This is a genomic window from Nitrosococcus halophilus Nc 4, assembly GCF_000024725.1.
Taxonomy (GTDB): Bacteria; Pseudomonadota; Gammaproteobacteria; order Nitrosococcales; family Nitrosococcaceae; genus Nitrosococcus; species Nitrosococcus halophilus.
This window is the reverse complement of record NC_013960.1, coordinates 3,808,606-3,863,610: the sequence shown is the minus strand read 5'-3', so window position 1 is coordinate 3,863,610 and position 55,005 is coordinate 3,808,606. Positions and strand designations below refer to the sequence as shown.

At 52.0% G+C, this 55,005-nt stretch carries 61 protein-coding genes, 2 tRNA genes and 2 other RNA genes (2 of these 65 cut by a window edge); 41 read left to right on the top strand and 24 right to left on the bottom strand.

The features are described from left to right. On the bottom strand, nucleotides 1-131 hold the start of the coding sequence (locus tag NHAL_RS18200; protein ID WP_013034616.1) for a helix-turn-helix domain-containing protein. 154 nt of this gene lie to the left of the window's left edge; 131 of the gene's 285 nt are visible here — the first part of the coding sequence; the start codon lies at nucleotides 129-131; the stop codon falls past the left edge of the window. Between the two features lie 752 nt (nucleotides 132-883). Here NHAL_RS18200 and NHAL_RS18195 point away from each other — a divergent pair. The 4 genes from NHAL_RS18195 (at nucleotide 884) to NHAL_RS20850 (ending at nucleotide 3,738) form a co-directional block, all read left to right on the top strand. Next, nucleotides 884-1,507 (top strand): type IV toxin-antitoxin system AbiEi family antitoxin domain-containing protein, encoded by a 624-nt coding sequence (locus NHAL_RS18195; RefSeq protein WP_013034615.1) that lies wholly within the window; start codon nucleotides 884-886, stop codon nucleotides 1,505-1,507. Continuing rightward, complete coding sequence (locus NHAL_RS18190) at nucleotides 1,504-2,439, top strand: nucleotidyl transferase AbiEii/AbiGii toxin family protein (protein ID WP_013034614.1); 936 nt, start codon at nucleotides 1,504-1,506, stop codon at nucleotides 2,437-2,439. Before NHAL_RS18195 ends, NHAL_RS18190 begins: the two co-directional genes overlap by 4 nt. Further along, nucleotides 2,423-3,328, top strand: a complete 906-nt coding sequence (locus NHAL_RS18185; protein ID WP_049780691.1) for a hypothetical protein — start codon at nucleotides 2,423-2,425, stop codon at nucleotides 3,326-3,328. The genes NHAL_RS18190 and NHAL_RS18185 overlap by 17 nt, the downstream gene beginning before the upstream one ends. A gap of 203 nt (nucleotides 3,329-3,531) precedes the next feature. Beyond that, nucleotides 3,532-3,738 carry a hypothetical protein gene (locus NHAL_RS20850; protein ID WP_049780690.1) on the top strand — a complete coding sequence of 69 codons (207 nt, stop codon included), beginning with the start codon at nucleotides 3,532-3,534 and terminating at the stop codon, nucleotides 3,736-3,738. Nucleotides 3,739-3,840: 102 nt separating this feature from the next. On the opposite strand, the gene NHAL_RS21330 is transcribed toward NHAL_RS20850, so the two are convergent. Then, complete coding sequence (locus tag NHAL_RS21330; protein WP_013034613.1) at nucleotides 3,841-3,987, bottom strand: hypothetical protein; 147 nt, start codon at nucleotides 3,985-3,987, stop codon at nucleotides 3,841-3,843. Nucleotides 3,988-4,235: 248 nt separating this feature from the next. Then, on the bottom strand, nucleotides 4,236-4,589 hold the full coding sequence (locus NHAL_RS18180; RefSeq protein ID WP_203434339.1) for a methyltransferase domain-containing protein: 354 nt from the start codon (nucleotides 4,587-4,589) through the stop codon (nucleotides 4,236-4,238). Between NHAL_RS18180 and NHAL_RS21680 the strand changes: the two genes are divergently transcribed. From NHAL_RS21680 to tadA, 5 genes are all read left to right on the top strand, one after another. Then, nucleotides 4,584-4,784, top strand: coding sequence for a hypothetical protein (locus NHAL_RS21680; protein WP_203434338.1), 201 nt, complete (start codon nucleotides 4,584-4,586; stop codon nucleotides 4,782-4,784). The genes NHAL_RS18180 and NHAL_RS21680 overlap by 6 nt on opposite strands. A gap of 205 nt (nucleotides 4,785-4,989) precedes the next feature. Continuing rightward, entirely contained in the window at nucleotides 4,990-5,103 is a 114-nt protein-coding gene (locus NHAL_RS22140) for a helix-turn-helix domain-containing protein (protein ID WP_238985393.1), read from the top strand. An 82-nt stretch (nucleotides 5,104-5,185) separates the two neighbouring features. After that, entirely contained in the window at nucleotides 5,186-5,674 is a 489-nt protein-coding gene (locus NHAL_RS22135) for an RNA-guided endonuclease InsQ/TnpB family protein (protein ID WP_238985392.1), read from the top strand. Further along, a complete protein-coding gene (locus tag NHAL_RS22130; protein WP_238985391.1) occupies nucleotides 5,602-5,805 on the top strand; it encodes a zinc ribbon domain-containing protein in 204 nt (67 codons plus the stop codon). Before NHAL_RS22135 ends, NHAL_RS22130 begins: the two co-directional genes overlap by 73 nt. A 152-nt stretch (nucleotides 5,806-5,957) precedes the next feature. Next, nucleotides 5,958-6,407, top strand: a complete 450-nt coding sequence (gene tadA, locus NHAL_RS18170; RefSeq protein ID WP_041355191.1) for a tRNA adenosine(34) deaminase TadA — start codon at nucleotides 5,958-5,960, stop codon at nucleotides 6,405-6,407. A 2-nt stretch (nucleotides 6,408-6,409) separates the two neighbouring features. Here the strand turns inward: tadA and NHAL_RS22360 are convergent, their stop codons facing one another. Continuing rightward, the gene (locus tag NHAL_RS22360) at nucleotides 6,410-6,640 is read right to left on the bottom strand and encodes a Uma2 family endonuclease (RefSeq protein WP_338040077.1); all 231 of its coding nucleotides are present in this window, start codon (nucleotides 6,638-6,640) and stop codon (nucleotides 6,410-6,412) included. After that, entirely contained in the window at nucleotides 6,576-6,971 is a 396-nt protein-coding gene (locus NHAL_RS18165) for a Uma2 family endonuclease (protein WP_338040050.1), read from the bottom strand. Before NHAL_RS18165 ends, NHAL_RS22360 begins: the two co-directional genes overlap by 65 nt. A gap of 516 nt (nucleotides 6,972-7,487) precedes the next feature. On the opposite strand from NHAL_RS18165, the gene NHAL_RS18160 reads away from it, so the two are divergent. Continuing rightward, a complete protein-coding gene (locus NHAL_RS18160) occupies nucleotides 7,488-8,834 on the top strand; it encodes a porin (protein ID WP_013034610.1) in 1,347 nt (448 codons plus the stop codon). Between the two features lie 191 nt (nucleotides 8,835-9,025). On the opposite strand, the gene NHAL_RS18155 is transcribed toward NHAL_RS18160, so the two are convergent. Continuing rightward, nucleotides 9,026-9,550 carry a zinc ribbon-containing protein gene (locus tag NHAL_RS18155; RefSeq protein ID WP_013034609.1) on the bottom strand — a complete coding sequence of 175 codons (525 nt, stop codon included), beginning with the start codon at nucleotides 9,548-9,550 and terminating at the stop codon, nucleotides 9,026-9,028. A 245-nt stretch (nucleotides 9,551-9,795) separates the two neighbouring features. Between NHAL_RS18155 and NHAL_RS18150 the strand changes: the two genes are divergently transcribed. Continuing rightward, the gene (locus tag NHAL_RS18150) at nucleotides 9,796-10,284 is read left to right on the top strand and encodes a disulfide bond formation protein B (protein WP_013034608.1); all 489 of its coding nucleotides are present in this window, start codon (nucleotides 9,796-9,798) and stop codon (nucleotides 10,282-10,284) included. A gap of 144 nt (nucleotides 10,285-10,428) precedes the next feature. Here the strand turns inward: NHAL_RS18150 and infA are convergent, their stop codons facing one another. From infA to NHAL_RS18110, 9 genes are all read right to left on the bottom strand, one after another. After that, nucleotides 10,429-10,647: a translation initiation factor IF-1 gene (infA, locus tag NHAL_RS18145; RefSeq protein WP_013034606.1), complete on the bottom strand. Its 219-nt coding sequence runs from the start codon at nucleotides 10,645-10,647 to the stop codon at nucleotides 10,429-10,431. Nucleotides 10,648-10,699: 52 nt separating this feature from the next. Further along, nucleotides 10,700-11,419: an arginyltransferase gene (locus NHAL_RS18140; protein ID WP_013034605.1), complete on the bottom strand. Its 720-nt coding sequence runs from the start codon at nucleotides 11,417-11,419 to the stop codon at nucleotides 10,700-10,702. A 226-nt stretch (nucleotides 11,420-11,645) separates the two neighbouring features. Continuing rightward, the gene (gene aat / locus NHAL_RS18135) at nucleotides 11,646-12,371 is read right to left on the bottom strand and encodes a leucyl/phenylalanyl-tRNA--protein transferase (protein ID WP_013034604.1); all 726 of its coding nucleotides are present in this window, start codon (nucleotides 12,369-12,371) and stop codon (nucleotides 11,646-11,648) included. A gap of 60 nt (nucleotides 12,372-12,431) precedes the next feature. After that, entirely contained in the window at nucleotides 12,432-13,655 is a 1,224-nt protein-coding gene (locus NHAL_RS18130) for an EAL and HDOD domain-containing protein (protein WP_013034603.1), read from the bottom strand. A 117-nt stretch (nucleotides 13,656-13,772) separates the two neighbouring features. After that, on the bottom strand, nucleotides 13,773-14,372 hold the full coding sequence (gene recR, locus NHAL_RS18125) for a recombination mediator RecR (protein ID WP_013034602.1): 600 nt from the start codon (nucleotides 14,370-14,372) through the stop codon (nucleotides 13,773-13,775). A 40-nt stretch (nucleotides 14,373-14,412) separates the two neighbouring features. Continuing rightward, nucleotides 14,413-14,733: a YbaB/EbfC family nucleoid-associated protein gene (locus NHAL_RS18120; RefSeq protein WP_013034601.1), complete on the bottom strand. Its 321-nt coding sequence runs from the start codon at nucleotides 14,731-14,733 to the stop codon at nucleotides 14,413-14,415. Nucleotides 14,734-14,781: 48 nt separating this feature from the next. Continuing rightward, nucleotides 14,782-16,377, bottom strand: coding sequence for a DNA polymerase III subunit gamma/tau (gene dnaX / locus NHAL_RS18115; RefSeq protein ID WP_013034600.1), 1,596 nt, complete (start codon nucleotides 16,375-16,377; stop codon nucleotides 14,782-14,784). A gap of 246 nt (nucleotides 16,378-16,623) precedes the next feature. Continuing rightward, nucleotides 16,624-16,720, bottom strand: an RNA gene (gene ffs / locus NHAL_RS20740) — signal recognition particle sRNA small type. Nucleotides 16,721-17,632: 912 nt separating this feature from the next. Beyond that, nucleotides 17,633-17,723 (bottom strand) — tRNA-Ser (locus NHAL_RS18110). Between the two features lie 269 nt (nucleotides 17,724-17,992). Here NHAL_RS18110 and rho point away from each other — a divergent pair. From rho to NHAL_RS18070, 8 genes are all read left to right on the top strand, one after another. Beyond that, complete coding sequence (gene rho / locus NHAL_RS18105) at nucleotides 17,993-19,249, top strand: transcription termination factor Rho (RefSeq protein ID WP_013034599.1); 1,257 nt, start codon at nucleotides 17,993-17,995, stop codon at nucleotides 19,247-19,249. 67 nt (nucleotides 19,250-19,316) lie between these two features. Continuing rightward, the gene (gene miaA / locus NHAL_RS18100) at nucleotides 19,317-20,252 is read left to right on the top strand and encodes a tRNA (adenosine(37)-N6)-dimethylallyltransferase MiaA (RefSeq protein WP_013034598.1); all 936 of its coding nucleotides are present in this window, start codon (nucleotides 19,317-19,319) and stop codon (nucleotides 20,250-20,252) included. A 352-nt stretch (nucleotides 20,253-20,604) separates the two neighbouring features. Continuing rightward, nucleotides 20,605-20,871 carry an RNA chaperone Hfq gene (gene hfq / locus NHAL_RS18095; RefSeq protein WP_013034597.1) on the top strand — a complete coding sequence of 89 codons (267 nt, stop codon included), beginning with the start codon at nucleotides 20,605-20,607 and terminating at the stop codon, nucleotides 20,869-20,871. A 47-nt stretch (nucleotides 20,872-20,918) separates the two neighbouring features. Beyond that, nucleotides 20,919-22,070, top strand: coding sequence for a ribosome rescue GTPase HflX (gene hflX / locus NHAL_RS18090; protein WP_013034596.1), 1,152 nt, complete (start codon nucleotides 20,919-20,921; stop codon nucleotides 22,068-22,070). A 130-nt stretch (nucleotides 22,071-22,200) separates the two neighbouring features. Further along, complete coding sequence (gene hflK / locus NHAL_RS18085) at nucleotides 22,201-23,448, top strand: FtsH protease activity modulator HflK (RefSeq protein WP_013034595.1); 1,248 nt, start codon at nucleotides 22,201-22,203, stop codon at nucleotides 23,446-23,448. Further along, complete coding sequence (gene hflC / locus NHAL_RS18080; RefSeq protein WP_013034594.1) at nucleotides 23,448-24,362, top strand: protease modulator HflC; 915 nt, start codon at nucleotides 23,448-23,450, stop codon at nucleotides 24,360-24,362. Before hflK ends, hflC begins: the two co-directional genes overlap by 1 nt. 68 nt (nucleotides 24,363-24,430) lie before the next feature. After that, the gene (locus NHAL_RS18075; RefSeq protein WP_013034593.1) at nucleotides 24,431-25,624 is read left to right on the top strand and encodes an ATP phosphoribosyltransferase regulatory subunit; all 1,194 of its coding nucleotides are present in this window, start codon (nucleotides 24,431-24,433) and stop codon (nucleotides 25,622-25,624) included. After that, on the top strand, nucleotides 25,617-26,912 hold the full coding sequence (locus tag NHAL_RS18070) for an adenylosuccinate synthase (RefSeq protein ID WP_013034592.1): 1,296 nt from the start codon (nucleotides 25,617-25,619) through the stop codon (nucleotides 26,910-26,912). The genes NHAL_RS18075 and NHAL_RS18070 overlap by 8 nt, the downstream gene beginning before the upstream one ends. Before the next feature lie 22 nt (nucleotides 26,913-26,934). On the opposite strand, the gene NHAL_RS18065 is transcribed toward NHAL_RS18070, so the two are convergent. From NHAL_RS18065 to trxA, 3 genes are all read right to left on the bottom strand, one after another. Next, nucleotides 26,935-27,297, bottom strand: coding sequence for a Rap1a/Tai family immunity protein (locus NHAL_RS18065; protein ID WP_013034591.1), 363 nt, complete (start codon nucleotides 27,295-27,297; stop codon nucleotides 26,935-26,937). 95 nt (nucleotides 27,298-27,392) lie between these two features. Further along, on the bottom strand, nucleotides 27,393-27,863 hold the full coding sequence (locus tag NHAL_RS18060; protein WP_013034590.1) for an RT0821/Lpp0805 family surface protein: 471 nt from the start codon (nucleotides 27,861-27,863) through the stop codon (nucleotides 27,393-27,395). A gap of 58 nt (nucleotides 27,864-27,921) precedes the next feature. Next, on the bottom strand, nucleotides 27,922-28,248 hold the full coding sequence (trxA, locus tag NHAL_RS18055; RefSeq protein WP_013034589.1) for a thioredoxin TrxA: 327 nt from the start codon (nucleotides 28,246-28,248) through the stop codon (nucleotides 27,922-27,924). A gap of 233 nt (nucleotides 28,249-28,481) precedes the next feature. Between trxA and rhlB the strand changes: the two genes are divergently transcribed. Further along, complete coding sequence (gene rhlB / locus NHAL_RS18050) at nucleotides 28,482-29,753, top strand: ATP-dependent RNA helicase RhlB (protein WP_013034588.1); 1,272 nt, start codon at nucleotides 28,482-28,484, stop codon at nucleotides 29,751-29,753. Between the two features lie 25 nt (nucleotides 29,754-29,778). Here the strand turns inward: rhlB and NHAL_RS18045 are convergent, their stop codons facing one another. Genes NHAL_RS18045 through NHAL_RS18030 form a run of 4 tightly spaced genes read right to left on the bottom strand, consistent with a single transcriptional unit; the run spans nucleotide 29,779 to nucleotide 34,139 of the window. Beyond that, on the bottom strand, nucleotides 29,779-31,026 hold the full coding sequence (locus NHAL_RS18045; protein WP_013034587.1) for a UbiH/UbiF/VisC/COQ6 family ubiquinone biosynthesis hydroxylase: 1,248 nt from the start codon (nucleotides 31,024-31,026) through the stop codon (nucleotides 29,779-29,781). Beyond that, a complete protein-coding gene (ubiH, locus tag NHAL_RS18040) occupies nucleotides 31,023-32,249 on the bottom strand; it encodes a 2-octaprenyl-6-methoxyphenyl hydroxylase (RefSeq protein ID WP_013034586.1) in 1,227 nt (408 codons plus the stop codon). The genes NHAL_RS18045 and ubiH overlap by 4 nt, the downstream gene beginning before the upstream one ends. Continuing rightward, nucleotides 32,246-33,577: a Xaa-Pro aminopeptidase gene (gene pepP, locus NHAL_RS18035; protein WP_013034585.1), complete on the bottom strand. Its 1,332-nt coding sequence runs from the start codon at nucleotides 33,575-33,577 to the stop codon at nucleotides 32,246-32,248. The genes ubiH and pepP overlap by 4 nt, the downstream gene beginning before the upstream one ends. A gap of 25 nt (nucleotides 33,578-33,602) precedes the next feature. Continuing rightward, entirely contained in the window at nucleotides 33,603-34,139 is a 537-nt protein-coding gene (locus tag NHAL_RS18030; RefSeq protein WP_013034584.1) for a UPF0149 family protein, read from the bottom strand. Nucleotides 34,140-34,273: 134 nt separating this feature from the next. Between NHAL_RS18030 and NHAL_RS18025 the strand changes: the two genes are divergently transcribed. The 3 genes from NHAL_RS18025 (at nucleotide 34,274) to ssrS (ending at nucleotide 35,024) form a co-directional block, all read left to right on the top strand. Beyond that, nucleotides 34,274-34,483, top strand: coding sequence for a TIGR02449 family protein (locus NHAL_RS18025; protein WP_013034583.1), 210 nt, complete (start codon nucleotides 34,274-34,276; stop codon nucleotides 34,481-34,483). After that, the gene (locus NHAL_RS18020; RefSeq protein WP_013034582.1) at nucleotides 34,480-34,791 is read left to right on the top strand and encodes a cell division protein ZapA; all 312 of its coding nucleotides are present in this window, start codon (nucleotides 34,480-34,482) and stop codon (nucleotides 34,789-34,791) included. The genes NHAL_RS18025 and NHAL_RS18020 overlap by 4 nt, the downstream gene beginning before the upstream one ends. A 47-nt stretch (nucleotides 34,792-34,838) precedes the next feature. Continuing rightward, a non-coding RNA gene (gene ssrS / locus NHAL_RS20735) (6S RNA) lies at nucleotides 34,839-35,024 on the top strand. Here ssrS and aroE read toward each other — a convergent pair. Together aroE and hemB are read right to left on the bottom strand one after the other, a co-directional pair. Further along, complete coding sequence (gene aroE / locus NHAL_RS18015; RefSeq protein WP_013034581.1) at nucleotides 35,022-35,849, bottom strand: shikimate dehydrogenase; 828 nt, start codon at nucleotides 35,847-35,849, stop codon at nucleotides 35,022-35,024. The genes ssrS and aroE overlap by 3 nt on opposite strands. A gap of 87 nt (nucleotides 35,850-35,936) precedes the next feature. Further along, the gene (hemB, locus tag NHAL_RS18010; protein ID WP_049780688.1) at nucleotides 35,937-36,899 is read right to left on the bottom strand and encodes a porphobilinogen synthase; all 963 of its coding nucleotides are present in this window, start codon (nucleotides 36,897-36,899) and stop codon (nucleotides 35,937-35,939) included. A 261-nt stretch (nucleotides 36,900-37,160) separates the two neighbouring features. On the opposite strand from hemB, the gene carA reads away from it, so the two are divergent. The 18 genes from carA to nuoG all read left to right on the top strand — a co-directional run. After that, nucleotides 37,161-38,306: a glutamine-hydrolyzing carbamoyl-phosphate synthase small subunit gene (gene carA / locus NHAL_RS18005; protein WP_041355985.1), complete on the top strand. Its 1,146-nt coding sequence runs from the start codon at nucleotides 37,161-37,163 to the stop codon at nucleotides 38,304-38,306. An 80-nt stretch (nucleotides 38,307-38,386) separates the two neighbouring features. Next, nucleotides 38,387-41,608: a carbamoyl-phosphate synthase large subunit gene (carB, locus tag NHAL_RS18000; protein WP_013034578.1), complete on the top strand. Its 3,222-nt coding sequence runs from the start codon at nucleotides 38,387-38,389 to the stop codon at nucleotides 41,606-41,608. Further along, complete coding sequence (gene greA / locus NHAL_RS17995; protein WP_013034577.1) at nucleotides 41,605-42,081, top strand: transcription elongation factor GreA; 477 nt, start codon at nucleotides 41,605-41,607, stop codon at nucleotides 42,079-42,081. The genes carB and greA overlap by 4 nt, the downstream gene beginning before the upstream one ends. Before the next feature lie 237 nt (nucleotides 42,082-42,318). Further along, nucleotides 42,319-42,957 carry a 23S rRNA (uridine(2552)-2'-O)-methyltransferase RlmE gene (gene rlmE, locus NHAL_RS17990; RefSeq protein WP_013034576.1) on the top strand — a complete coding sequence of 213 codons (639 nt, stop codon included), beginning with the start codon at nucleotides 42,319-42,321 and terminating at the stop codon, nucleotides 42,955-42,957. A gap of 77 nt (nucleotides 42,958-43,034) precedes the next feature. After that, nucleotides 43,035-44,954: an ATP-dependent zinc metalloprotease FtsH gene (ftsH, locus tag NHAL_RS17985; protein WP_013034575.1), complete on the top strand. Its 1,920-nt coding sequence runs from the start codon at nucleotides 43,035-43,037 to the stop codon at nucleotides 44,952-44,954. A 395-nt stretch (nucleotides 44,955-45,349) separates the two neighbouring features. After that, entirely contained in the window at nucleotides 45,350-45,544 is a 195-nt protein-coding gene (locus NHAL_RS21325) for a hypothetical protein (RefSeq protein ID WP_157862599.1), read from the top strand. Between the two features lie 5 nt (nucleotides 45,545-45,549). Then, a complete protein-coding gene (gene folP / locus NHAL_RS17975; RefSeq protein WP_013034573.1) occupies nucleotides 45,550-46,422 on the top strand; it encodes a dihydropteroate synthase in 873 nt (290 codons plus the stop codon). Between the two features lies 1 nt (nucleotide 46,423). After that, complete coding sequence (glmM, locus tag NHAL_RS17970) at nucleotides 46,424-47,770, top strand: phosphoglucosamine mutase (RefSeq protein WP_013034572.1); 1,347 nt, start codon at nucleotides 46,424-46,426, stop codon at nucleotides 47,768-47,770. Nucleotides 47,771-47,875: 105 nt separating this feature from the next. Next, a complete protein-coding gene (tpiA, locus tag NHAL_RS17965) occupies nucleotides 47,876-48,628 on the top strand; it encodes a triose-phosphate isomerase (RefSeq protein WP_013034571.1) in 753 nt (250 codons plus the stop codon). 9 nt (nucleotides 48,629-48,637) lie between these two features. Beyond that, on the top strand, nucleotides 48,638-49,093 hold the full coding sequence (secG, locus tag NHAL_RS17960; RefSeq protein WP_013034570.1) for a preprotein translocase subunit SecG: 456 nt from the start codon (nucleotides 48,638-48,640) through the stop codon (nucleotides 49,091-49,093). 13 nt (nucleotides 49,094-49,106) lie between these two features. Further along, a tRNA-Leu gene (locus NHAL_RS17955) sits at nucleotides 49,107-49,191 on the top strand. Nucleotides 49,192-49,297: 106 nt separating this feature from the next. Then, on the top strand, nucleotides 49,298-49,654 hold the full coding sequence (locus NHAL_RS17950; protein WP_013034569.1) for an NADH-quinone oxidoreductase subunit A: 357 nt from the start codon (nucleotides 49,298-49,300) through the stop codon (nucleotides 49,652-49,654). After that, the gene (locus tag NHAL_RS17945) at nucleotides 49,645-50,121 is read left to right on the top strand and encodes a NuoB/complex I 20 kDa subunit family protein (protein ID WP_013034568.1); all 477 of its coding nucleotides are present in this window, start codon (nucleotides 49,645-49,647) and stop codon (nucleotides 50,119-50,121) included. Before NHAL_RS17950 ends, NHAL_RS17945 begins: the two co-directional genes overlap by 10 nt. A 19-nt stretch (nucleotides 50,122-50,140) precedes the next feature. Beyond that, nucleotides 50,141-50,836 carry an NADH-quinone oxidoreductase subunit C gene (locus NHAL_RS17940; protein ID WP_013034567.1) on the top strand — a complete coding sequence of 232 codons (696 nt, stop codon included), beginning with the start codon at nucleotides 50,141-50,143 and terminating at the stop codon, nucleotides 50,834-50,836. After that, nucleotides 50,829-52,082 carry an NADH-quinone oxidoreductase subunit D gene (locus NHAL_RS17935; protein WP_013034566.1) on the top strand — a complete coding sequence of 418 codons (1,254 nt, stop codon included), beginning with the start codon at nucleotides 50,829-50,831 and terminating at the stop codon, nucleotides 52,080-52,082. Before NHAL_RS17940 ends, NHAL_RS17935 begins: the two co-directional genes overlap by 8 nt. After that, nucleotides 52,079-52,609 carry an NADH-quinone oxidoreductase subunit NuoE gene (gene nuoE / locus NHAL_RS17930; protein ID WP_013034565.1) on the top strand — a complete coding sequence of 177 codons (531 nt, stop codon included), beginning with the start codon at nucleotides 52,079-52,081 and terminating at the stop codon, nucleotides 52,607-52,609. Before NHAL_RS17935 ends, nuoE begins: the two co-directional genes overlap by 4 nt. Next, nucleotides 52,606-53,889, top strand: a complete 1,284-nt coding sequence (gene nuoF, locus NHAL_RS17925; RefSeq protein ID WP_013034564.1) for an NADH-quinone oxidoreductase subunit NuoF — start codon at nucleotides 52,606-52,608, stop codon at nucleotides 53,887-53,889. The genes nuoE and nuoF overlap by 4 nt, the downstream gene beginning before the upstream one ends. A gap of 3 nt (nucleotides 53,890-53,892) precedes the next feature. Beyond that, nucleotides 53,893-55,005 carry the start of an NADH-quinone oxidoreductase subunit NuoG gene (gene nuoG, locus NHAL_RS17920; protein ID WP_238985390.1) on the top strand. 1,287 nt of this gene lie beyond the right edge of the window, so the window shows 1,113 of its 2,400 coding nt (coding positions 1-1,113); it begins with the start codon at nucleotides 53,893-53,895; its stop codon lies beyond the right edge, outside the window.

Sequence of the window (55,005 nt, the reverse complement as noted above, 5' to 3'; positions counted from 1 at the left end):
CGCGTGCTCAGATTGCCGAGCCCGGAGACCGTCTCCAACGTCAGGCGCCGCTGTTTGCGATGGGCGCGCGCCAAGCGGCCGAGTTCCTCAACTGTCTGGATTTTGCCGTATGCGATGTCATTCTGCGGCATGGCTTTACCTCTAAGAAATGTACCGTACGGTAAAATCTAACGGCCCAAACGGTTGGCGGCAACGAAAATGTACCGTACGTGACAATACGCCGCGATGCTTTGGTGGCTCCGCATACCAACTGCGGCGCAGTAGGAGGCACCAACGATTTACACCCTTGGGCGCTTCCCGTATGGGCTCCAGGTTTCCATGGCGGCAAGCTATGAAGGCTAGCGGATTCCCCAACTTCACAGTCGATTTCCGAGTGACCAAGCGGCTTCCCCACTCATATTCAAAAGTCTGCAAATACTGTTGATTTACGCATATAAACGGGGAATGCGCGGCGGATCATACAGGGCGCGCAAGATGCCCACTGTTGGCGGACAACATTATTTTTTATGGTGTCGATACTCATACCAATTTAGCAAAAGGCTGCAATTTATTAAGGTTATAACTGGTTGTTTATACTAAGCCTATACAATGCAAAGTTACGTGAAATTGGTATCATGATGACCGGAAGGTCCGCGCCAATACTGGGCGTTTACGGAGTATTTCCCATCCTGTGGGAGTAAACCTGGTCCGGCCCGCCCCTCGCTTTTCGTCATATTATTTTCTTTCAAAATTATGGGTAAGCACGCAACAAGTACCGACTAGCGGCAGCGAGATCCTCCGGCGGATTTACTCCCGACGGTCTCATTTCCTCACTTGTTTTGCTTTTCTGTTTTCGGATAAAATTACCAGCAACTGTTAATAGTTGCTGGTATCTATATCCAAGATGACCCAGGAAACAACCGCCAACAAGGGTTCCATCGACGCGGCGATACACCTGTTCAGCTGCCACGGTGGCGTGCTGTGCACCCGCGACGCCCTGCGCCTCGGCATCCATCCCAGGACGCTGTACGCGATGCGGGATGCAGGGCTGCTCGAGCGCCTCAGCCGCGGTCTGTACCGGCTCGCCGATCTGCCGCCCCTGGGCAATCCTGACCTGGTGGCGGTCGCCCTGAAGGTGCCGGGCGGCGTTATCTGTCTGATCTCGGCGCTGGACTATCACGAGCTCACCACCCAGATCCCCCACGAGGTTTACCTGGCGCTGCCGCGCGGCGCCGAGCCCCCGCGCCTGGAGCATCCGCCGCTGCGGGTCTTCTGGGTTGGCGGCAAGGCCTTCACCGAGGGCGTGGAGACCCACGAGGTGGATGGCGTGCCCGTGCGCATCTATGGGGCGGAAAAGACCCTGGCCGACAGCTTCAAGTACCGCAACAAGATCGGGCTGGACACCGCCATCGAAGCGCTGAGACGCTACGTGCGCTGCGGGCGCACCCGGATCGACATGCTCATGGCCTATGCGCGCATCTGCCGGGTGGAAAAGGTGATCCGGCCCTACCTGGAGGCACTGCTGTGACCCAGCATCGCGGCCCCAATCTTGCCACCTCGATTCGCCAGCGCCTGCTCAACGAGGCGCGTGAGACGGATCGTCCATTCAACGAAGTGCTCCAGTACTTTGCCATGGAGCGCTTTCTTTATCGGCTGTCGAAGTCGGATCATGCGGACAAGTTCGTCCTCAAGGGGGCATTGATGTTTACCGTCTGGCAGGCGCCGGTCATGCGTCCCACCCTGGATATCGACCTACTCGGGATCACCGACAACGACGTCGAGGCTATCGTTGCGGTCATGAGAGATATCTGCCGCCAAGACGTCGAGACCGACGGGCTGGCTTTCGATGTGGCCGGGGTCGAGGGGGAGCGCATCGTCGAGGACGCGGACTACGCCGGCGTTCGCGTGCGGTTTCGGGGAACGCTGGGAACGGCCCGCATCACCATGCAACTGGACATCGGCTTCGGTGATGTCGTTGTGCCGAAACCCGAAGCGGCGGACTATCCCACGATCCTGGACCTTCCCGCCCCTCGTCTGAGGGGCTACAGCCGCGAGAGTGCCGTCGCCGAGAAGTTCGAGGCGATGGTCAAGTTGGGCGTGGTCAACAGCCGTGTGAAGGACTTCTTCGACATCTGGCTGCTGTCCCGGCGGTTCGACTTCGATGGCCGGACAATGGCCCAGGCCCTGACCGAGACCTTCGTCACCCGGGACACAACGATCCCAGCCGAGCCTGTCGCCTTGACCGGCGACTTCGGCAACGACGCCGGCCGGCAAGACCAATGGCGGGGGTTCATTCGCAGGAGCCGGTTGCAGAACGTACCAAGCAGCTTCGCTGAAATCGTCGAAGCTGTCGCCGTTTTCCTCGGCCCAGTCACGAAGGCGCTTGCTGCCGGGGAGCGTTTCCAAGGCTCGTGGAAGGCGCCAGGGCCCTGGCGTGGTCATTATGCCGGCAACACGTAAATGGCAATTCCCAAACCGCTTCCGTGCCCGCGCCTTCGGTTGGCGCGGATCGAGACTCGCCTGTCAGCGCATCCGCGAGGCGGTTTCCGAGATCAAGAAGGTTTCCAAGAAGGCGGATGCGGTACAGAGCGTCGAGGGCGCGGTGCGGCTGATGGAGCGGCTATGGCCAGCGCTGGAGCATGTGGACAGTTCCAGCGGTGCGCTCGGGTCGGCGGTGGCGAATGCGCTGGATGTGCTGATTCCAATCATCATCGTAGCACCCGCAGAAGATGCAGTACGCAACCAGTGGATGGACAGGTTGTGGAAGGCCATCGAGGAGGACGGCGTCGATTATCTCGCTCCCGTTGCCGATCGCTGGGGTGAAATCTGTGTGTCCACCGATCGCACGAACCGTTGGGCCGACATGCTGTGCCCGACGCTCCGGGCGTGTTGGTCCGATCCACGATCAGGGGCCTATTTCAAGGGTTCCACCGCCTGCCTCTCCTGTCTGATGGCCGCCGGTCGCCACCAGGAGGTGCTTGATCTGTTGGAATTGCCGAGTTACCTGTTCTGGCACTACCGCCGCTATGGCGTGCAGGCGCTGCTCGCCATGGGCAAAAAGGCGGAGGCCGTCCAGTACGCCGAGGCCTCGCGCGGCTTGAATCAACCGGACGGCGCCATCGATCGGGCATGCGAAGAGATCCTGATCTCCTCCGGGCTGCATGAGGAGGCCTATCGGCGCTACGGTCTGTGCGCCGCGACTGGCACGTCATATCTGGCGCGGTTTCGCGCCGTGGCGAAGCGCTACCCGATGAAGGACAAGATGGCGATCCTCACCGATCTCATCGCCACCACCGCAGGCGAAGAGGGCAAATGGTTTGCAACGGCGAAGGATCTCATACCAATTTAGTTAAAGAATGCAATTTATTGAGGCTTCAAGTGGTTGTTTAGACTGAATCTATAGAATGCAAAATTACATGAAATTGGTATCAAGTTGTACGATCTTGCCCTGGAGCTGGCGCACAAGAGTCTCTGCGATCCGAAGACACTCACCCGTGCCGCACGGGATCATCTCGATACACAACCGGCGTTCGCCTTGGGAACTGCGATGGCTTGAGTGAGGGCTGGGGCTATGAAGTGACCGGCACCGACGTGGTGGAGGCCTATGATCTGGCGATGGCCGCTGCATCCGAGTTGAACGACATTGACGGTGTCGTGGATCAGATCTGGAAACTTATCGAGTCGAATAATAGTGGGTCAATGCAGTTCGTTAGAAGCGCTTTGCACGGACGGATGCGTATGCGTCCTCCATCCAATTAGGCGCAGTACCGTATGTACGTTTTGATGCAGAATCACGTGGCGGCGTAGGGGTCGATTAGTCGGCATGCACCTCGGATTGCGTCCGCATCGTAGTCGATTCACTCAAGGATTTTTGAGCATGGCGAAGGTGGGATTGGCATGTTGAATGACGCACTGCAGATCACACACCGCAAGGCCCACCGTCGGGCTTTCCAGCAATGCCTGCCATGTATCGTCAAGGGTGGTGGTATCGGGCCGGTCCGCGTGCATCCGTTATTGTGGCACCCGGTTGGCGCACCGAACGTCTGGCTGCGTGGCCGGTCGATCACGCCGATCATTGGATGGGAGCTAGGCTTTAAGCCTGCACTCCTGTCCACAGGCGAAACGACCGGAGTCGCGTAGCGGGAAAGACGTGCCCTTATTCGACCGGCCGGGCAACCGCATGGCCGGGAAGCGTGAGACCGTATTTACCGACGAAGACGCCGGGGTCCGGAACGGCGGGCGCCATTCCTAGTCATTCATTTCTGGTCAAAAAACCCGCATAAGCTTATCATCAAAAACCAGATCGGGCCAAATTTTGAGTGTTGCAATAGCTGCGTGAACACTTCGCCCGGCGCATACAGATGCTCGGCCACCTCACTGGCGGTGACGAAGTCGTAAGTTTGCCGCAACGCCGCAGGGTCCGGAGCGTAGAAGGGGTCGTAGATCGCCATACCATAACCCGCCTCGGTAAACATCAACGACAGGGTTGGCCCTGGTCCGCTGCCGAAATCCAGTCCCCGTGCCGGCGGGGCTACCCTCGCACACACGGATTTGAACAGCCGCGACAGAAATCGGCGATATGCCGGGTCGCCTGGGTCGTTGTCATGCAAATCGTACTGTGCCTTCTCGGCTGTCGGCGACAAGCGGTAGGTGGGCGGCACGAACACCAACCGGCAACGGTTGCATTGACGGTAGGGCCGACGCGGGTCCTGGTGATAGAAAACGGTGCACTCGTGGCGGCACAAGGGACAGTGCATGGGCGATCATTTCTCCATGGGTGGGTAACAGTTAGCTGTAATTTATGAAAACCTGCCAAAATTTAATTTTTTTCTCATGGTGCTCAAGGAAAAAGATGAACGCTTCCCTAACCATTGCTGTAAGCGTCCACCCTTGCGATATGGCTTTGAGCCAGTTTATGAGTTCTTCAGGATTACAAATGCTTGTGCGCTTCATTTTGGTTTATGATAGGCGTATAAACTGATTATTTTTGACGGACATTATCTTACCAAGATGCTCCTAGCGCACAAGATTGAGTTAAGGCCCACCGTGAGCCAGGCCACGTACTTAGATAAGGCGTGCGGGTCTAAGCGCCATTGCTATAATAAATTGCTGGAGCGAAAATAAATGGAGCCAATCGTCTGCCTATCAGCACTATATCCAGGTTATCCGGCCCGAACACCCGTGGTATGAGGAAATCTCAAGCCGAGTGACGCGCAACGCCATTGATGACCTAGAGCATGCCTTCAAGCACTTTTTTAGTCGGGTGAAGAAGGGAGAGAGGCCCGGTTTTCCTAGTTTCAAGAAAAAGGACGTGAATGATAGTTTTGCCCTACGTGAGCGGACTAAATTTGAGGTCAGGGGCCGCAAGCTGAGAATCGAAAAGCTGAGCACTCTTATCCCAATGCGCCAGCGGTTGCGCTTTGAGGGAACGCCTAAGCAAGTGACTATCAGCAAGCGAGCGGGCAAATACTTCGCCTCTATTTTGGTAGACACTGAGCACTACAAAGACTATAGCCAAAACAGAGCGCCTTCTGTGGGCGTTGATTTGGGTATTCAATCACTGGCCGTGACCTCGGACGGTGAGGTTATTCCAGCCAATCATAGGTTTTTCCCTCCAGCAAGATGTGCTCAGGTTGCGGCCAAATTCATGACATCACGCTGGCAGATAGAGCGTTGGCGTGTGATTGCGGATTGACCATAGACCGCGATCCCAATGCCGCGATCAATTTAAATCAGTACCGTCGGGACACGCTCAAGCCAGACGTTAAACGCACACCAGAGTCGAGTAAGACCGCTCTAGCGGCGTCGGTGTTGACGGTGAAGTGACTAGACTATTCCGGACACACGAATTCAAGTCATCTTAAGGATAAAATAAGGAGAGTGTGTTGTGATGAGTACCAAGAAGAAAGCGAATCAGGATGTCTACGACGGAGTCAACGCCAATATGCCAGCAAGTTTCTTCTGAAATACTCCTTCCCATGAACGGGGACATAGAATGGATGCACCATGCCTTGGTTCTTGCGCGGCATGCTGAAGAAAGGGGAGAAGTCCCGGTGGGGGCGGTGTTGGTGCAGGAAGGGGAAATGGTTGCCGAGGGTTGGAATTGCCCTATTACCGCCAAGGATCCTACCGCCCATGCTGAGATCCAGGCCATTCGCGCGGCTAGTCAGCAGCTTGGCAACTACCGTTTAGTGGGCACCACCCTCTATGTCACTTTGGAGCCCTGCGCCATGTGTGCTGGCGCCATCATCCAGGCTAGAATTCAACGGGTGGTTTTTGGGGCCTTTGATCCTAAAGGGGGGGCAGCAGGGAGCGTATTGAGCATTCTTCCCGGCGACCGTCTCAACCATCAGGTCCAATGCCAAGGGGGTATTCTGGCAGAACCCTGTGGAGCGATTCTATCCGCCTTTTTCCGCGCCCGGCGGTGATTTCACAGGTCTTCATAGACCACTGCCAAGGGCAATGCCATGTTCAAAGATTTCAATAGTATGGTTTCACCCGCCTCATAGGTCTCTAGCCACCATTCCTCTTCATCGCGGCGCCGATAGAGTTCCACCTTTGGTTGCTCTTGGGAAACCAATAAATATTCCTTAAGACTAGGCAATTGCTGGTAGGCCAGCAGTTTCTCCCGCCGGTCGGTGGCCTCTGTCGCTGGGGACAGGACTTCGGCGATGAGGCAGGGCTGCGTTAAATATGCGTATGTAGGGTTCCCTATCGTCAGGGGCGCAACTGACCACCACATCGGGATAATAGAACGAATCCGCGCTCCCAATACGGACCTTCATATCCGAGATGAAAGCCCTGCAAGGATCTCCCCGCAGGTGGCTGCGAAGGGCAAAATGGATGTTCCCGGCGATAAGGCTGTGTCTTTGGCTTGCTCCTACCATGGCAAAGACTCGTCCAGCAATGTACTCGTGGCGGACGTGGTTTCGTAGCTCGCCTGCTAAGTATTCTTCAGGACTTAAGAAGCGTATCCGGGCTTGGGATGTCATCACATCGTACCTTGTTGGCAAGTCAATTTGAGTGCCTCAGCATAAGCTTCGAGGCCTTGTTTAGAGAGGGTGAGTGGCAAGGCCCTCCTGCCTCAAATTTAGCATGCCCTTCCTTCTTCTCCAATGGTGGAGGCAAGATTGTTGTAAAAATAATACAGTAAAAATGCTAAGAGGGTATGCCATAAAGGAAAAGCTATTGTTCCAGGGTAATTCACAACCTATTGAAAAATAATCAAATAAAATTAGACACAATTGAATATTGATTAAAAGTTCTCTATGGTATAAAACTTAAAGAAGATTCTTTGACTATTGAAACAAGCTATTGAGATAAAGAAAATTTAAAGATCAAGATGGCCCTGTCGATAGGTAAGGGCAATAATGATGGCTAGGGTTCAATAATATTGTTGTAAAAAAGCCTTGCAATCACTTTTAAAGTGGCTAGAATGCCACAAGCACCTCAGACCGCAGGGTTTAGAGTAATGGTGATAATCAGCTTCTACTGAGAAGGGGGTATTTATGAAAAACTTTAAGAAAACCAAGCTTGCCGTGGCTGCCGCCGCCGCCATGGGGCTTTCGCTGCCCGCGGGGGCCGTTGTCGTAGTGGGCGGGGAGAACGGTTGGGAAGTCAGCTTTGACGGTAATATCAACCAGTTCTATGTGTGGACTGATCCAGAAGCTCGGCCTAATGGTGTAATTGGCGGTAATATGAACGCCCTGGAGGAAGACTCCAGCCGTTTCCGTACCGGGCTGATGCCGGCCCTGTTTAGCTTTAATGTGAAGGCCCCCACCTGGAATGGCTTGGATATGGGAGCCCGAGTCAGTTTTGCCGGCCAAACCAATAATGCCAATACTAAGAACAGTGATCTCGGTACTGAATTGGGGTTCGGTCATCAGGGTATCGGCAAAGTAAGAAATGATTCCACCGATGATTTAGGCTCCAATATTGAATTTCGGGAAGCCTTCTTTACTGTGGATGGGACCTTTGGCCAGGTCCTCTTGGGGCGGACCTTATCCCTGTTCATGGGCAAGAATATCCTGACTGATCAAACTCTGTTTGGTGTGGGGGCCACTGGCGACGTCCACGGGGGTGGGTTTACCCTGGGACGGATTGGTTATGGCTATCTCTACCCGAACTTCAACTCCCAGATTCGCTGGACCAGCCCCGATATGATGGGCTTCAAGGTCTCCCTGGCAGGGGTGGACCCTTCCCAAATCTGCGGTGAGGGGTTCGCTGTTAATCCTGCGACGGGTGATGTAGTTCCTGTCGCCAGCGGTGTGAACTGTGTCACCGAGACTGACACTCCCCGTGGCGAGGGCGAGATCAGCTATGCCGGCACCTTCAATAATGGCAGCTATCAGATCTGGGGCTCTGGAATGTATCAAAATTCTGAACTCCAGGGTACGGGTAATGACATTGATGTCTGGGGCTGGACTGCGGGTACCCAAGTTCAGTTTATGGGCTTTGAACTCACCGGTTCCTACTACGATGGCGAAGGTCTAGGCACTTCCTTCCTCCTGGATGCGGACTCTTTAGATGCAACTGGGGAGAAGCGTGACAACAAGGGGTGGTTGGTGCAAGGAGGCTATACCATTATGGATCGCACCAAGGTGGCGGCAAGCTATGGCCGCTCTGAAGCGGATGAGACTTCCAACGACAGCAACTGCCGTACTGGTAACGGTCCCTGTGTGGGCGCCAGCGGGGCGCGAATTGAGGAACAGCGTTCCTATGTGGTGGGTGTCTATCACGACGTTAATGCCAACCTGAAGCTGGTGGCCGAATACTCCCGCGTGGAAAATGAGTGGCATGATGGCCAGGAACAGGAAGCTAATGTCGTGGGTGTTGGCGGTTATTTCTTCTGGTAAGCAAATTATTCCTACTGTTTGAGGGGGCGCTGCGGCGCCCCTTTTTGGCTCTGTAACTCAACATGGGCAGGACTTACACAGTTTGCCATACCCCCATAGGTGAAAATCTAATCATTGCCTGAAAAAACTGGATACCCACCTTTGCGGGTATGACGACTTCGGGTCTTTTGAGTCAGTCCTGATGGAGTAAATTATTGGCTCTCCTTGGTTCGTTTTAGGCGCTTGAAGAGGGTATGGTGGCATTTGGGGCAGGGGGGGAGACGGCCTGCTTTGTGAAAATGGAGGCGTTCACCGCAGCTTAAGCAGGCAAAGGTCCCGATACCCACGATCTCGCCCGTGTGGTAATCCTGGGCATGGCGGGCTTGCTCTGCCCAGAGGGCCAGTTCAAACCGGGTTTTATCAGCGACTTGGGAAAAAGCATCTAGCAGTTGTTCTTCGATAAGCTCAAGATCGAGCATGAGCCAATCGCTGAGGGCTTTGCTAGTATCGGTCAAATATCTCGCCGCGTCTTCTAGATCCCGTCGTAGGTAATCGCCTAGCTGATCGGCTTCTTCCTGACTCAATTCACCTAATTCAACCGCTTTTTGCTTGGCGGCCTCAATGCCCTTTGGGACTTCGGGTTTCGCCTTTTCTTCTTCGCCCAACATAGAACGCACACGGCTTACCATTTTATGGTAAGCACGGGACAGTTTATCTTCTCTATCCTGTGTATTCATCTCAATTTTCCTATTTTCAGTCTTCCTATTTCTCTAAATACATTGTAGTTTGGCTCAAAAGTCGAGGGGGAGTAAAGTGTTATAAGAGGGATAAGTATCTTGGCAAAAATTTTGAGAAGAATTATGGTCGGTTTTGCGTTGCTCAACTACCCCGACAGGCCGACAAGTCGTGTGTACTGGGCGCACGAAGGGGCTTTCACTTATAGATACTTTTATTAGGATGAGAAATTTAAGGAGTGGGTTTTATGGGGCTTTCCGTTCGGTGGACATTTTTTTCCGGCTTTTTGCTCTGTGCCTTAATGCTGGCGATAGCAGGTTATTTCCAGTTTGTTGAGGGTTTGGAGCCTTGTCCTCTTTGTATCTTATCCCGCATGGTGGTACTTGCTATTGGGGGAGTGTTTTTAGTGGCGGCGGTCCATAACCCTAAAGGTTGGGGATTGAAGGTCTATGCCTGGCTAGGGTTGGTTATTGCTTTAGTGGGGGTAGGTCTGTCTGGGCGCCACGTTTGGTTACAGAACCTTCCCCCCGATCAGGTCCCTAGCTGTGGTCCTGGTCTAAGTTTTATTTTAGATAATTTTCCCTTAGCCGAAGCTTTGGAATTGGTGTTTCGGGGCTCTGGTGAATGTGCTGAAGTCCAATGGAGTTTTTTGGGGTTGACCATACCAGGATGGACCTTAGTGGCATTTTTATTCTTAGGGGGAGTCAGTCTATGGCAGATGCGGCGAACCTACTAGCCCTAGGAAAAGCGGCAACCCAATTGAAGGGTCGTGAAGTTGCGATAATCCTGGTCGGCTCTGGCCACTTAGGTTATGAGATAATCGCCTAAGGCATTATTTAAGTTTATAGGAGAGGTGAGGGGGAAAGCGGGGAGAGTGACGTCAGCGGGAACGATAAACGATTCGACCCTTGCTAAGGTCATAGGGAGTGAGTTGGACAGTGACTCTATCCCCGGTAAGAATACGAATATAGTGTTTGCGCATTTTGCCAGAGATATGGGCGGTAATGATGTGGCCGTTTTCCAGTTCTACTCGGAACATGGTATTGGGCAGGGTATCAACCACTGTTCCTTCCATTTCGATGCTCTCTTCTTTTGCCATGCAGTTTCCAATGACCTCCTTGGGGTTGATGGTAATAGATAGCTAAATTTTATCATGTTTCTTCAAAAATGCTCCACTTTTTGCTTTGATAAACCTCTAAAGGGCGAAAAGCCGATTTATATTGCATTTTTTGGCAAGCTTTAATCCAGTAGCCAAGGTAGACATAAGGTAAGTTGAGCCTTTTGGCCTCATTGATTTCCCAGAGGATAATATAAACACCCAAACTGCGTCTTTTGAGGGTAGGGTCGAAGAAACTATAGACGGCTGAAATCCCATCGGTGAGGGTATCTGTCACTGCAACAGCAAGTAGTTTGTTATTTTTAGCATCACGAAACTCGATTAAGGAGGTTTCGCTCCAGCCGCTCGCGATAAAACTGAGATAATCTTCAGGCGTTGAGTTGTCCATGCCACCTTTGGCATGGCGGCCCTTAAGGTAGCGATAAAAAAGATCAAAATGCTCTGCACGAAATTCCACCGGGCAGCAAATAGCACTTAAATCCTGGTTGATTTTCCAAGCGCGTTGCTGACTACGATTGGGTTGGAATTGATCTACGGGAATCCGTACAGCTAGGCAAGCAGAACAACGGGGGCAGTGGGGTCGATACACGAGGCGGCCACTGCGACGAAAGCCAAGACGGGCTAGGGCGCTATAGCGTGTTATATCCATGGCGACTTTGGGATTAGCAAAGAGGTTGGTCGCCGTTTGGCCGGGTAGGTAGCCGCAAGGATGGGGAGGGGAGAGGTAAAAATCCAGGTTTGAGTGGGAGGCCATCGCTATAAGTATCTCAGTGAAAGTTTTGAAGTATTCCTGGAGCGAGCCGGTAGTGTGGAGCCAGGGGACAGGGAAGTTCCCACACCGATTCGCCAGGAGCGAATCGGGACATCCGGAGGATGCCCTCAGGGGGCGCGCCAGGGAGGGCGCGCATCAAACCCTTTTTTCAGGGAGGAAAAACGGGTTTGTGGAACACTACCGGCTCGCTCCTAAAACACCTCATATTTTATTCATAGGTACTTATCTTAAAGTCGGGGTCGAAGTGCCATGGTCCTTTAATCGGGGGGCTATTGCAGAACTGTTGCAGCCAGTGAAGAAATTCGTTCCGGGAGAGGGTCTGGGCCCCCAGGCGCTGTAGGTGCTCAGATTGGATCTGGCAATCGAGGAGGGGAAACCCCCACCGTTGGAGTTGACGGCAGAGATAGACTAGGGCCACTTTAGAGGCATCTGGGCGCTGGCTAAACATGGATTCGCCAAAAAAGATACGACCTATGCTTAACCCATAGAGTCCTCCGATTAGCTCATCTTCTTCCCAAACCTCTGCGGAGTGAGCTATCCCTATTCGGTGGAGGCGGAGATAGGCATTTTTCATCTCGGCAGTGATCCAGGTTCCCTCGGTATCTCGGCGAGGGCCAGCGCAAGCTTGAATGACCCCTGGAAAATCTTTATCTAGAGTAACCCGATAAGTTCCTTTGCGCAGTCGTTTGCGCAAACTTCGAGAAATATGCAGTTGTTTGGGAAAGAGGACCAGGCGTGGATCCGGTGACCACCAGAGTATGGGTTGCCCCTGGTTGTACCAGGGAAAGATACCCGCTCTGTAGGCAGCGATAAGCCGCTCAGGTGACAGGTCGCCGCCCACAGCCAGCAGTCCGTTAGGTTCGGTCAGCGCTAATCTAGGATCGGGAAAGGCGCTAGTTGGCCTGTTGGAATCTATGCAATAAAGCTCGCCCATGGGAGGATTAACTCGAATATCTTATCTTACTCCTCACCCTAGATTTTATCATCAGATCTGTTAAAAGCGTTTTAGCTCCTCTTCAATTTCTGTTGCCCAAGCCAGGGCCTCGAGATAGGATTCTTTCACTGTGCTTAGAGGCAACGGTCCATAGCGAAGCTGGTCCCAGTCACCCTCTTCGTAGGCGAGAACCGTATTCAGAATTTGGCCCGCCAATCCTTCGTGCTCCAAAATGGCTGCCTTTGCTTCGTCGGCAAGGGGAAGGGATTTAAGCAATTGGTTTAAAGGGGTATTAAGCAACACGTCTAGGGCAGAAAATAATCCGACTGAAAAAAAAATTTCGTTGGGGGTTTTCGCAAGGCTTCTTCCCAGCAATTCACACATGCGGGCACGGATAAAGGCGGTGGTGCGAATTTCGTTCGGTCTATCGTCAAGTCCAGTGAGGGCTAACAGGCTGGCCCATGTTTTAATTCGCTGTATCCCCAGAGTAATGATGGCTTCCCGGGAACTTGCAAGTTGGCGCCGAAGGCCAAAAAAGGCTGAATTAACCAAACGGAGCAACTTATAACTTAAGGTGGCATCCTGGCGTATGAGCGCATCTAACTCATCCACCATGGCTTCTGGATTCTGTAACTTTACTAATAGGCGTAGGGTCAGTTGGCGTGAGGGGGAAACCCGTTGTTGGGAATAGCTGTTGAGATGAGTGCTGAAACTTCCTTGAATAAGATCAAACCCTAGTGATTTACATAGCTCGAATTCAAGGGGCTTATTAACATTCTTAGCGACTAATTTGCTCCGCTGTTGTTGGAGCAGGCTGACTTGATGTTCCAGCTTGTCCGTATCTAATAACTTGAAGTCTAAAACAATAAACTGGGCAACCTGGGCTAAGGGATGGGTCTGGGGGGGCAAGTAATCCAAAAGGGCTAGCCGGTAGCCTTGTTTACTAAGCCCTTCCAGAGTCAGTAAATTGGCTTCGTCAAAGGGCGCACGAGAGGGGGTTTCAAGCACTAATTGGTTTTTGGGAAATTGGATCAGGGTTTGTTTTTCCATCCCCGCGGGTTTCAAGTCTACAAAGGTTTGGTGCCGACCCACCATGGTTTGAAGTCCTCGCCCCGCTAAGGCGGTGATTAAATCACGGTGATTTTCCTCGGAGCACCCTTGGGCTTGAGGGTAATAGCTTAATTCATAGGCATAAAACTCTAGATGTTGATTATAGATTGGCTGCCGCAAGAGGACACCAGGGTAAGCCTTAAGTCGGTCAATGGTAGTTTGCGGGTCAAGCATAATTTACTTTGCAACGATCCAAATCCGTCCACAATAGCCTATCAATTTAGTATTTCACAACGATGTTTAAGACTATTATCGGGTGGGTAGTACAGAACTTGAAGTAGCTTAAACCTGTTATAAATGGTGTCGGCCTTGGAAAGCATGGGATAGGGTGCCTCTATCAACAAATTCAAGTTCGCCGCCTAGAGGAACCCCATGGGCGATGCGACTTACGGTGATACCGCGGCTTCGTGCCAATTCACTGAGGTAATGGGCTGTTGCTTCACCTTCGACGGTGAGATTAGTCGCTAGGATAAGTTCGCGAATCTGATCTGTGTCTAAGCGTTTTGCTAATAAGTCCATCCCTAAGGCCTCGGGACCAATGCCGTCCAGGGGTGAGAGATGGCCCATTAAGACAAAGTACACACCGGGATAGGCCGTGGCCTGTTCGATGGCTTGAACATCGCTGGGCATCTCTACGACGCAGAGTTGGCTATGATCCCGTTGGGGATCAGCGCAGAGGGGACACAGATCAGTTTCGCTTAAGATACGGCATGCCTGGCAGTGAGTAATTTTGCCAAGGGCTTCCAGCAATGCCTGGGCTAGGCGTTGGCCCCCTTCCCGGTCAGATTCCAGCAAGTGAAAGGCCATGCGTTGTGCAGATTTGGGGCCAACGCCGGGGAGGCAGCGCAGGGCTTCAACGAGGCGCCCTAGTGAAGGACCAAATAAATTCACGAGGGGTAGGCGGTTACTTTTAGGGTAATGTTGGGTTAACTTAAAATGGCATCTTAAAGCCGGGAGGAAGCATGCCGGAAGTCATGCTTGCCATTTTTTCCTTTGACTGGGTTTCTATCTGACGGACCGCATCGTTAATTGCTGCGGCGACCAGGTCTTCTACCATTTCTTTATCTTCTTGCCATAGTTCGTTGTTGATGGTAATGCGTCGGCAGTCATAGCGTCCAGTCATAACGATGCTTACCATGCCGCCTCCTGCTTGGCCGGTGACTTCCATGTTGGCCAACTCCTCCTGGGCTTTTTCCATATTTGACTGGAGTTGCTGAGCTTGTTTCATTAAATTGCCAAGTCCACCTTTCATTATCTTAACTCCTCGGTGTGGTTTGTCTCGGGTTTTGGGAACAGGGGATTATTCCTGTTCGGGCTTCGTGAGGGGACGGACACTGTCTAGGGGCAGCCGGGCATTAAAGGTTTCACGAAGTGCTTTAATGTTGGCATCTTTTTCAATAGACTCTACTGCAGCTTGTTGCCATGCTGCATGTTCCTTTTCACGTCTGGCTGCCGCTGTATCAATGTCGGTTGTTGAATCTGCAATCCGAATAATTAATTGAATCGACTTGCCATAATGCTCTTCTAGAGCTTGCCGTAGACGTTCCTCCGCGCGTTTGTTGTGAAGGTTGGCCATATTCGGTGCTAGCTGCAAATATACGGTATCTTTTTCGCACCGTTCTAGGGCACAATTTTCTGCCAGTTGCCGGGCAACAGCAGTTAATTGTAGCTGGGTGACTAGTTTTGGCCAATGATCGCTGTTTGAAAGGGGAGGAGTGTTGGGCTGTGATACCGTAGGTGGAACGGACGGAACCGCTCTTGTTTTTTCTGCTTTGGGAACAGTATCAGCGGAGGGCTGGTGGGAGGAAGCGCCACTGACTGGATGAAAACACAACATCCGTAATAGTATCATTTCAAACGCCCCACGCGGATCAGGTGCATAGGCAAGGTCGCGGCTGCCAATAAGTCCAATTTGGTAAAATAACTGAACATCCTCAGGCGTCATCCGTGCAGCAAGGCCATGAAACGCCTCGCGCTCATCGATATCGTCAACCGTGTCTGGGGCGAATTGGTAGAGGGCAAGCCGTTGTAATAAATGCAGCAAATCTGCCAGTATCGAGGGGATATCGACTGAGTTGTCGCAGATTTCCCGTACTTTTCCAATTAATTCTTGTCCATTGCCCGCTAGAAGGGCGTCGAGCAGTACTAGTAAGTCTCGCTGTTCAATGTTGCCTAGCATGGTGCGTACGTCGGTTGTCGTTACTTGCCCCCCGCCATAGCTGATGGCCTGATCTAGAAGGCTGAGGGCGTCACGCATGCTGCCTTCAGCAGTCCGGGCGATCAAAGTCAATGCTTGAAACTCTGAGGGAATTTGTTCTTCACTGAGGATCTTATCCAAGTGGCTAGCAATGACTTGGGGGGTGATACGCCGCAGGTTAAACTGGAGACAGCGGGAAAGCACCGTCACAGGTAATTTTTTGGGATCTGTGGTGGCTAGCAGAAACTTGATGTGAGGCGGCGGTTCTTCCAAAGTTTTGAGCAAGGCGTTGAAACTTGATGTGGAGAACATGTGGACTTCATCGATAAGATAAACTTTATAGCGACCGCGGCTTGGCGCATAGTGAACGTTTTCTAATAATTCGCGGGTATCATCTACTCCCGTGCGAGATGCGGCATCTACTTCGATGAGATCCACAAAACTCCCGGCATCAATTGCCTGACAGTTCTGGCAATTGCCGCAGGGTGTCGATCCTACTCCCTCCTCGCAATTAAGGGATTTGGCAAGAATGCGGGCCAGAGTCGTTTTGCCTACACCCCGAGTCCCCGTAAATAGAAAGGCATGATGCAAGCGGTCATTATCCAGGCCATTGATTAAAGCCCGGACCACATGCTCTTGGCCCACCAATTGGGTGAAGTTACGAGGTCGCCATTTTCGTGCGAGGACTTGATAGCTCATGGGATTCAATAACCCGCTTTCTGTTCAGCGGCGGCGGTATATCCATGTATCATATTTTATATCCTGCCGTCGACTCATTTGCATTAATTTGAGAAAACTTCAACCAGGATAGCGTATTGGAAGAAATAGAGAGTTTGTTCTCCTGGATTGAGGAGGGCTGCCGGCGTGAGCCGACTAAAAACGAACTTAAGTGATGTCCCCGCGGATTAGAGGATAGAAAGGGCTGGGTCTAGCAATGGCGGCAGCTCGTACCAGCCACACCCCGGCACACGAATCCGTTGTTACCGCTGCTCCCTTCCAGGCCTGACGGGGTTCACAACATATCGTTGCGAGGGGACCGGCGCGAGCCACCATTGTGGATCACTACGATTTTGTGTCAAGATTTTTGGAGTTTCATCAGGGCTAACTTCGATTTTGTCCATTCAAAATCTTGTCAGTCCGACAAATTCACGTTTTTTAGCAGTCTCTTGGCAATGGTGTTACCGTGACTTTACCGTTCCACGCGCTTTGACTTCGGACCCTCCCGGCCCTAGACTTCCAAAAAAACATTAAAATTATACCGCGAATGTGGTGTTAAAACAAGAATTAACCGATTTCCTACTCAAGGTGCCCGCTTGTATAGGGCACTAGACGAACCATCCCATCTCGTGAGCTTGCTGAGAAGTAGCCCATGTCTTTGCGTTCCTTGTAAAGGTGTAATTAAGTTGCTATGATACGATATTAAAGATGTTGAAACATTTCATGTTGCCCTCAGGATTGTGAAAGGTCCTCAACTCCCAGGGATCGTCATACCGATAGTTTAATTTACTTGTGGGGAGCCGAGGCCAGTATTATTAGGCTCGGTTGATATCTTTGATAGCGCTTGGATCCTAAAGTAACCCTTAAAGAAACTGCTTTCCTCCATTCATTTCCCATGTTCTCGTAATGAAAAATCCTGAACCTGAAGTTGAATTTATGAGGCTGGATAGGGATAGGTGGACCGTCATCAGTGTGGGTGAAAAAATAGCCAAAAGTAAGTATAAATTAAGGCGAATCCAAGACTATAGGGAAAAGGTAATCAAGTAACTGCCTGAGCAAGTCGGCTCAATTATGGAGAGCAGGGAGAAAAAGGGTTTTTCAATCCTTTTCTTGTTAAAGCCATCTACCGCGGTACAGTGTTTTAATCCGCGCTCCGGTGGCTGGGTAAGTGGGATCTAATCCTCTTAAGATTCAGGAAGAAAGCCCGAACTTTAGGCCTCGGGGCCTTAATTTAATTTGGCGGAGAGGGAGGGATTCGAACCCTCGATACGCGGTTAGCGTATACACACTTTCCAGGCGTGCGCCTTCAACCGCTCGGCCACCTCTCCGAAGATGGAAGTTCTAAAGATTAACCTAGAATGCCCGAAGGGGCAATTTATAATAGCACAATATTTGGATAATTTTTCATTGTAATTGGATTCCTATCAGGGCTAGACGGGGGGGATTTTTGGTGGTAATTTCGCAACTTAGCTAAGCATCACCGTCTAAAATCCAGCTCCTTCAAATTCCTCCGTTTGTGAATTGTGCCCGGGTAACCAGGGTATCTTTGCATTAACCATTCAACATACATTGCCTCACAACAACTAGACGGACTTTCATGAATCTGACTGAACTCAAGACGAAGAGTGCTTCTGAACTCTTAGATATTGCCCAGTCCATGGGGCTGGAGGGTATGTCTCGTCTGCGCCGGCAAGACCTTATCTTTGCACTGCTCAAAGCTCATGCAAAGAATGGCGAGGATATCTACGGCAGCGGGGTACTGGAATTACTCCAGGATGGATTTGGCTTTCTCCGTTCGGCGAGTGCTTCCTATCTTGCCGGGCCTGATGATATCTATGTCTCGCCCAGCCAAATAAGGCGTTTTGGTCTTCGTACCGGGGATACCATTGAAGGCAAGATCCGACCTCCCAAAGAAGGAGAGCGCTATTTTGCCTTGCTTAAGGTTAATAACATCAATTTTGAGCCGCCAGAGCAATCCCGGAACAAAGTATTGTTCGAGAATTTGACTCCCTTATTTGCTAATGAGCGCTTAGTCTTGGAGCGAGGCAATGGGAGTACGGAGGATCTGACCCCCCGGGTCATAGATCTGATTGCGCCAATTGGCAAGGGACAGCGGGGACTTATTGTTTCTTCCCCTAAATCGGGAAAAACTGTGATGCTCCAGAATATCGCTCAATCTATCACTGCTAACCATCCGGAGTGTTATCTCATTGTCCTGCTGATTGATGAGCGGCCCGAGGAGGTCACTGAGATGGCCCGTTCCGTGCGGGGTGAGGTGGTCTCCAGTACTTTCGATGAGCCTGCAAGCCGTCACGTTCAGGTGGCGGAGATGGTCATCGAAAAAGCCAAACGGCTAGTGGAGCACAAGCGGGATGTGGTGATTTTATTGGACTCCATTACTCGGTTGGCCCGCGCTTATAATACGGTGATCCCTTCCTCGGGCAAAGTCCTGACTGGTGGTGTTGATGCGAATGCGCTACAGCGGCCAAAGCGTTTCTTTGGCGCGGCTCGTAACCTAGAGGAGGGCGGCAGTTTGACTATTATTGCTACCGCCCTTATCGATACGGGTTCGCGCATGGATGATGTCATTTATGAAGAGTTCAAGGGTACCGGTAATATGGAGATTCACCTGGAGCGAAAACTTTCTGAAAAGCGCATCTATCCAGCCATTAATATCAACCGCTCGGGTACGCGTCGGGAGGAACTTCTCACTAACCCAGAGGATCTTCAAAAGACATGGATTTTACATAAGCTACTAGCCCCCATGGATGAGGCGGAGGCCATGGAGTTTCTACTTAATAGGCTAAAAGAAACCAAGACTAACGCTGAGTTTTTCGATTCCATGAAGCGATAGGCCTGCGCTGTTTTGCCCTTGTCTTCAAGTTAAGTATCCATTCTCACTTTAGCTTACTGGCAGTTTTATGCTTACCCGGCCACCTGCACTATTTCTCATGGGGCCGACTGCTTCCGGTAAAACTGAGCTTGCGTTGATGCTTGCCAAGCACCTGCCTTGTGAAATTATCAGCGTCGATTCAGCCCAAGTGTATCGTGGTATGGATATTGGCACTGCCAAACCCAACCTAACGCTACGGCACCGCTATCCTCATCATTTGATTGATATTCTCGATCCGGCAGACACTTATTCGGCAGGTCGCTTTCGTGCTGATGCCTTGGCCTTAATGAAGACGATTAATCAACGGGGGCGCATCCCCCTCCTGGTCGGGGGAACCATGTTGTATTTTCATGCCTTAAGACATGGGATCTCTCCTCTTCCTCCGGCTAATCCGGAAGTTCGGGCTGCTATAGACAGGGAGGCAATGGCGATGGGTTGGGAGGCTTTGCATCGCCGCTTGGCTGAGCTAGATCCTGTAGCTGCACAACGTATCCATCGCCATGACCCTCAGCGTATCCAACGCGCTTTGGAGGTCTTCCAATTGACGGGCAGGCCTTTGAGTGAGTTAATCGCTGATACTCAAGAAGCTGAGTTCCCCTATCGAGTTATCAAGTTGATTTTAGCGCCTAGGGAACGGGCCTCCCTCCATACCCGTATTGAGCAGCGCTTCTATGCCATGCTTGAAGCAGGGTTTTTGGAGGAAGTTAACGACTTATTTAAACGCCCGGATCTGAGTGTAGAGCTTTCTTCCATCCGCGCGGTAGGGTATCGTCAGGCCTGGCTTTATTTACAGGGGCGATTTTCTTTCCCTGCCATGGTTGAACAGGCTATTACCGCGACTCGGCAAATGGCTAAGCGGCAGCTGACCTGGTTGCGGCGGGAGGAGGATGCTATCCATGTTGATCCTGATGAAAAAGACTACATGGAGAAGGCATGGCAGCAACTAGAGGCGGCACTCACTTAGGCCCCTTGAATTTGTCGCTCCTAGCCGCGAGCGTGTGCTAGACTTTAATTCGGGCCAGTGGATAAAGAAGACGAAAAATTGCACATAGAATGGGATATCGGTACTAAGTAGGTGTCGTTATATCGAGATAACGCAGCAAAATGTAGACCCTAGTTGGAAAATAAAGCAACTCTTTGCTGAGTAATTGGTCTATAAATTTGCTGAGTAATTGGTCTATAAATAAGTGGTGACTGAGAAGAGAAATAATAACATTTTGTGGTGTGATTATCTCGAAGCCGGATAGGCGCTTAGCACGCCTTCTCTCTGGCCTTATCTATCATTGAAAACAAGAATTACGAGGGAGAAAAGGCCAATGTCACGTGGGCAGTCGTTACAAGACCCCTTCCTTAATGCTTTGCGTAAGGAGCGGGTTCCAGTTTCGATCTATCTTGTTAATGGGATCAAATTACAAGGGCAGATAGAATCTTTTGACCAATTTGTTGTTTTGTTGAGAAATTCTGTCAGCCAGATGGTATACAAGCATGCCATTTCCACGGTCGTACCTGCACGCAACGTTAAATTATCCAGCAACGAAGGAGGGAATATCCATCATATCGGAGGATCGCAATCTGCCGATTAAGGCTACATTTTATCCCAGGTTGACTGAAAAATTCCAGGGGAATTGCATTGTTTGAGCATCCCAAGGGCAGTGGGAAGTATAGCTATAGCGCTATTTTAGTCCATATTCACTTTCATGTGCCTGCTTATGCTTATCGTGAGGAGCAGGCAGAGTTTAGAGAGCTTGTTTCCTCTACAGGCATAGAGGTCATCAGGACCATCGCTGGGAGGCGCCAGGCTCCCCATCCTAAATATTTTATTGGCCGGGGTAAGGTTGATGAAATCCGTGGTCGGGTGGATGCTGAGCAAGCAAATTTAGTCGTATTCAACCATGATCTGAGCCCGGCCCAAGCGCGTAACTTGGAGCAATCTTTGCAGTGCCGGGTATTGGACCGAACAGAACTTATTCTTGATATTTTTTCCCAACGGGCCCGCTCCCATGAAGGTAAGTTACAGGTAGAGCTGGCGCAGCTCCAGCACCTCTCTACTCGCTTAGTGCGTGGTTGGAGCCACTTGGAGCGCCAAAAGGGTGGTATTGGTCTGCGGGGGCCTGGTGAAACGCAGCTAGAAACGGATCGCCGCTTGATTGGTAATCGTATTCGGCAACTCCACAAACGATTAGGACGAGTAAGGAAACAGCGCCATCAGAGTCGGCGTTCGCGGCACAAGGCGCAAGTGCCTACCATTTCCCTAGTGGGTTATACTAATGCCGGTAAGTCCACCTTGTTTAATCGCTTAACAACGGCCCAAGTTCTGGCGGATAGCAGGCTATTTGCGACTCTAGATCCCACGTTGCGGCGTTTGCGGTTGGCAATGGTTCGGCCTTTGGTATTGGCTGATACTGTAGGTTTCATTCGTAACTTGCCCCATGATTTGGTAGAAGCCTTTCGCTCTACCCTGGAGGAGACCCGCGATGCGGCCTTGTTGCTTCATGTCGTCGATGCTTCTTCGGAAGAGCGTCAGGTGCTCATTGCCCAGGTGAACAGAGTCCTTCAAACAATTGGTGCAGAGGAGGTTCCTCAACTGGAAATTTATAATAAGATTGATCAAATAGAGAATTGCCAGCCGCGACTGGAAAGGGACGCTTCAGGTCGAATCTGTCGAGTGTGGTTGTCGGCTGCTAGCGGTGAGGGTATTGAATTGTTGCGGCAAGCGTTGGCCGAGTATTTCCCGGCGAAGGAAACCGTTGTGAACTCACAGCAGGCGATTCGAGCTTGCTAGTGGTGGAACTTGCCGGCTGGAGTTATGTCCCTGTAGAATGAATGTCAAGTTACTGTCAATATTCTCCTTGTGAATAACCTGCAGGTATTTATTAATGGATACCCGCACAACAGTTGGAGTAGGTAGATTAATGGCTTGGAATGAGCCGAACGAGAACAAAGACAAAGACAAAGATCCTTGGAATAAAGAAGGGGATCAATGGGGTAAAGGTGGCGACCAACAAGGGCCACCAGACCTTGATGAAGTCATCCGCAACCTGAAGGCCAAACTTAGTGGGCTGTTCGGGGGTAGGGGTGGAGGCGCGCCAAGTGGTGGTCGTCCGCCCTTAGGTCGCGGCGGCAGTGTTGTAGGCGTGGGTCTGTTGGTATTGATCCTTGCTGTGGTGTGGCTGCTCTCAGGCATTTATATTGTTGCCCCCGCCGAGCGCGGTGTGGTGTTGCGTTTTGGCCAATATGTCACCACGACTGAGCCAGGACCTCACTGGCACATTCCCTATCCTATTGAGAAGGTAGAGCTGGTGGATGTCTCCCAGATCCGAAGCTATGAGATCGGTTACCGCTCTACGGGTAGGGGGCGGGCGGGATCGCCGGTACCCACCGAGGCGCTGATGCTCACCGAAGATGAAAATATTGTGGATATTCGGATTGCGGTCCAATATCGGGTCAAGGATGCGGCCAATTATGTCTTTAATGTGCGCAATGCGGATATTAATCTGCGCCAGGTGGTCGAAAGTGCTCTTCGGGAAATCGTGGGTAAGAACACCATGGACTTTGTTTTGACCGAGGGGCGTAGTGAAATAGTGCTGCGGACGGAGAAATTAGCGCAGGAGATTTTGGACCAATATAATGCAGGATTGATTGTCACCAGTGTGAACATGCAGGATGCTCAGCCGCCGGAGCAGGTGCAAGCGGCCTTTGCGGATGCCATCAAAGCGCGGGAAGACCAACAGCGGTTAAGGAATGAGGCCGAGGCGTACGCCAACGATATTCTTCCTAAAGCACGGGGTGCCGCATTCCGTAGGGTCCAGGAAGCGGAAGCCTACAAGAACGAGGTTGTTGCCCATGCTGAAGGTGAGACGGCTCGTTTTGCCCAGGTGTTGAAGGAGTACCTAGAGGCGCCGCAGATTACTGAAGAGCGGCTTTACCTGGAAGCCATGGAGTCGGTGATGGATCGCAGCCGTAAGGTAATGGTGGATGTCCCCGAAGGCACCAATGTCTTTTATCTGCCTCTTGATCGTATGGTCCAGGAGGGAAGATCGGAGGAGCAGCGTGCGATTTCCCTGGATCAGTTGTCCCCTTTCGGCAAAGAAACCTTGGAGAGGGAGGCGCGCGCACGCCAGAGCAGTGCTGACGATAGCCGGAGTCGGAGGGCGCGGTAATGAGTAAAAGCTTTAGTATCTTGGCTGCCCTCCTGGTAGTCTTGTTAATCATTGGCTCGCAGAGCGTTTTTATGGTCGATGAGCGAGAGCGAGCGCTCTTGTTATGGTTGGGTAAAATCGAGCGTGCGGATTTTGAGCCTGGTCTCCACTTCAAAGTGCCGTTTTTTAATTCGGTGCGTAAATTTGATGGTCGGATTCTTACTCTGGATGCAGAGGCTGAGCGCTATCTCACGGTTGAGAAGAAAAACGTTATCGTTGATTCCTTTGTCATGTGGCGGATTAGCGATGTGGCCCAGTACTACCGGTCCATGACGGGAGATGAGAGTCGCGCTGCCTTGCGCCTATCTCAGATTATTAAAGACGGCCTGCGGAGTGAGTTTGGGCGCCGTTCCATCCAGGAGGTGGTTTCTGGGGAGCGTGCGCTTATCATGGAAACCATGGCAAGGCGGGCGAATAACCAGGCCAAAGAGTTTGGGATTACGATTGCGGATGTGCGCATCAAGCGTATCGATTTGCCCAAGGATGTTAGCGATTCGGTTTACGCCCGGATGGAGGCCGAGCGGCAGCGAGTGGCCAGTGAGCTACGCTCACAGGGGGCCGAGACCGCTGAACGCATTCGTTCGGAGGCGGACCGGCAGCGTACCATTATCCTGGCGAACGCCAAAAAAGAGGCCGAAAATATTCGGGGTGCGGGGGATGCTATGGCAACCAAGGTTTATGCAGAGACCTTTGGCCGGGATCCACAGTTTTATGCCCTTTACCGCAGCCTAAGCGCGTATCGCAAGGTTTTCGCGGAAGGAGGAAACAATCTCCTGTTGCTGGAGCCCAAAGGGGAATTTTTCCGCTTCTTTAATCCTAAGCCGGAATTTGGGTCGGAACCCAACTCAAAATTTGCCAAACCAGAACTTGAATGAGGTGGGTTAGTGTGCGGGTGCGAAGCACCCGCCACCTGCCTTCTCTCCGCAAAGCCTAGTTAACAACAATGCCGATAACTGAACGTTGGCTCCTGCCTGAAGGGGTAGGCGAACTCTTGCCTGCTGAGGCGGAGCAGCTAGAGCGCGCGCGACGTGTGCTGATTGATCTTTTCCATTCCTGGGGTTACAAGCTTGTAGTGCCTCCCCTCATTGAGTATTTAGAATCCCTGCTTACTGGTGTGGGAACTGATTTGGAATTGCAGACTTTTAAGTTCACCGATCAGCTGACGGGTCGGTTAATGGGCGTGCGTGCTGATATTACCCCCCAAGTAGCTCGAATTGCCGCTCATCGCATTAAACGAAAAGGCATTGTTCGGCTATGTTATATAGGCAGTGTATTGCACACCTTACCCCAGGGTCTGGGAGGGGCTCGTAACCCCATTCAGGTGGGGGCCGAACTCTATGGTCATGGAGGCATTGAAAGTGATCTAGAAGTTCTACGGTTGGCTTTGGAGGCTCTAGAGAAGGTAGGCATTAAACAAGCCCATCTAGATCTTGGCCATGTAGGGATATTCCGAGATCTTGTGTCCCAAGCAGGATTGTCACCTGAGGAAGAATATACCTTGTTTGATGCCCTGCAGCGTAAGGCTCAAGATGAGATGGACTTAATGCTGCGGAATAATGGCGTGGGTTCAAAACTTCGGCGTATGTTTACGGCCCTAACGAACCTCAATGGGGGCAACGAGGTCCTTGCTGAAGCGGAACAGGTTCTGGCAGGGAGCGGAGTGGAGCAAGCATTAACGACCTTAAAGAAGGTGGCTGTGCTGGCTGATAAGTATTTACCCCAAGTGCCTATCCATTTTGATTTAGGCGAACTTCGGGGCTACCGCTACCATACAGGTCTTGTCTTTGCCGTCTATATTCCTGGCCGTGGACAGGCGGTTGCCCAGGGGGGACGTTACGATGATATTGGAGAAGTCTTTGGGCGGGCCCAGCCAGCCACTGGCTTTAGCATAGATTTAAAAGAATTAGTGACCCTTAGCGGCAGCATTTCGGCTCCCTGTCAAGGGATTTATGCCCCCTGGTCAGAGGATCCCGACTTTGAACAAGAGGTGGCCCGTCTGCGCCAGCAAGGGGAGCAAGTTGTCTATGGGTTTCCTGGTACCGCTAATGGCTTTGAGGAATTGGACTGTAATCGAGAGTTGGTACTAGAAAAGGGGCAATGGCAGGTCACAGAAATAAGGAAGCTAAGGCGTGGCTAAAAACGTCGTGGTGGTAGGTTGCCAGTGGGGCGACGAGGGCAAAGGGAAATTAGTTGATCTCCTGACTGATCGCGTGGGGGCGGTCGTCCGTTTTCAGGGAGGACACAATGCGGGCCATACCTTGGTGATCAAAGGTGAGAAAACTGTCCTTCATTTGGTTCCTTCTGGAATCTTGCGAGACAACGTCTTGTGCATGATTGGCAATGGAGTGGTGGTCTCTCCGAGTGCTTTAATGGAGGAGACTAGAATGCTTGAGGAGCGGGGCATACCCGCTCGAGAACGTTTGAGGATCAGCTCTGCCTGCCCCCTTGTTTTGCCCTACCATGTTGCACTTGATCGGGCACGAGAGGTTGCTCGTGGGGAGCGAGCAATTGGTACGACTGGCCGTGGTATTGGTCCAGCCTATGAAGATAAAGTCGCACGCCGTACCCTAAGAGTAGGCGATTTATCTGATGAAAGTAATTTTGCGGCCAACCTGGCTGAAATTATGGATTATCATAATTTTATCTTGCGGGAGTACCACCGGGCTGAACCCGTTAGCTGTGAGCAGGTGCTAGAGCAGGCTTTGGAGTTTAAGGCGGAATTTAGCCATTTAGTCGCCGATGTGCCGATGTTGTTAGCCCAACTCCGACGAGAAGGGAAGAATATTCTGTTTGAAGGGGCTCAGGGGGCTTTTCTGGATATTGATCACGGCACTTATCCCTTTGTGACATCCTCCAATACGACTGCCGGTGGCGCATCGACGGGAAGCGGGGTAGGACCACGTGATTTGGACTACATTGTTGGAATTACTAAGGCCTATACAACGCGGGTTGGGCATGGCCCTTTTCCTACGGAATTAGGGGATGATATTGGTACCCATCTGGCTCAGCGGGGACAGGAGTTCGGTGCGACTACCCGTCGCCCTCGGCGTTGCGGTTGGTTAGACTTAGTCGCATTACGGCGCGCAGCCATTATTAATGGTATCACCGGCCTTTGTGTAACGAAGCTGGATGTGCTGGATGGTCTGGAAAGATTACGCCTCTGTGTGGCTTATCGTACTAATGGGGAATGCTCTGAAGCACCGCCGGGTAGTGATGCTCTCCTTCGCTGCGAACCTGTTTATATGGAATTATCAGGTTGGCAAGAATCAACGGCTGGAATAACAGAGTATGACCAGTTACCAGAAAATGCCCGGCTTTATCTTGAAAAAATAGAAGAACTTTGCGGTGTTCCCATTGATATTATCTCAACCGGGGCAGATCGGGAGCAAACCATAATTTTGCGTGATCCTTTCGCAGATAACTAATTCCAAACCTCTCCGTATAAAGCTAGGGAGTGGGAGTGCAAGGAAAGGCTTTGGCAAGGGCATGGGCAGCAATATCAGAAGCCCCCTCACCGCGGACTGAAGGGTGCTTTTTAAGCCAATTAACGGCAATCTCAACGACATCTCCTTGAGTGGCATGGCTTGGGAGGCAGGCATACCATCCTCCAATTTCCCTGTCTCCTACTCCTAAGACATCTGCAATGGCGGCCACATAGCCTATACAGTAGGCTTTGGCCTGAATGTCATTTTTCGCAGTGCAGTTCTTAAGTAGCTGATTTCCATTTTGAAAATCACTCCAGGCTATCTGAGGTAGCAGTAGATACAGCCACAGGCCTAAGGTTAAAGTTTTAAACTTGTGGTTTGCCATGCTATTGCCCCCTATTCATAAAACCTGCCACCCATGCCCTCTAATATTAGCAGCAAAGACTTCTATAAGACTTAATAGATTAGCGGCTTCGGCGCTTATTGGATCAGTTTCCAGCTTCCATCCGGTTGTCGGCAGGCTGTCCCATAGAGCTGCTCACTCCTGCCGTCGATGGTCACTGTCTGTTGGAATTCCCGGCAATAATTGCCAGCGCTGGAGCGCCCATCACGTACTGGCGTTACCGAGCCCTGGTGTCCACTGCGAGGATTATTCCAGGTAATGGTTTCTCCAATAGGAGCATGGGTGGCTTGCTCTAGGGCTTGACGGGCCTTCATGCGATCAACATCGTCCATGGTGCGGCCAATGTTGCTTCCCACTAGAGCGCCCAGTAGGGTACCCGCGGCTGTGGCTGCCAGTTGCCCGCTTCCTGAACCAAACTGTGAGCCTAGAAGTCCCCCGCCTGCGGCGCCAAGAACCGTGCCGATGGATTCTTTTTCCCCTGTAGTGCTAGCACAGCCGACAAAGAATATACCCAGGACCATCGCAGCGGTAAGGGATCTAATTTTCATAAGCTTATCTCATTTGAATCGCGATGGCTTCTACATCATTGCTGCCATGAGAAGCCGCCTATAAATTACTGTCGATAAAGGCTGCTAGTTGCGATTTTGACAGGGCGCCCACCTTCGTCGCCTCTACATTCCCGTTTTTGAACAACATCAAAGTGGGGATACCGCGGATTCCATAGCGAGGTGGAGTCGAAGGATTCTCATCAATATTGAGTTTACAAATTTTGAGCTTGCCTTCGTATTCTTTCGCAATCTCTTCCAGAATAGGTGCAACCATTTTACAGGGTCCACACCATTCAGCCCAATAGTCCACAAGCGCAGGCTGTTCTGATTTAATCACTTCTTCCTCAAAGGTGGCGTCGGTTACTGATATGATGCGATCACTCATTGTAGGTATAACTCCAACTGTTGGATTAAAATTGTCTAGAAATTTTATACGTTATTATTTTTGCTTTAAGATTTTTGCATAAAATTTAGTTGCCTTCTTTTATGATTTATGCATAGGTTACCCTAATATAGTGAGATATAATAATGCATAATTATATAAATACGATTTCAGCGCAATTTTCGCCCATTTTCAAGCTATAAGCATAAAACCGGGTCTTTTGGTACCCAAAATTGATGTCCAATCCTCATTTTTCTGAAATTTCATTTGATGCCTTAAATCTGGCCAAACCCCTAATACAGGGGATTCAAGATGCCGGTTTTACCGTTTGTACGCCGATCCAGGCATTGACATTGCCTTTGCTACTGGCCGGTAAGGATGTAGCGGGGCAGGCCCAGACGGGGACCGGCAAGACGGCTGCCTTTTTGCTGGCGACAATGCAATACTTATTAAGAGATCTTGGTATTGAACAAGGTCAACAGCCCCGGGCGTTAATTCTAGCCCCAACTCGTGAGTTGGCTATTCAGATAAAAAAGGATGCCCAACTGCTCGGCCGTCATACCGGTTTACGATCTGTTGTTGTTTATGGTGGGGCTAATTACCGCAAACAACGCCACCTCCTAGAGCAAGGCTGTGATATCTTGATTGGTACACCAGGACGTCTCATTGATTATTACAAACAGCAGATATTCGATTTTAAAAAAGTCCAGGTCGTCGTTTTAGACGAGGCCGATCGGATGTTTGATCTGGGCTTTATTCGGGACATTCGCTACATTTTGCGTCGTCTGCCGCCACCCCATAAACGCCTCGGGATGTTGTTTTCAGCCACCCTTTCCCTGCGGGTGACGGAGCTAGCTTACGAGCATATGAACAACCCCCGTCTAGTCCAAACAGAGTCCCAGAAGGTAACCGCCGATAAAATTAAAGAAAGAGTTTATTTTCCTGCTAACGAAGAAAAAATTCCTCTATTGCTTGCCCTCCTTAAACGTCTAGCGCCCCAACATGCGATTGTGTTTGTGAATACTAAATACGCCGCTGAACAAGTCTGGGGTTACCTGGAAGGTAATGGCTTTAAAGCTGCCTTGCTTTCCGGTGACGTCCCCCAGGGCAAGCGTCAGCGCCTGCTTAAGGAATTCCAAGAGGGAAGTTATCCTATTTTGGTTGCCACGGATGTGGCGGCACGGGGTCTTCATATCCCTACGGTAACTCATGTATTTAACTATGATTTACCTCAGGATCCTGAAGACTATGTGCATCGTATAGGCCGGACTGCTCGCGCTGGAGCGAGTGGTTCGGCGGTGAGTTTTGCCTGTGAAGATTACGCCTTTTCCTTGCCTGATATTGAGGAATATATTGGTCATAAGTTGGCTCCTTTCTCGGTAGATGATGAGGCACTGTCCATACCGAAACAACCCATCTCGCTACCGCCTAGGGACAACAGGAATCTTCGCAAGGGGGGGCATCGTTCCCGCCAAAAAAAGAAGGATTCCCGGAAGGGGGGTGTTTAGCCGGCAGAAATCGCATTTAGCCCGCCTATTTTCCAGGATCAATCAATTTTGGCTTAGCCATCAGGGGCAGATCTCCGGTTAAACCGGACGCCTGGCGCATAATCAAGCATTTGACTGGGGTTGCAGCATCAGTGGCTGTAAGGCCAAGGTTGCGAATGAGGCGGACTGGAAAGAGGGTATTACCAAAAAGGCGTTTAAAACCATCCATCACCAATTGGGTGGCAAAGTTATCCCCTTTCCGCCAACGTTCAAAGCGCCGCAGGGTGGCAAGAGCGCCCAGGTCCTTCTTGCGCTTTCTGGCGGTCATCAATACTTCAGCTAGTGCGGTGGCATCCAGCAAGCCTAAGTTAACGCCTTGTCCAGCTAGGGGATGAATGGTGTGGGCCGCATCGCCAACCAGGGCCAACCGGGGTTTGGTATAAGTCTCCGCATGCCGCAGTCGCAGGGGGAAAGCGGCCCGAGGACTCACTGCTTGGATCGCCCCTAAACGATACTCAAAGGCAGCAGCGAGTGCCGCAGCAAATTCCTGTTCTTCCAAGGCCAACAAGTGGGTAGCCTCCTCGGGTGTCGTGCTCCAGACGATGGAGCAGCGATAGGGATTGTCTAAGGGCAAAAAGGCCAGCGGTCCCGGGGGAAGAAAGCATTGCCATGCTGTTTCCTGATGGGGCTTTTCAGTCTGAACCGTGGCGACTACCCCTTTTTGCTGGTAATCCCAACCCCGACTGCTAATACCCATCCACTGTCTTACCTTGGAATTGGCCCCGTCTGCGCCAATGAGCAAGCGTGCTCCTAGGCAATCGCCCCCTTCCAGTTGCAGGTAAATTTTGCGATCATCTTGGATTATTCCACTAGGGTGAGCAGGAGCATACAGGTCGATATTATCCGAACCCTCACATTGTTTTAGGAGCGCTCTTTGAATCACCCGATTTTCAATGATATGCCCTAAGCAGGGTTCTCCGATCTCAGCACTGTCAAAATGGATTTCTCCGGTGCCTGTCCCGTCCCATACATGCATTTCCCGAAAGGGGCTGATACGTTGCGCCGCCATTTCTTGCCAGGTCCCTAAGTTTTTAAAAATATTTTCGGAGGCACGGGTGATGGCGCTAACCCGAAGATCATAAGTGTCTGGAGGAACGTCCTCTAGATCAGGCGGATTGGCTTCTACCAAGGCGATTCGGAGTTTGGGGGATTGTCCTAGCGCTAATGCCAAGCAAGAGCCCGTCATGCCGGCACCGACGATGAGAACATCATAGGGGGGATGAGGTGAGGTCATAGGGCTAATCCCCGAGCCAGGCGAGGCTGCCGTACCGCAAGTCCCATGGTTTGGCGCATAAACTGCTGCTTGAGGGGAGGAAATAAATCTAAAGCTGCCAGCCCCAAGCCTCGGGCTGGGCCGAGCAAAGGATAATCATTGGAAAATAGACGTACGAGGGTATCCGTTAATCCCGTCACTAGATGTTGATCCCCCTGGCGCCATTGGGTGTAAGTGGATAAGGTCTCCGGCGCCCCAAGATCGTGGCCCGCTTTTTGGGCATCGGCAAGAGTCTGCGCCAAGGCGGCAACATCCCGGAGCCCCAGATTAAAACCTTGGCCGGCAACGGGGTGGAGGTTGTGAGCGGCATTACCGATGAGCACCGCCCGGCACGCAACTTGTTGTTGTGCTCGAAGCAACTGAAGAGGGTAGGCATGGCGTTTACCAATCCGGGTAAAACGCCCTAGGCGCTGGCCGAAGCGTTGCTGCAGGTGAGCGAGAAAGGTCTCCTTGTCCACGGCGGTAAGATAAGGGGCTTGAATATTTTTCACTGTCCAGACCAGATTACATCGTTTTTCACCCAGCGGCAGTAGCGCCAAGGGGCCGGTATCGGTGAAGCGTTCGAAAGCCCGGTATTGGTGGGAACGTTCGGTGGCTACATTGGCGATAATGGCTGTTTGGCCGTAGTCTCTCTTTTGGGTCGGAATTTGCAGCAACTGCCGCACCAGGGAGAGTCCTCCATCGGCAGCCACCAGCAAACGGGTGGAGAGGGTATGGATATGGCCATGGGAAGCAATTTGTACTTGGGTCTGGGATGCTTCAGAGACGATATTGACGACTTTGGCAGGGCAAATAAGCTCAACCTGGGGAAAGTCTTGAAGTTTTTGATAGACAATCTGGCCCAGCATCCGCACTTCTACCACGTAGCCCAATGCGGGCAGGGAAGCCTGGGCGGCATCTAGGCGGGTAACCCCAAAATGCCCCCGGTCGGAGACATGGATGTGGCGGATGGGGGTTGTTTCAGAGGCAATGGCGGACCAGCAGCCTATGCCCTCAAAAATACGGCGGGAGCCGAAGGCTAGGGCAATGGCCCGGGAATCGAAGCTAGGTTGCTCTTGAGTACTTGGGGGAACCGCTTCGATAATGCCGATGCGTAAGGGTTGGGATGCCAAGGCCAAGGCCAAGCTACTGCCAATGAGGCCACCTCCCACGATAAGTAAATCGTAGTCGAAAGGGGGGGTCATTGCATGGGTACCCGTATCTGTGAGGAGGCCATCAAGGCCTCAATCTCGTCTACTGTTTTAGGGACTGCTGCACTTAGGACTTCACAGCCCTCTTTGGTCACAAGCACATCATCCTCAATTCTGACTCCGATATTCCACCATTTTTTAGCTACTTTCTGGCTATTGGCAGGGATATACAATCCCGGTTCTACGGTTAGAGTCATGCCAGGTTCAAAAACCCGCCATTCACCATCGACTTTATAGTCCCCTACGTCATGGACGTCCATACCCAGCCAGTGCCCGGTACGATGCATATAAAAGCGGCGATAGTGTTCTTTTTTAATCAAGGTGCTCACCCGTCCTTTGAGCAGACCGAGAGCCACCAGACCCTCTGTCAGTACCCGCACGGCCGCTTCGTGGGGTTCGTTCCAGTGATTGCCGGGTCGGACCTCGGCGATGGCCGCCAGTTGTGCTTCCAGGACCAGTTCATAAATCGCTTTTTGGGCGGGGGAAAAGCGGCTGCTGGCGGGAAATGTACGGGTAATATCCGCCGCATAATAGTCATACTCGGCGCCTGCGTCCACCAAAAGCAAATCTCCTTTCCTGAGGCGGGCATTATTGTCGGTGTAGTGGAGGATACAACCATTGCCACCACTGCCTACGATAGGAGGATAGGCTGGGGCTCGGCAGCCCTGGCTAAAGAAATGGTGAAGGTACTCCGCCTCTATTTGGTATTCCATCATGCTAGGGTGGCAGAGTTGCATGGCCCGGATGTGGGCTTCAGCCGAGATCCGGGCCGCTTCACGCATGGTTTTGATTTCTTGGGCGCTTTTGATAAGACGCATTTCATGAAGTAGATGATCCAGCGCAATGAACTCGCCTGGCGGCCGCTTACCAGCACGAGAGGCCTGTCGGATCAAATTAACCCACCCGACCATACGTTGATCAAAACCGGGGTAATAGCCCATGGCGTAGTAGACCCGGGCTTTGTCTTCCATTAATCCGGGAAGAATGTCATCAATATCGGTAATGGGGAAGGCGTCGTCAGCGCCATAATCTTTGCAAGCCCCTTGAGTGCCAGCGCGGCGGCCCTCCCAGATCTCTTTCTCCGGATCCTGTTCCCGGCAAAATAGGAGATATTCCCCATGGCTGCGGCCAGGAACGAGAACGGCCACTGCTTCCGGTTCAGGGAACCCTGTTAAGTAGTAAAAATTGCTATCAGCACGGAAGGGAAAGGTCACATCTCGGTTACGGGGGTAAGTGCTTGCTGTAGGCAGGATAGCAATGCTGCCTTCCCCCATCATTTGCAACAATTGTTTACGACGGCGTGCGAATTCTTTGGCTTCCATAAGTTAAGGTGGTGATGCCTTAAAGTTAAGTTTCGGGGGGTGAGTCCCTATCGGTGGGGTGGAGACTTTCGTATACCAACAACAATCCCATGCGGAGATATTCGACCAGTTCGCTATAGGCAACCTCATCCTCATGGGTATCGGTCTCGGGGTAATGGACTGCTTTTGCAATTTTTGCGACATCTGTTAGGAATTCCTGGATGTCGTCATCTAAGATGGTTTCTTTTCCTAGCCCACCAATACCAAGGCCGTATAGGAGTCCCCGAGACCAGCTGGCAAGGGCTTCGGTGCGTTCACTAAGGGGGGCTTGGTCATCGGGGAGGAAGAGCCGTATATCCAAATCGGGGCTGTTAAGCTGCTGCTCGGTAAGTTCAAATAGCGCCGCCAGCTTTTCTTTGTCGTCGCGGCTGGCTTGGGGGGCGATCTCCTCGATCCAAGCCCCAGCGGTTTGTTTTTGTCTGGCGCAAAGAAACCCGCACAAGGACCCGTGAACTTCAGAGGGATCTGCGCACATTTCGATATTGCAGAGATCTTCTAAAAGATTAGAATAAATTTCAGCCATTTTTTAATGTTAAATTATAATATTCATCGTAACATTAATGACAACTTTAAGGTACCTTTGTGCCAATTCGGCTACTGCCGTTGACCCGCCTTTGCTGCCGCTCTATATTGGGTAAAAACAAGAGGCTACCAAGTATGGTAGAGAATACGGTTAAACAATTAGAGCGGCGAATCGATGAGTTAATCGAGCTGTGCAATCGCTTAAGGGAAGAAAACCAAGCTTTGCGTGGCCAAAACGCTGAGCTTATTTCTGAGCGGGCGAAGCTTATTGAGCAGACTGAACTTGCGCGAAGTCGGGTCGAGGCGATGATTACACGCCTAAAGTCTATGGAGCAGGCATCATGAATGATGAAGCCCAGCCGGTAGTGTTGCATATATTGGGTAAAGAATATCGGGTGGCTTGCCCACCTGGTGAGGAAGAAGCGTTATTAACAGCAGCCCGTTACCTTAACAAGAAAATGGAGGAGGTTAAAGTCGGCGGTAAAATTATCGGTGTAGAACGGGTGGCGGTGATGACGGCTTTAAACATCACCCATGAGCTGCTTAAGGAGCAAAGCCGAAAGGAAGGAGAGCGTGAGTTAAGCAAACGAATCCAAACCCTTCGGCATAAGGTTGAGGCAGCGCTGGAAGAGTGTCGCCAGGTTGATCCATAAATTAGGAATCAGGTGGCTGGATTCTGTTACAAATTAGAGTAAAATAAAGATCCCTGCGGTGTACGCCAGTGGATTGGATACTACTTGAGCCTATACTACTCGCTAGGGGGCAGGATTCGATGGTGCCAATGTGCATGTCCACCAAGTAGTGGAAAGCCTACGGCATCACGCGGAGCTCCCACTTGAACTTCTCGGTTCAAGAGCGATATTCACAGCGGCACCGCGGGGTTTTAACCTGCCATTTCCTGTCTTAGTTGCGCAATGACTGGCGCTGTTTGGGGTCGTAGCTTGCGCCAAATAAAAAACGCTTCCGCAGCTTGTTCCACTAACATGCCCAATCCATCTAAGGCTTGTGCCGCCCCTTGAGTTTGCCCCCACTTCATGAAAACGGTAGGCTCATTGCCGTACATCATGTCGTAAACCCAGCCGCCAGGGTGCAATATCCCTTGGGGAAGGGGAGGGAGTTCCCCTTGAAGGCTGCTGGCAGTAGCATTGATGATGAGATTAAAGGGGCCGCTTGCAAGTAATTCATAGCCGCCGCCGGTCACAGCACCCAATGGGCTAAATCGGGTTGCCAATTCAATGGCTTTAGCGGGGGTCCGGTTGACCACCACAAGGCGGGCGGGTTTTTCGTCCAATAGGGCTTCGATGACGCCAGCAGCTGCGCCACCGGCCCCTAGCAGTAAGAGCCGTTGATCCCTGATGAGGCCACCGTGATTCTCTATAAGATCCCGCACCAGTCCTATGCCATCGGTATTATCGCCTCGGAGCGAGCCATTTTCCTCAAGGGTGAGGGTATTGACTGCCCTAGCTCGCTGGGCCCGGGGGCTGCATTTATCCACCCGTTCCCAGGCTTCGGCTTTCAGAGGAAGGGTAATATTTAATCCTTTACCCTTTTGGTTTTGAAAGGCAGTGACGGCTTCCGCTAATTTCCCTTTTTCTACTTGGATGGCGGTATAGGTCAGATCTTGATCCGTTTGCTGGGCAAAGGCGGTATGAATTTGAGGCGATTTACTGTGGGCGATAGGATTGCCCATGACGGCGTAGCGGTCTGGCATGCTGTTCCCCTCTATTGGTGCTGTTCCCCTCTATTGGTGCTGTTCCCCTCTATTGGTGCTGTTCCCCTCTATTGGTGCTGTTCCCCTCTATTGGTTATGTAGCCAGCGCGCGGCATCTTTGGCAAAGTAGGTTAAGATGGCATCAGCCCCGGCTCGCTTCATGGAAACCAGCGATTCCATCACCACCGCTTGCCGTTCCAGCCAGCCATTCTGGGCAGCAGCAGTCAGCATGGCATATTCGCCGCTGACCTGATACACCATGGTGGGGACGCCAAAGGTTGTTTTCACCCGCCGGACGATATCGAGGTAAGGCATTCCTGGCTTGACCATGACCATATCCGCGCCCTCTTCCAAGTCTAAAGCAATTTCTTGCAGCGCTTCATCACTGTTAGCCGGATCCATTTGGTAGCTGTACTTGTCGCCACCCCCCAGGTTATTCGCCGATCCGACCGCATCCCGGAAAGGCCCATAAAAGCTGGAAGCGTATTTAGCCGAGTAGGCAAGAATCCGGGTATTGAGGTATCCAGCACTTTCCAGCGCCTGGCGAATGGCACCAATACGGCCGTCCATCATGTCGGAGGGGGCGACAATATCAGCGCCAGCTTCTGCATGGGAAAGGGCTTGCTTTACCAGAACCTCGACCGTTTCATCGTTGATGACATAACCCTGGGCATCGACAAGGCCGTCCTGGCCATGGCTGGTAAAGGGGTCTAGGGCCACATCAGTGATCACGCCCAGATGGGGAAGATGCTGTTTCAAAGCCCGTACCGCCCGCTGGGCGAGACCCTCTGGATTATAGGCTTCGCGCGCATCGTCCGACTTCCGATCCGGTGAGGTCACGGGGAACAGGGCGATGGCAGGGATACCCAAGGTGATGAGCGCTTCCGCTTCATCCAGTAAAGCATCGATGGTGACTCGCTCAATGCCCGGCATAGAAGGGACCGCCTCGCGGCGGCTGTGGCCGTCGAGGACAAACACCGGATAGATAAGATCGTCACAGTTTAGACGGGCTTCCCGCATCAACCGCCGAGAAAAATCATCCCGCCGCATGCGGCGGGGGCGGGCGCGGGGAAAAGATCGACTATTCCAAAGGCGTGTCGACAAGACTAAAATCCTCCTATTATGTCCAGTGGAAAATAAATCATCCCATAGGAAGCGGTAGCTGTCATCACGCTTGCGCATAGACACCCTAAGGGTTGGTAAAGTAAAATTTAGAACGAACATGGCGGATGGTAATTTACTATCCTAGCTATCGGGCAAGCGGGACGAGTGAAGCTGTGTCCCGCTTTTTTGTATCTGTTGGAGGTTGACTTGCGTCCTGACGCCCTACTTGCGCTCGAAGATGGCAGTATATTTCGAGGCACCGCTATTGGCTGCCCAGGGCAGACGGTGGGTGAAGTGGTATTTAACACTGCGATGACGGGATATCAAGAAATCCTGACTGACCCCTCCTATTGCCGGCAGATTGTCACCCTGACGTACCCTCATATTGGCAATGTGGGGGCCAATAGTGAAGACCGGGAATCCGACCAAGTTTATGCCAGCGGCTTGGTCATTCGTGATTATCCTGCGACTTTCAGTAACTGGCGGGCGGAAGAACCGCTAGATGCTTTTTTAGTACGGAATCAGGTAGTTGCCATTGCAGATATTGATACCCGTAAACTGACCCGCTGCCTGCGCGAACATGGTGCCCTCAATGGCTGCATCATGGCCGGTGAGGGGATTGATGAGGCAGAGGCGATAGCCCAGGCACGGGCATTCCCGGGCCTTAAGGGCATGGACCTTGCCCAAGTGGTCACGACGAGCACTTCCTATGGCTGGTCTGAGGGAAGCTGGCGTCTGGAGAAGGACGATTCTGTCTCCAGTGAGAAGACCCCAGACCGCTTTCATGTGGTGGTCTATGATTTTGGTGTTAAACATAATATTTTGCGCCTGCTTGTGGACCAGGGTTGCCGGGTAACAGTTGTGCCGGCTAGGACTTCAGCCGCTGAAGTGTTGGCTTTATCCCCCGATGGAATACTGCTCTCTAATGGGCCTGGAGACCCGGAGCCGTGCGATTATGCGATTGTGGCGATCCGGGAATTCCTGACCCAGTCCATACCGCTTTTTGGTATCTGCCTGGGTCATCAATTATTGGCGCTTGCTAGCGGGGCCACGACAGTGAAGATGAAATTTGGCCACCATGGAGCCAACCATCCGGTACAAGATCTGGCCACTGGAGAGGTGTTTATTACCAGCCAAAATCATGGCTTTGCGGTTAATGAGAGTACTTTGCCTGCGTACCTACAACCGACCCACCGTTCTCTGTTTGATGGGACCTTGCAAGGCATTCAGCACACGGATAAGCTAGCCTTTGGTTTTCAAGGACACCCTGAGGCTAGCCCTGGCCCTCGTGATATTACTCCATTATTCGATCGTTTTATCGGCCTCATGCAAGCTACCCATATCCAGCGATAGGTTCTCTCAGCCCTTGATTCAGTGTCAGTGTATGAGTATCCACCTAAGGCAGATATCGGCCCGCTGAGAACAAACTCCCTATGCCTAAACGTAGCGACATCAAAAGTATACTTATTCTCGGTGCCGGACCCATTGTTATAGGTCAGGCCTGTGAGTTTGACTATTCCGGTGCTCAAGCCTGTAAGTCCCTTAAAGCGGAAGGTTACCGGGTGATTTTGGTGAATTCTAACCCGGCCACCATCATGACTGATCCAGAAATGGCCGATGCCACTTACATTGAGCCGATCACCTGGGAAACCGTAGCCCGAATCCTTGAAAAGGAACGCCCTGATGCTTTACTGCCCACGATGGGCGGCCAAACCGCCTTGAATTGCGCCCTGGATTTGGCTCGTGAAGGAATCCTGGAGCGTTATGGCGTAGAGATGATCGGCGCGAGCGAGGACGCCATTAATAAAGCTGAAGACCGGGATCTCTTCCGGCTGGCGATGCAAAAAATTGGACTTGACGTCCCCCGTTCAGCAATTGCCTACAGCCTTGAGGAAGCACAACAGGTTCAGAGAGATTTGGGCTTCCCCATTATTATTCGACCCTCATTTACCCTGGGGGGCTCTGGGGGCGGTATTGCTTACAACCGGGAAGAATTTGTTGAGATCTGTGAGCGTGGTCTGGATCTTAGTCCCAATTCGGAACTTCTCATTGAGGAGTCGGTGTTGGGTTGGAAAGAATTCGAGATGGAAGTGGTGCGGGACTGTAAGGATAACTGCATCATCATTTGCGCTATTGAGAATTTTGACCCGATGGGGGTGCATACGGGTGATTCCATTACGGTAGCACCCGCTCAAACCCTCACGGATAAGGAATATCAGATAATGCGTGATGCGGCCATTGCGGTATTGCGCGAGATTGGGGTGGATACCGGTGGTTCCAATGTCCAGTTTGCCATTAATCCAGAAAATGGGCGGCTGATTATTATCGAAATGAATCCCCGGGTGTCCCGTTCTTCGGCCTTAGCCTCCAAAGCCACGGGTTTTCCTATTGCTAAGATCGCTGCAAAACTGGCGATTGGCTATACCTTGGACGAACTTCAGAATGAGATTACCGGGGGGCTGACTCCGGCCTCCTTCGAGCCTAGTATCGATTATGTGGTCACGAAGATACCCCGTTTTACCTTTGAGAAGTTCCCCAAAGCCGATGCCCGCTTGACCACGCAGATGAAATCAGTGGGGGAAGCGATGGCCATTGGCCGGAATTTCCAGGAATCTTTGCAGAAGGCGCTTCGGAGCCTGGAGACAGGTGCGGATGGTTTCAATGAAAAATTGAATTTAGAGGCAGAAGATACCACGGAGACTCTACGGTACCAGCTACGGGTGCCTTCCGCAGAGCGGATCTATTATCTTGCGGATGCCTTCCGTGCTGGTTTCTCCATGAGGGAGATTCATGAGTTAAGCCATATTGATCCCTGGTTCTTAGCTCAGATTCAAGAATTGGTGCAGACTGAGCAGGGATTGGGGGGCCTGTCCCTGGAGCAATTGGGGAAAGAATCGCTTTATCTTTTGAAACGTAAGGGGTTTTCGGATCGCCGTTTGGCCTTTCTCCTGGGAGTTGGAGAAGAGGAAATACGGCGGCGGCGGCATGCCCTGGGGGTGCGCCCGGTCTATAAGCGAGTGGATACGTGTGGTGCCGAATTCGCCACCACCACGGCCTACCTCTATTCCACCTATGATGAAGAGTGTGAAGCGGCCCCTAGCCAGCGCGATAAAATCATGGTGTTAGGGGGAGGACCCAACCGCATTGGCCAGGGCATCGAATTTGATTATTGCTGTGTGCACGCCGCGTTGGCACTACGGGAGGATGGCTATGAGACTATCATGGTCAACTGCAACCCAGAGACGGTTTCCACCGACTATGACACCTCCGATCGGCTATACTTCGAGCCGCTGACTCTGGAGGATGTTCTGGAAATCATTGCCCTGGAGCAACCCAAGGGGGTGATTATTCAGTATGGGGGCCAAACTCCACTCAAGCTAGCGCGAGCTCTGGAGGCAGCAGGGGCACCGATTATCGGGACCTCCCCGGACTCTATCGATTTGGCTGAGGATCGGGAGCGGTTTCAACGTCTCATTGAGCGGCTGGGCTTTAAGCAGCCTCCTAATCGTACCGCTCGCACCCAGGAAGAAGCACTCCGTTTGGCTGATGAAGTCGGCTATCCTTTGGTGGTGAGGCCCTCCTATGTGCTTGGAGGGCGAGCTATGGAGATCGTCTACAACATGGATGAGTTAAATCGGTATATGAGAGAGGCAGTGACCGTCTCTAATGATTCGCCCGTGCTGTTGGACCGTTTTTTAGATGAAGCCATTGAAGTCGATGTGGACGCCATTTGTGATGGGGAGCGAGTCATTGTGGGCGGGATTATGGAGCACATTGAGCAGGCGGGTGTTCACTCTGGTGATTCCGCCTGTGCCCTGCCGCCTTTCAGCCTGAGTGCCGCGGTGCAGGACCAATTACGGGAGCAGGTCTATAAAATGGCCCGTGAGCTTAAGGTGGTGGGGTTAATGAACACCCAGTTTGCTATTCAAGCAAATGATATCTATGTGCTTGAGGTTAACCCCCGCGCTTCCCGGACGGTGCCCTTTGTTTCTAAGGCCATTGGTGTTCCCCTCGCCAAGGTTGCGGCCCGCTGCATGATGGAGCAGAGCCTAGTCAGCCAAGGGATAACGGAGGAAGTGATACCCCACTATTTTTCGGTAAAAGAAGCGGTTTTTCCCTTTATCAAGTTTTCGGGTGTCGATCCCATTTTAGGGCCGGAAATGAAATCAACGGGCGAGGTGATGGGAACCGGGCGCTGTTTTGGAGAAGCTTTTTATAAGGCGCTTCTTGGAGCAGGGGTGGTGTTGCCTCAAGGGGGCAAAGTTTTTATTAGTGTCCGGGATGTGGATAAACAGCGGATTGTCCCCGTTGCCCAGGAGCTTGCCACATTGGGTTTCGAGCTGTTGGCAACCCGGGGGACTAGTGCGGTATTGGCGCAAGCAGGCGTTACTTGTACCCGGGTCAACAAGGTGCTTGAAGGGCAACCCCATATTGTGGATATGATAAAAAATGATGAGATTGCGCTTATTATCAATACCACTGAAGGTCGTAAAGCGGTTTCCGATTCTTATGCCATTCGCCGTTCGGCCTTACAGCACAAAGTGCCCTACACCACAACTGTTGCTGGCGCCTGGGCAACTTGCGAAGCCCTGCGCGTGGGTACAATTGATTCGGTCTATGGATTACAAGATTTACAGCGGGAGAGGAAAAAATGAGTAAGGTACCCTTGACGGAAAAAGGGGCGCAGCAGTTGCGTGAAGAGCTGCAAGAGCTTAAGACCGTGGTCAGGCCAAGGGTGGTGGCGGCTATTGCCGAAGCTCGCGCCCATGGTGATCTTAAAGAGAATGCAGAGTACCATGCTGCCCGGGAAGAACAGGGGTTTGTCGAAGGGCGGATTAGGGATCTTGAGCACCAGCTTGCCCATGCTCAGATAATTGACGTCAATAAGCTTCAAAAGGATGGTCGCGTAGTATTTGGTGTGACCGTTGATTTGGTCAACATGGATACGGATGGAGAAGTGAGCTATCAAATCGTAGGCGATTTGGAAGCTGATATTAAAGAGAATAAAATCTCTGTAAATTCTCCTATTGCCCGCGCCCTTATTGGCAAGAGAGAGGGAGATGAGGTGCAGGTGCAAGCCCCCAGTGGAGTGGTTATTTATGAGATTGCTGCCGTATGTTATAAATAAAATAACTCTATGGATAAGGACTCCAGCCTGGTATCTGGAGTCGGTGGCTCGGGGATGACTCTTCGGTTTTTTCCCCGGGGTTGGTTTTTACGTTCCTTTTTTATTTTACCGCTCCCGTCTAAATCATCTTGCTTATCCGATCGCAGAGGGTTCGGCAGCACATTTTAATTGATAGGATGGGCTTCCTTGGAGCCGTGGTAGTGGTGACGGCAACATCAATTGATTCCCCCACAAATTATGGCGAAAAACAAGGGTCATAGCGCCCGTTGGTTACGGGAACATTTCCGTGATCCCTATGTCACAAAGGCTAAGGCGCAAGGATATCGATCCCGGGCTGTTTTTAAGCTACAAGAGATAGATACCCGAGAGCGTCTATTACGCCCAAGCATGGTGGTAGTAGATCTCGGCGCGGCTCCAGGAGGCTGGTCCCAGTGGGCAATTGAACAGGTTGGAGCACAGGGTCAAGTGATTGCCCTGGATATTCTTCCCATGGTTCCCCCCGCTGGGGTACAGTTCATCCAGGGAGATTTTTGCGAGGATAATGTTCTGGCTGAGTTACAGAATACCCTCGCAGGCCGTGTGGTAGATCTTGTAATGTCGGATATGGCTCCTAATATGAGCGGTATGGCGGCAGTAGATCAACCCCGCGCTATCTACCTTGGGGAATTGGCACTCGCCTTTGCCCAAGAGCATTTAGGTCCGGAGGGCTCGTTTCTACTTAAAACCTTCCAAGGTGAGGGGTTTGAGGCACTTTATGAGGCAATACGTCAGGAGTTTTCTGGAGTGCGAATTAAGAAGCCGTCGGCCTCACGAGGGCGTAGCCGCGAGGTCTATATCGTCGCCAGGCGGCCACGGAGGAACAATGGCGCGGGATGAGGCTGGTAGCTGCAGGGATTTGCAAGTATTATCAGCAGTCAGGAACCTAACGTACGAGGCATAACAGATTGAGCGACATGGCAAAAAATATCATTTTGTGGGTAGTTATTGCCCTAGTACTGATGTCGGTTTTTAATAGCTTCGGGCCTCGTCAGGTGAACGGCCATCAGATTGACTACTCTCGGTTCATTGCCGATGTTACAAGCGGGCAAGTGAACAAAGTAGTGATTGACGGGCGTACCATCAGTGGCGAGACAAAGGAGGGAAAACACTTTACGACCTATAGTCCGGGTGATGATCCAGGCTTGATTGGTGACCTCCTGGATAACGGAGTGGTGATTGAAGCTAAGCCGGAAGAGGGTACTGGGCTTCTGATGCAGGTGTTTATCTCCTGGTTCCCCATGTTACTGCTGATTGCGGTGTGGATTTTTTTCATGCGGCAGATGCAGGGGGGAGCTGGAGGTCGTGGAGCTCTGTCGTTCGGTAAGAGTCGTGCTCGTATGCTGAGCGAAGAGCAGGTAAAAGTCACCTTCGGAGATGTTGCCGGCTGTGACGAGGCAAAGGAGGAAGTCAAGGAATTGGTTGATTTTCTCCGCGATCCAGGCCGTTTCCAGAAATTAGGCGGTAAAATCCCTCGGGGGGTACTGATGGTAGGCCCTCCTGGAACTGGTAAGACCTTGTTGGCCAGAGCCATTGCAGGTGAAGCAAAGGTGCCCTTTTTCACCATTTCCGGTTCTGATTTCGTCGAGATGTTTGTGGGCGTAGGTGCTTCGCGGGTGCGCGACATGTTTGAGAACGCCAAGAAGCACGCGCCTTGTATCATCTTCATCGACGAGATTGACGCGGTTGGGCGCCAGCGTGGTGCCGGTCTTGGCGGTGGCCATGACGAGCGGGAGCAAACCCTCAACCAGATGTTGGTGGAGATGGATGGGTTTGAAGGTAACGAAGGCGTTATTGTAATCGCCGCGACCAACCGTCCTGATGTCCTTGATCCGGCCTTGTTGCGGCCTGGCCGATTCGACCGGCAGGTGGTGGTTTCTCTACCGGATATTCGGGGACGGGAACAAATCCTTAAGGTTCACCTCCGTAAGGTGCCGGTGGCAGAGAATGTTGAGCCGGCCCTGATTGCGCGGGGGACGCCGGGCTTCTCCGGAGCCGATCTCGCCAACTTGGTCAATGAGGCCGCCTTGTTTGCCGCCCGTGGCAACAAGCGCCTGGTCGATATGAATGACTTGGAGCGGGCCAAAGATAAGATCCTGATGGGGGTCGAGCGGCGTTCCTCGGTGATGAGCGAGGAGGACAAGAGACTCACCGCTTATCACGAAGCTGGGCACGCCATTATTGGCCGTTTGATGCCGGCCCACGATCCGGTTTATAAGGTGAGTATTATTCCTCGGGGTCGAGCCCTGGGGGTCACCATGTTCCTGCCGGAACAGGATCGCTACAGCCTGAGCAAATTGCAGATAGAAAGCCAGATTTCTAGTCTCTTTGGAGGGCGTCTGGCCGAAGAGTTGATCTTTGGTACGGAGTCGGTGACCACCGGAGCTTCTAACGATATCCAGCGTGCGACCGAGTTAGCCCGCAATATGGTTACTAAGTGGGGGCTGTCGGAGAAGATGGGACCGTTAGCCTATGGTGAAGAGGAGGGCGAAGTCTTTCTCGGCCACTCTGTGACCCAGCATAAGGGTATCGCGGATACCACGGCCACGGAAATTGATACCGAAGTCCGAGCGATTATTGATCGCAACTATTTTCGGGCGAAGAATCTCTTAGAGGAAAACATGGATAAGTTGCACCTCATGTCCGATGCATTGATGAAATATGAAACCATCGATAAGGAACAAATCGATGATATTATGGCCGGTAGAGAGCCACGGCCACCTCAAACAGGTGGCGGACCTTCTGATGTAGAACCGCCGAGTGGTAGTGGCGCCCCTGCTAAGGGCAAGGAAGAACAACCCGCGGGAGGATCTTCCATTCCTGCTGGCCAGCATTGAAGGAGCACAAGGAAGTGCGACGCCCCCTGCCTAGCCTGCCTGCCTGCTGCAGGCAGGCAGGGCCACATTACTTGCGTTTCGCCATGAATGCGCGCTAAGATTTTCTTGCTCTCGGAGCCTAGGGTGGGGAGCACCCGAAGTGAAAGCGCGAGGAGCGGTGAAGACCCCAAGGGCCGTGGCCTGAGAACCGCAAGGAACCGCGAATTCTCCAGGCTGATGAAGTTTTGTAGGAACAAAATTGATATCAGTCATGGCGAAACTCCAAGAGTGACTTCTAATTATCGAAGGGAATAAGCAAATAGCGCTCAGCGTGAGGTTCTCACTACACGCTGAGCGCTTTGTTTTGTTTAACCTAGAAACGGCAGTTGACCGCTCAGAAGCAGAGGAAAGGTGCGATGAATGCTGGATTTCTAGCTGCTGGCCTGCTTCTCCCTTTAGGTGACACGGCTGATTGCACCACTGGCGGGGCCGGCTGGTGGTGTTGCTCCTCCTTGTGGGGGGCACCCCACGGCGTCGTCGCGCCTTGCCATCCAGCCCGCCAGCTGCACACTTGGGCACGTCCGACTGCCGCTTCTAGGTTTAAAGGCTAAAACCGATGGCAAATTGCTCATCGTCCCTGCCACCTTCTCTTGATTGTGGGGGCAAGGTTCTCGATCTTAGTCGTCCCCAGATCATGGGTATCCTCAATCTCACTCCTGACTCCTTTTCTGATGGGGGCAAGTATCTGCTTTTAGAGCAGGCGCTCCAGCGGGCCCGGCAGATGGTGGAAGAGGGGGCTGCGATTGTTGACATCGGTGGTGAATCCACCCGCCCTGGCGCCACTCCTGTTCCCCTAGAAGAAGAATTGCGTCGGGTTATTCCTATTATTGAGCTGCTTAGCCAAGCGTTGCCTGTTCCCCTTTCCATTGATACCAGCAAGCCCGAAGTGATGCGAGCTGCGGTTGCCGCAGGTGCAGGCTTAATCAATGATGTCAACGCCCTGCGGGAAGAAGGGGCGTTACAAGCCGCCAGTGAGCTGGGAGTACCCATTTGCTTGATGCATATGCAGGGCAAGCCCCAGACCATGCAACAAAACCCCGTCTATGGTGATGTGGTAGAGGAAGTACGCGCTTTTCTGCTAGAGCGAGTGGTTGCCTGTGAGCAGGCGGGTATTTCTCGAGAACGGCTGATTCTTGACCCAGGCTTTGGTTTTGGTAAGAAATCTATCCATAATCTATTGCTTCTTAAACACCTTCATTGCTTTTGCGAGTTGGGTTTCCCCGTGCTAGTGGGGCTTTCCCGTAAGTCCCTCATTGGAACAATGTTGAAAGTGCCCGTAGAAGAGCGCCTTTATGGTAGCCTGGCCTTGGCTACTCTTGCTGTTTGGCAGGGGGCTGTTATAGTGCGGACCCACGATGTTCGAGCTACGGCGCAAGCATTAATTCTCTGCGATAGGGTCAGAAAGGCAGGGAATAAGGGGGATGACTAGCATGAAAAAAAAATATTTTGGTACCGATGGGATCCGGGGCAGAGTGGGGGAACACCCGATTACCGCAGACTTCGTCCTCCACTTGGGGTGGGCCGTGGGAAGGGTCTTGGCCCGGGGGCGGCAAAGCAAAGTATTGATTGGCAAGGATACACGGATTTCTGGCTATATGTTTGAATCGGCGCTCCAGGCGGGGCTTTCAGCCGCTGGGGTGGATATTCGCTTGCTGGGGCCGATGCCGACACCGGCGATTGCCTATCTTACCCGCACTCTCCATGCCGAAGCAGGGATTGTCATCAGTGCCTCCCATAATCCCTATTATGATAACGGCATTAAATTTTTCTCAAGCGCTGGTACTAAGCTGCCTGATGAAATTGAGTTTGCCATCGAAAAGGAGCTTGAAGGACCGATGCAGACGGTTGATTCCTCTCGCTTGGGCAAGGCAGAGCGGGTGGTGGATGCAGCCGGTCGCTATATCGAATTCTGCAAGGGAACTGGGCCGGCAAGCGTCGACCTTTCGGGGTTACGATTGGTCGTCGATTGCGCCCACGGGGCGACCTACCATGTGGCGTCCGAGGTCTTTGCGGAAATGGGCGCAGAGGTTATTGCCATTGGTATTTCTCCCAATGGCTTAAACATTAACGAGGGTTATGGTTCGATTGCCCCTGAAGCCCTCCAACGCAAAGTGCTTGAGTGTAAGGCAGATGTGGGGATTGCTTTAGATGGGGACGGGGATCGGGTCATCATGGTTGACCACCGGGGCGAGATCGTCGATGGAGATGAGATGCTTTATACTATTGCCCGGGCCCGACAGCGAACCGACCGGATGATGGAGGGGGTCGTGGGGACTTTGATGAGCAATCTAGGGTTAGAGAAAGCGCTTGCTGCCTTAGGTATCCCCTTAATGCGGGCCCAAGTGGGAGATCGCTATGTTTTAGAAATGTTACAGTCCAATGGATACTCTCTTGGAGGAGAGTCTTCAGGACATATTATCTGCCTCGATCGGACGACCACGGGGGATGGTATTGTTTCCGCGCTGCAGGTCTTGGTGGAGATGGTGGCTACGGGTTGCTCCCTCCATGAGCTTAAATCTGCGATGACCAAATATCCCCAGTGCCTTATCAATGTCCGGGTAGAGCAACGCGTTGAGTTGCATGGCAATGGGGCAGTTACGAGTGCCGTGAAGGAAATAGAAAACCAGTTAGGGGAAGAAGGACGAGTTTTGTTGCGACCATCGGGAACTGAGCCGGTGGTGCGGGTCATGGTTGAGGGTCGAGATGCTTCCCAGGTGAATACTTTGGCTCAGCAGCTTGCCCAAGAAATCGCTTTCCTGCTAGGGGATTCTCCCTGAAACCTGGAATAAATTTAAAAACCCTGCCCGGATGAAATTGCTTTTTGCAATTTTCTACAGTAGACTACCGGGCCGTTTTAAATCAAGGCTTACATGAGGTGCTAGGTGCGTAAACCCCTAGTCGTTGGTAATTGGAAGATGAATGGTTTGCGGGCGACCAATCGCCCCCTCTTAGAATCTGTGCGTGAGGGGGTGGACGCTGGGGTGGCTGCAGAAGTGGCGGTTTGTCCGCCTTTTGTGTATCTTGCCGATGCGGCGTCCTTGCTCCAAGGGTCGGCTGTTAGCTGGGGCGCTCAAAATTTATCCCAGCACGAAACGGGAGCCTATACTGGAGAAGTTGCCCCTTCTATGCTAAGGGATTTAGATTGTCGTTTTGTCATTGTGGGCCATTCTGAAAGACGCGCCCTGTATGGGGAAACCGATAGCCTCGTGGCTGAGAAAGTAGTCGCCGCCCAAGGGGCGGAGCTTACCCCGATCATCTGCCTTGGGGAATCCCTGGAAGAGCGTGAGCAGGCTGTTACCGAGCAGGTGGTGAAACGTCAGCTCGATGCTGTTTTGGAGCGGGTCGGCGTCGATGCCCTGAGTAAGGCCGTTATCGCCTATGAGCCCATATGGGCGATTGGTACTGGCCGTACCGCAACCCCCGAGCAAGCCCAAGAGGTTCATGGGCTTATCCGTGCCCATGTGGCTACTCAGAACTCCAATATAGCTGAGGAATTGCTTATCCTCTATGGTGGTAGTGTTAAGGGGAACAATGCGGCGCAATTATTGGCAATGCCCGATATCGATGGTGGCTTGATTGGCGGGGCCTCATTGAATGCCGAGGAATTCTTGACAATCTGCCAAGCGGCAGGCTAAGTAGAGATCATGCATAGTGTATTATTGGTTTTTCATATTTTAGTCGCCATAGCGTTAGTCAGCTTAGTGCTTATTCAGCACGGCAAAGGGGCTGATGCAGGCGCCGCTTTTGGTAGTGGCGCTTCGGCAACTGTATTCGGGGCGCGTGGCTCGGCTAACTTTCTTACGCGAGCCAGTGCTATATTGGCAGCAGTCTTCTTTATTACCAGCTTATCTTTGGCCTATTTCTCCGTGCGAGAGCCGCAGACATCCAGTGTGACGCAAGCTGCAGAGCCAAAGATTGTAGCTGATGAGGATATGGTCATTCCTCCTTTGCCTAAAGATGAGACGACTAAAGATAAGCTCTCTGAGGGTGCTCAGCAGTTAGGCGCTGGCCAAGAAGAGAGCCCTAAATCCTCTGAGGTTCCAGCGGCGTCATCGGATGTTCCCTCGCTGCCGCTTGAGCCTGCACCGTCTGAGCAATAAAAGTTACCGCATCGCCGATGTGGTGGAATTGGTAGACACGCTGTCTTGAGGGGGCAGTGGGGAAACCCGTGCCGGTTCGACTCCGGCCATCGGCACCATATTTCTGGTACTGGATGCGGTTCTCGTGTAATTCCATAGTTTGGAAAGCGGAACCGATGGGATGGTCTTTAGCGCCGCAGCAGCGGTACTCCACACAGTTTAGATATGCTTGAGAATTATATTCCTGTTTTAATATTTATCATCGTTGGCCTGCTGATAGGTGGTGTCATGATGTTTCTCGGGTTTAGCTTAGCGCCGCACCGCCCCGACCGTGAGAAACTCTCCCCTTATGAATGTGGATTTGAGGCATTCGAAGATGCGCGCATGAAATTCGACGTCCGTTACTACTTGGTGGCGATCCTATTCATTATTTTCGATTTGGAGATTGCCTTTCTCTTTCCATGGGCCGTGGTTCTAGATGATATCGGCCTGTTTGGCTTTTTCTCAATGGTGGTCTTTTTAGCCATTTTGGTGGCCGGGTTTGTCTATGAATGGAAAAAGGGGGCCTTGGAATGGGAATAGAGGGGGTACTCGAGCGGGGAGTTGTGACCACTACTGCCGACAAGCTTATCAATTGGGCTCGAACCGGTTCCCTTTGGCCGATGACTTTTGGCCTTGCTTGCTGCGCAGTGGAGATGATGCACGCGGGGGCCTCCCGCTATGATTTGGACCGCTTTGGTGTTGTTTTTCGCCCGAGTCCGCGCCAGTCTGATGTTATGATTGTTGCTGGTACCCTGGTGAATAAAATGGCGCCCGCCCTGCGAAAGGTGTATGACCAAATGTCAGAGCCACGCTGGGTGATTTCTATGGGCTCTTGTGCCAACGGTGGTGGTTATTATCATTACTCCTATTCTGTAGTCCGTGGCTGTGACCGGATAGTGCCGGTTGATATCTATGTTCCCGGTTGTCCTCCGACTGCCGAAGCCTTGCTCTACGGCATTATCCAACTACAGAAAAAAATAAGACGCAACTATACGATTGCCCGATAGTGTAGGAATTTAAACATTTATGGCTACCGGCGTGATGGAATTACAGGAGCGTGTTGAACGCCGATTCGAAGGTGAAATAAGCTCCTGCCGCCTTGACCGTGGGGAACTCACGGTTCAGGTTCCTCGTGAATCCTATTTTGCAGTCTGCAAAGCACTGCGGGATGAAGAGGACTTTGCCTTTGAGCAGTTAATTGACCTGTGTGGTGTGGACTACCTGGAGTATGGCGTTGGCGATTGGGAGACCAGAAAAGCCACGACCCAGGGCTTTAGTCGCGCGGTGGAGCGCAGGCAGCACCAGGAACATGTGTGGGGTGGATTGCGTTTTGCCGTAATCACTCATCTCCTCTCGATTCGTCATAATTGGCGCCTGCGGGTGCGAACCTTTGTGGAGGAAGAGGTGCCGGTGGCTCCTTCGGTGACCGAACTTTGGGCGTCAGCCAACTGGTTTGAGCGCGAGGCCTTTGATCTTTTTGGGATTTTATTCGATGGCCATCCCGATCTGCGGCGTATTTTGACGGATTACGGTTTCATCGGCCATCCTTTCCGCAAGGACTTTCCCCTAAGCGGCAACGTGGAGATGCGTTACGATCTAGAGCAGCAGCGAGTTATCTACGAGCCCGTAAGTATTGAACCTCGAGTGTTGGTTCCCCGGGTTATTCGTGATGATCACCGCTACCAAGTGAAGGCGTCTGAAGGCGAGGGCGAACATGGCTGAGATCCGAAATTTCACCCTCAATTTTGGTCCGCAACATCCGGCGGCCCATGGGGTTTTGCGGTTAGTGCTAGAGATGGATGGGGAAGTTATCCAGCGCGCCGATCCCCATGTGGGTTTGTTGCACCGAGCCACGGAAAAGCTGGCCGAAAGCAAGCCGTTCAATCAGAGTATCGGTTATATGGACCGCCTGGACTACGTGTCCATGATGTGCAACGAGCATGGCTATGTGAGCGCCATCGAAAAGCTCCTGGGCATCGAGCCGCCATTACGGGCCCAGTATATTCGGGTGATGTTTGATGAGATCACCCGCATTCTTAACCATCTCATGTGGTTAGGGGCCCATGGCCTAGATATCGGCGCCATGACCGTGTTTTTATACTGTTTTCGGGAGCGGGAAGATCTCATGGATTGCTATGAAGCCGCTTCGGGGGCCCGCATGCATGCGACTTATTACCGCCCCGGCGGAGTCTACCGTGACTTGCCAGATACCATGCCTCAATATCAGCCTTCCAAGTGGCATGATGAAAAAGAGATAGCGGCGCTTAACCAGAATCGGCAGGGGTCATTGCTTGATTTTATAGAGGACTTTGCTGCCCGTTTTCCCAGGTGTGTGGACGAGTACGAAACCCTGCTGACGGATAACCGGATTTGGAAACAGCGTACGGTGGGCATTGGCGTGGTGGAGCCGGAGCGCGCGCTCCAGTTGGGTTTTACCGGCCCCATGCTGCGGGGTTCAGGGGTAGAATGGGACTTACGGAAAAAGCAGCCCTATGCCGTTTATGACCGTCTGGATTTTGACATTCCGGTGGGCGTCAATGGGGATTGTTATGACCGCTATTTAGTGCGGATGGAAGAGATGCGCCAATCCAATCGCATTATTCAGCAGTGTGTGGATTGGCTCCGAAAAAATCCGGGTCCGGTCATGGTGGACAACTATAAGGTCGCCCCTCCTTCGCGGGAAGACATGAAAGATGACATGGAGGCCCTGATTCACCACTTCAAGCTATTTACTGAAGGGTATTGCGTCCCGGAAGGGGAAGTGTATGCGGCGGTAGAAGCGCCCAAAGGTGAGTTTGGGGTCTATCTCATCTCGGACGGGGCCAATAAACCTTATCGGCTTAAAGTTCGAGCGCCGGGGTTTGCCCATATCGCAGCCATGGATGAAATGGTGCAGGGTCACATGCTTGCCGACGTAGTCGCCGTGATTGGAACTATGGATATCGTTTTTGGGGAGATTGATCGGTGAGCGTCGGGCAACTGGGAAAGGAGAATTTGAAAAAGTTGGAAGAGGAAGAAAACCTTCTCTCCGCTGAAGTGCGTCAACAAATCGACCATTGGATTGCGAAATACCCCCAGGAACAGAAACAATCTGCGGTCATTCCAGCGCTGCATATTGTTCAGGCCGCTAATGGGGGTTATTTGACCAATGAGCTTTTGGATGAAGTAGCCGAATATTTGCAAATGCCCCCTATCAGTGTTTATGAGGTGGCAACGTTCTATTCCATGTTTGAGCTAAAGCCCGTCGGACGCCATAAGCTCTCTGTTTGTACCAATATTTCCTGTCAGCTTTGCGGTTCTGATCAAGTGGTGGCTCATTTAAGGAAGCGGTTGGGGATTGGTTTCGGCGAGACAACTCCAGATCGGCGCTTCACGATTAAAGAAGTTGAATGCCTAGGCGCCTGTGGTGGCGCCCCCATGATGATGGTGGGGCAGACCTACCATGAAAATCTGACTCCGGAAAAGATCGATCAAATCCTCGAGGCCCTGAAATGATCGCTCTCAATCAAGTCTGCTTTCGTACCCTGGATCTCGATCCTCCCTGGGGATTGGAAAACTATCTCAAAGTAAAGGGATATAAAGTTTGGAAGCGTATCCTGAAAGAAAAGACACCCCCTTCCAAAATTATTGAGGAAGTCAAAGCTTCTGGTTTGCGAGGTCGTGGCGGGGCAGGCTTCCCAACGGGACTGAAATGGAGTTTCATGCCCCAGAATTTGCCTGGCACCAAATATATCGTTTGCAATTCGGATGAGGGGGAACCGGGCACATTCAAAGATCGGGATATCATGCGTTACAATCCTCACCAGTTGATTGAAGGGATGGCCATTGCCGGCTATGCCATTGGCGCCACAGCCGGTTACAACTATATCCGGGGTGAGTTCGTCGAGCCCATCGACCGCTTTGAAGCCGCTTTAGAGGAAGCCTATGAGGCCGGCTTGTTAGGCAAAAATATTTTGGGATCGGGGATCGACTTTGATCTCTACTCCCATCCCGGGGCTGGCGCTTATATCTGTGGCGAAGAGACGGCTTTGCTGGAATCCCTGGAGGGTAAGAAAGGCATGCCCCGCTATAAGCCGCCGTTTCCCGCTGGTTTCGGCCTTTATGGTCGACCTACGACTATAAATAATACCGAGAGTCTGGCTTCGGTTCCCGTGATTTTGGAGAAGGGAGGCCAGTGGTTTTTGAAGTTAGGGACACCGACCAGCGGCGGTACCAAAATTTTTAGCGTTTCCGGTCACGTGAACCGACCGGGTAATTACGAAGTTCCCATGGGAACGCCCTTCAAAGATTTATTGGAGCTGGCGGGCGGGATGCGTAATGGCAATGCCCTGAAGGCGGTGATTCCAGGGGGGACCTCGGTGCCGGTGATGCCTGCAGAAGCCATCATGGCGGCTAATATGGACTACGATTCCCTCGCCAAGGCCGGCTCCCTGTTGGGCGCAGGCTCGGTTATCATCATGGATGAAACGACCTGCATGGTGCGGGCCCTAGAGCGGATCTCGGCTTTTTATTATGAAGAATCCTGTGGCCAATGCACGCCTTGTCGGGAAGGGACAGGTTGGTTGTATCGGGTAGTCCGTCGCATTGAGCATGGCCAGGGGACACAAGAGGATTTGGACAAATTGGTTAATGTAGCCCAGAACATTGATGGTCATACCATTTGTGCTTTGGGGGATGCTGCGGCAGCACCGGTCATAAGCTTTATCCAACACTTCCGAGATGAATTTCAATATCACATCGACCATAAGCGGTGTTTAGTCGGAAGCGCGTCTTAGGAGATGAAACCGGGAATGGTCAAGATTGAGATTGACGGCACTGAGCTCCATGTAGAAGCCGGGAAGATGGTTATCCAGGCGGCCGATGAGGCGGGTATTTACATCCCTCGGTTCTGCTATCACAAAAATTTATCGATTGCTGCCAACTGTCGGATGTGTTTGGTCGAGGTCGAAAAAGCTAGAAAACCCATGCCTGCTTGCGCTACCCCGGTGGCGGATGGGATGAAGGTGTTTACCGATTCACCCCGCGCCATTGCGGCGCAGAAGGGAGTGATGGAGTTCTTGCTGATTAACCATCCTTTGGATTGCCCTATCTGTGATCAAGGGGGCGAGTGCGAGTTACAAGATCTTGCCATGGGCTATGGCAATGATATCTCCCGCTTTACCGAGCGTAAGCGGGTGGTGAAGGACAAGAACATTGGTCCGCTGATTCAAACCGACTTAACGCGCTGCATCCATTGCACCCGCTGTGTCCGCTTTGGTCAAGAGATTGCCGGTATCAAGGAGCTGGGGGCTACGGGCCGGGGTGAACACATGGAGATTGGCACTTATATTGAGCGCAGCTTGGTATCGGAGTTATCAGGGAATGTGATTGATCTCTGCCCCGTGGGAGCGCTGACAGACAAGCCTTTCCGCTACCGGGCACGGGCTTGGGAAATGATTGGGCACCCGGCTATTTCCCCCCATGACAGTGTGGGCACCAACATTGAATTGCATGTACGGCGCAATGAAGTGATGCGCGTTGTCCCACGGGATAACGAAGCGGTCAATGAAACCTGGATTGCAGATCGGGATCGTTATAGTTGTCGCGGACTCGCCCATGAAGAGCGCTTACACCGACCGCTGGTTAAGCGGGAGGGCAAGTGGCAGGAAAGTGACTGGGAAGAAGCCCTGGAAGCGGCCGCCAAGGGTCTTCAGCGGGTTGCCGAAGAGTCGGGGAGTACTAAATTAGGGGGCCTTGCCTCTCCCTGCGCGACCGTGGAGGAACTCTATCTATTTCAAAAATTGATGCGGGGTCTGCATAGTAATAATGTTGACCATCGCCTGCGCCGACAGGATTTTCGCGACCAGGAATCCGAACCACAGACTGCGCCTCTAGGCTGCACTATTGAAGAA

Bases quoted from the DNA above. Each gene is read 5' to 3' on its own strand.
- NHAL_RS18195 (WP_013034615.1), top strand. From the start codon at position 884: ATGACCCAGGAAACAACCGCCAACAAGGGTTCCATCGACGCGGCGATA.
- NHAL_RS18185 (WP_049780691.1), top strand. From the start codon at position 2,423: ATGCCGGCAACACGTAAATGGCAATTCCCAAACCGCTTCCGTGCCCGC.
- NHAL_RS21330 (WP_013034613.1), bottom strand. From the start codon at position 3,987: ATGCACGCGGACCGGCCCGATACCACCACCCTTGACGATACATGGCAG.
- NHAL_RS21680 (WP_203434338.1), top strand. From the start codon at position 4,584: ATGCAAATCGTACTGTGCCTTCTCGGCTGTCGGCGACAAGCGGTAGGT.
- NHAL_RS22140 (WP_238985393.1), top strand. From the start codon at position 4,990: ATGCTCCTAGCGCACAAGATTGAGTTAAGGCCCACCGTGAGCCAGGCC.
- NHAL_RS22130 (WP_238985391.1), top strand. From the start codon at position 5,602: ATGTGCTCAGGTTGCGGCCAAATTCATGACATCACGCTGGCAGATAGA.
- tadA (WP_041355191.1), top strand. From the start codon at position 5,958: ATGAACGGGGACATAGAATGGATGCACCATGCCTTGGTTCTTGCGCGG.
- NHAL_RS18165 (WP_338040050.1), bottom strand. From the start codon at position 6,971: ATGACATCCCAAGCCCGGATACGCTTCTTAAGTCCTGAAGAATACTTA.
- NHAL_RS18160 (WP_013034610.1), top strand. From the start codon at position 7,488: ATGAAAAACTTTAAGAAAACCAAGCTTGCCGTGGCTGCCGCCGCCGCC.
- NHAL_RS18155 (WP_013034609.1), bottom strand. From the start codon at position 9,550: ATGAATACACAGGATAGAGAAGATAAACTGTCCCGTGCTTACCATAAA.
- NHAL_RS18150 (WP_013034608.1), top strand. From the start codon at position 9,796: ATGGGGCTTTCCGTTCGGTGGACATTTTTTTCCGGCTTTTTGCTCTGT.
- infA (WP_013034606.1), bottom strand. From the start codon at position 10,647: ATGGCAAAAGAAGAGAGCATCGAAATGGAAGGAACAGTGGTTGATACC.
- NHAL_RS18140 (WP_013034605.1), bottom strand. From the start codon at position 11,419: ATGGCCTCCCACTCAAACCTGGATTTTTACCTCTCCCCTCCCCATCCT.
- aat (WP_013034604.1), bottom strand. From the start codon at position 12,371: ATGGGCGAGCTTTATTGCATAGATTCCAACAGGCCAACTAGCGCCTTT.
- NHAL_RS18130 (WP_013034603.1), bottom strand. From the start codon at position 13,655: ATGCTTGACCCGCAAACTACCATTGACCGACTTAAGGCTTACCCTGGT.
- NHAL_RS18120 (WP_013034601.1), bottom strand. From the start codon at position 14,733: ATGAAAGGTGGACTTGGCAATTTAATGAAACAAGCTCAGCAACTCCAG.
- dnaX (WP_013034600.1), bottom strand. From the start codon at position 16,377: ATGAGCTATCAAGTCCTCGCACGAAAATGGCGACCTCGTAACTTCACC.
- rho (WP_013034599.1), top strand. From the start codon at position 17,993: ATGAATCTGACTGAACTCAAGACGAAGAGTGCTTCTGAACTCTTAGAT.
- miaA (WP_013034598.1), top strand. From the start codon at position 19,317: ATGCTTACCCGGCCACCTGCACTATTTCTCATGGGGCCGACTGCTTCC.
- hfq (WP_013034597.1), top strand. From the start codon at position 20,605: ATGTCACGTGGGCAGTCGTTACAAGACCCCTTCCTTAATGCTTTGCGT.
- hflK (WP_013034595.1), top strand. From the start codon at position 22,201: ATGGCTTGGAATGAGCCGAACGAGAACAAAGACAAAGACAAAGATCCT.
- hflC (WP_013034594.1), top strand. From the start codon at position 23,448: ATGAGTAAAAGCTTTAGTATCTTGGCTGCCCTCCTGGTAGTCTTGTTA.
- NHAL_RS18075 (WP_013034593.1), top strand. From the start codon at position 24,431: ATGCCGATAACTGAACGTTGGCTCCTGCCTGAAGGGGTAGGCGAACTC.
- NHAL_RS18065 (WP_013034591.1), bottom strand. From the start codon at position 27,297: ATGGCAAACCACAAGTTTAAAACTTTAACCTTAGGCCTGTGGCTGTAT.
- NHAL_RS18060 (WP_013034590.1), bottom strand. From the start codon at position 27,863: ATGAAAATTAGATCCCTTACCGCTGCGATGGTCCTGGGTATATTCTTT.
- trxA (WP_013034589.1), bottom strand. From the start codon at position 28,248: ATGAGTGATCGCATCATATCAGTAACCGACGCCACCTTTGAGGAAGAA.
- rhlB (WP_013034588.1), top strand. From the start codon at position 28,482: ATGTCCAATCCTCATTTTTCTGAAATTTCATTTGATGCCTTAAATCTG.
- NHAL_RS18045 (WP_013034587.1), bottom strand. From the start codon at position 31,026: ATGACCTCACCTCATCCCCCCTATGATGTTCTCATCGTCGGTGCCGGC.
- ubiH (WP_013034586.1), bottom strand. From the start codon at position 32,249: ATGACCCCCCCTTTCGACTACGATTTACTTATCGTGGGAGGTGGCCTC.
- pepP (WP_013034585.1), bottom strand. From the start codon at position 33,577: ATGGAAGCCAAAGAATTCGCACGCCGTCGTAAACAATTGTTGCAAATG.
- NHAL_RS18030 (WP_013034584.1), bottom strand. From the start codon at position 34,139: ATGGCTGAAATTTATTCTAATCTTTTAGAAGATCTCTGCAATATCGAA.
- NHAL_RS18025 (WP_013034583.1), top strand. From the start codon at position 34,274: ATGGTAGAGAATACGGTTAAACAATTAGAGCGGCGAATCGATGAGTTA.
- NHAL_RS18020 (WP_013034582.1), top strand. From the start codon at position 34,480: ATGAATGATGAAGCCCAGCCGGTAGTGTTGCATATATTGGGTAAAGAA.
- aroE (WP_013034581.1), bottom strand. From the start codon at position 35,849: ATGCCAGACCGCTACGCCGTCATGGGCAATCCTATCGCCCACAGTAAA.
- hemB (WP_049780688.1), bottom strand. From the start codon at position 36,899: ATGCGGCGGGATGATTTTTCTCGGCGGTTGATGCGGGAAGCCCGTCTA.
- carB (WP_013034578.1), top strand. From the start codon at position 38,387: ATGCCTAAACGTAGCGACATCAAAAGTATACTTATTCTCGGTGCCGGA.
- greA (WP_013034577.1), top strand. From the start codon at position 41,605: ATGAGTAAGGTACCCTTGACGGAAAAAGGGGCGCAGCAGTTGCGTGAA.
- rlmE (WP_013034576.1), top strand. From the start codon at position 42,319: ATGGCGAAAAACAAGGGTCATAGCGCCCGTTGGTTACGGGAACATTTC.
- ftsH (WP_013034575.1), top strand. From the start codon at position 43,035: ATGGCAAAAAATATCATTTTGTGGGTAGTTATTGCCCTAGTACTGATG.
- NHAL_RS21325 (WP_157862599.1), top strand. From the start codon at position 45,350: ATGAATGCTGGATTTCTAGCTGCTGGCCTGCTTCTCCCTTTAGGTGAC.
- folP (WP_013034573.1), top strand. From the start codon at position 45,550: ATGGCAAATTGCTCATCGTCCCTGCCACCTTCTCTTGATTGTGGGGGC.
- glmM (WP_013034572.1), top strand. From the start codon at position 46,424: ATGAAAAAAAAATATTTTGGTACCGATGGGATCCGGGGCAGAGTGGGG.
- secG (WP_013034570.1), top strand. From the start codon at position 48,638: ATGCATAGTGTATTATTGGTTTTTCATATTTTAGTCGCCATAGCGTTA.
- NHAL_RS17950 (WP_013034569.1), top strand. From the start codon at position 49,298: ATGCTTGAGAATTATATTCCTGTTTTAATATTTATCATCGTTGGCCTG.
- NHAL_RS17945 (WP_013034568.1), top strand. From the start codon at position 49,645: ATGGGAATAGAGGGGGTACTCGAGCGGGGAGTTGTGACCACTACTGCC.
- NHAL_RS17940 (WP_013034567.1), top strand. From the start codon at position 50,141: ATGGCTACCGGCGTGATGGAATTACAGGAGCGTGTTGAACGCCGATTC.
- NHAL_RS17935 (WP_013034566.1), top strand. From the start codon at position 50,829: ATGGCTGAGATCCGAAATTTCACCCTCAATTTTGGTCCGCAACATCCG.
- nuoF (WP_013034564.1), top strand. From the start codon at position 52,606: ATGATCGCTCTCAATCAAGTCTGCTTTCGTACCCTGGATCTCGATCCT.